Annotated in this window: 37 protein-coding genes and 1 pseudogene; 27 read left to right on the plus strand and 11 right to left on the minus strand. The window is 73.9% G+C overall.

The features are described from left to right. Positions 1-81: 81 nt before the first annotated feature. Positions 82-786, plus strand: coding sequence for an NUDIX hydrolase (locus tag ACFCY7_RS21010; protein ID WP_376487273.1), 705 nt, complete (start codon positions 82-84; stop codon positions 784-786). An 80-nt stretch (positions 787-866) separates the two neighbouring features. Then, positions 867-2,066: a MarP family serine protease gene (locus tag ACFCY7_RS21015; protein WP_376487275.1), complete on the plus strand. Its 1,200-nt coding sequence runs from the start codon at positions 867-869 to the stop codon at positions 2,064-2,066. 20 nt (positions 2,067-2,086) lie between these two features. Here the strand turns inward: ACFCY7_RS21015 and ACFCY7_RS21020 are convergent, their stop codons facing one another. The 6 genes from ACFCY7_RS21020 to ACFCY7_RS21045 form a co-directional block, all read right to left on the minus strand. Further along, the gene (locus ACFCY7_RS21020) at positions 2,087-2,275 is read right to left on the minus strand and encodes a hypothetical protein (protein ID WP_376487277.1); all 189 of its coding nucleotides are present in this window, start codon (positions 2,273-2,275) and stop codon (positions 2,087-2,089) included. A gap of 121 nt (positions 2,276-2,396) precedes the next feature. Next, the gene (locus tag ACFCY7_RS21025) at positions 2,397-3,332 is read right to left on the minus strand and encodes an alpha/beta fold hydrolase (RefSeq protein ID WP_376487279.1); all 936 of its coding nucleotides are present in this window, start codon (positions 3,330-3,332) and stop codon (positions 2,397-2,399) included. After that, positions 3,329-3,814 carry a phage holin family protein gene (locus ACFCY7_RS21030; protein ID WP_376487281.1) on the minus strand — a complete coding sequence of 162 codons (486 nt, stop codon included), beginning with the start codon at positions 3,812-3,814 and terminating at the stop codon, positions 3,329-3,331. Before ACFCY7_RS21030 ends, ACFCY7_RS21025 begins: the two co-directional genes overlap by 4 nt. 38 nt (positions 3,815-3,852) lie before the next feature. Next, a complete protein-coding gene (gene nhaA / locus ACFCY7_RS21035) occupies positions 3,853-5,244 on the minus strand; it encodes a Na+/H+ antiporter NhaA (protein ID WP_376487282.1) in 1,392 nt (463 codons plus the stop codon). 351 nt (positions 5,245-5,595) lie between these two features. After that, positions 5,596-7,551, minus strand: coding sequence for an acetate--CoA ligase (gene acs / locus ACFCY7_RS21040; RefSeq protein ID WP_376487284.1), 1,956 nt, complete (start codon positions 7,549-7,551; stop codon positions 5,596-5,598). A 252-nt stretch (positions 7,552-7,803) separates the two neighbouring features. Further along, positions 7,804-10,158, minus strand: coding sequence for a SulP family inorganic anion transporter (locus ACFCY7_RS21045; RefSeq protein WP_376487286.1), 2,355 nt, complete (start codon positions 10,156-10,158; stop codon positions 7,804-7,806). 261 nt (positions 10,159-10,419) lie between these two features. Between ACFCY7_RS21045 and ACFCY7_RS21050 the strand changes: the two genes are divergently transcribed. Beyond that, positions 10,420-11,751: a hypothetical protein gene (locus ACFCY7_RS21050; RefSeq protein WP_376487288.1), complete on the plus strand. Its 1,332-nt coding sequence runs from the start codon at positions 10,420-10,422 to the stop codon at positions 11,749-11,751. Here ACFCY7_RS21050 and ACFCY7_RS21055 read toward each other — a convergent pair. Beyond that, positions 11,729-12,715: an ATP-binding protein gene (locus ACFCY7_RS21055; protein ID WP_376487290.1), complete on the minus strand. Its 987-nt coding sequence runs from the start codon at positions 12,713-12,715 to the stop codon at positions 11,729-11,731. The two genes, ACFCY7_RS21050 and ACFCY7_RS21055, sit on opposite strands and share 23 nt — an antisense overlap. 102 nt (positions 12,716-12,817) lie before the next feature. Between ACFCY7_RS21055 and ACFCY7_RS21060 the strand changes: the two genes are divergently transcribed. After that, a complete protein-coding gene (locus tag ACFCY7_RS21060; protein ID WP_376487292.1) occupies positions 12,818-13,636 on the plus strand; it encodes an oxidoreductase in 819 nt (272 codons plus the stop codon). 423 nt (positions 13,637-14,059) lie between these two features. On the opposite strand, the gene ACFCY7_RS21065 is transcribed toward ACFCY7_RS21060, so the two are convergent. Then, positions 14,060-14,926, minus strand: a complete 867-nt coding sequence (locus tag ACFCY7_RS21065) for an HAD family hydrolase (RefSeq protein WP_376487294.1) — start codon at positions 14,924-14,926, stop codon at positions 14,060-14,062. 448 nt (positions 14,927-15,374) lie between these two features. Here ACFCY7_RS21065 and ssd point away from each other — a divergent pair, with 448 nt between their 5' ends. The 7 genes and pseudogenes from ssd to ACFCY7_RS21100 form a co-directional block, all read left to right on the plus strand. Then, positions 15,375-16,496: a septum site-determining protein Ssd gene (gene ssd / locus ACFCY7_RS21070; protein ID WP_376487296.1), complete on the plus strand. Its 1,122-nt coding sequence runs from the start codon at positions 15,375-15,377 to the stop codon at positions 16,494-16,496. Continuing rightward, positions 16,493-17,665: a TadA family conjugal transfer-associated ATPase gene (locus tag ACFCY7_RS21075; protein WP_376487297.1), complete on the plus strand. Its 1,173-nt coding sequence runs from the start codon at positions 16,493-16,495 to the stop codon at positions 17,663-17,665. The genes ssd and ACFCY7_RS21075 overlap by 4 nt, the downstream gene beginning before the upstream one ends. Further along, on the plus strand, positions 17,665-18,558 hold the full coding sequence (locus tag ACFCY7_RS21080) for a type II secretion system F family protein (protein ID WP_376487299.1): 894 nt from the start codon (positions 17,665-17,667) through the stop codon (positions 18,556-18,558). The genes ACFCY7_RS21075 and ACFCY7_RS21080 overlap by 1 nt, the downstream gene beginning before the upstream one ends. Then, positions 18,555-19,322: a type II secretion system F family protein gene (locus ACFCY7_RS21085; protein WP_376487300.1), complete on the plus strand. Its 768-nt coding sequence runs from the start codon at positions 18,555-18,557 to the stop codon at positions 19,320-19,322. Before ACFCY7_RS21080 ends, ACFCY7_RS21085 begins: the two co-directional genes overlap by 4 nt. Positions 19,323-19,463: 141 nt before the next feature. Beyond that, complete coding sequence (locus ACFCY7_RS21090; protein WP_376487302.1) at positions 19,464-19,709, plus strand: DUF4244 domain-containing protein; 246 nt, start codon at positions 19,464-19,466, stop codon at positions 19,707-19,709. Further along, complete coding sequence (locus tag ACFCY7_RS21095; RefSeq protein ID WP_376487303.1) at positions 19,696-20,055, plus strand: TadE family type IV pilus minor pilin; 360 nt, start codon at positions 19,696-19,698, stop codon at positions 20,053-20,055. Before ACFCY7_RS21090 ends, ACFCY7_RS21095 begins: the two co-directional genes overlap by 14 nt. Before the next feature lie 80 nt (positions 20,056-20,135). Then, positions 20,136-20,333 (plus strand): annotated as a pseudogene (locus tag ACFCY7_RS21100) (Rv3654c family TadE-like protein); the annotation flags it as partial. Between the two features lie 40 nt (positions 20,334-20,373). On the opposite strand, the gene ACFCY7_RS21105 reads toward ACFCY7_RS21100, so the two are convergent. Next, on the minus strand, positions 20,374-22,983 hold the full coding sequence (locus tag ACFCY7_RS21105) for a DEAD/DEAH box helicase (RefSeq protein WP_376487305.1): 2,610 nt from the start codon (positions 22,981-22,983) through the stop codon (positions 20,374-20,376). An 80-nt stretch (positions 22,984-23,063) separates the two neighbouring features. On the opposite strand from ACFCY7_RS21105, the gene ACFCY7_RS21110 reads away from it, so the two are divergent. From ACFCY7_RS21110 to ACFCY7_RS21175, 14 genes are all read left to right on the plus strand, one after another. Beyond that, on the plus strand, positions 23,064-23,417 hold the full coding sequence (locus ACFCY7_RS21110; protein WP_015034520.1) for an STAS domain-containing protein: 354 nt from the start codon (positions 23,064-23,066) through the stop codon (positions 23,415-23,417). 15 nt (positions 23,418-23,432) lie between these two features. Next, entirely contained in the window at positions 23,433-23,891 is a 459-nt protein-coding gene (locus ACFCY7_RS21115) for an ATP-binding protein (protein WP_376487307.1), read from the plus strand. 212 nt (positions 23,892-24,103) lie between these two features. Beyond that, positions 24,104-26,422 carry a sodium-translocating pyrophosphatase gene (locus tag ACFCY7_RS21120; protein WP_376487309.1) on the plus strand — a complete coding sequence of 773 codons (2,319 nt, stop codon included), beginning with the start codon at positions 24,104-24,106 and terminating at the stop codon, positions 26,420-26,422. A 183-nt stretch (positions 26,423-26,605) separates the two neighbouring features. Further along, positions 26,606-27,256, plus strand: coding sequence for a small secreted protein (locus ACFCY7_RS21125; RefSeq protein ID WP_376487310.1), 651 nt, complete (start codon positions 26,606-26,608; stop codon positions 27,254-27,256). Between the two features lie 207 nt (positions 27,257-27,463). Next, positions 27,464-29,026, plus strand: a complete 1,563-nt coding sequence (locus tag ACFCY7_RS21130) for a methyltransferase (protein WP_376487312.1) — start codon at positions 27,464-27,466, stop codon at positions 29,024-29,026. Further along, the gene (locus ACFCY7_RS21135; protein ID WP_376487313.1) at positions 29,023-30,027 is read left to right on the plus strand and encodes an ArsR/SmtB family transcription factor; all 1,005 of its coding nucleotides are present in this window, start codon (positions 29,023-29,025) and stop codon (positions 30,025-30,027) included. The genes ACFCY7_RS21130 and ACFCY7_RS21135 overlap by 4 nt, the downstream gene beginning before the upstream one ends. 88 nt (positions 30,028-30,115) lie before the next feature. After that, entirely contained in the window at positions 30,116-31,189 is a 1,074-nt protein-coding gene (locus tag ACFCY7_RS21140; RefSeq protein ID WP_376487315.1) for an ATP-binding cassette domain-containing protein, read from the plus strand. Then, positions 31,186-31,959: an ABC transporter permease gene (locus ACFCY7_RS21145; RefSeq protein ID WP_367823279.1), complete on the plus strand. Its 774-nt coding sequence runs from the start codon at positions 31,186-31,188 to the stop codon at positions 31,957-31,959. Before ACFCY7_RS21140 ends, ACFCY7_RS21145 begins: the two co-directional genes overlap by 4 nt. 14 nt (positions 31,960-31,973) lie before the next feature. Beyond that, positions 31,974-32,765 (plus strand): ABC transporter permease, encoded by a 792-nt coding sequence (locus tag ACFCY7_RS21150; protein ID WP_376487316.1) that lies wholly within the window; start codon positions 31,974-31,976, stop codon positions 32,763-32,765. Positions 32,766-32,996: 231 nt separating this feature from the next. Then, positions 32,997-33,194 carry a hypothetical protein gene (locus tag ACFCY7_RS21155; RefSeq protein ID WP_376487318.1) on the plus strand — a complete coding sequence of 66 codons (198 nt, stop codon included), beginning with the start codon at positions 32,997-32,999 and terminating at the stop codon, positions 33,192-33,194. 262 nt (positions 33,195-33,456) lie between these two features. After that, positions 33,457-36,285 carry a type I DNA topoisomerase gene (gene topA, locus ACFCY7_RS21160; RefSeq protein ID WP_376487319.1) on the plus strand — a complete coding sequence of 943 codons (2,829 nt, stop codon included), beginning with the start codon at positions 33,457-33,459 and terminating at the stop codon, positions 36,283-36,285. Between the two features lie 128 nt (positions 36,286-36,413). Then, positions 36,414-39,827: a dTMP kinase gene (gene tmk / locus ACFCY7_RS21165; RefSeq protein WP_376487321.1), complete on the plus strand. Its 3,414-nt coding sequence runs from the start codon at positions 36,414-36,416 to the stop codon at positions 39,825-39,827. A gap of 92 nt (positions 39,828-39,919) precedes the next feature. Beyond that, positions 39,920-40,804, plus strand: a complete 885-nt coding sequence (locus ACFCY7_RS21170; RefSeq protein ID WP_376487323.1) for an ABC transporter ATP-binding protein — start codon at positions 39,920-39,922, stop codon at positions 40,802-40,804. Further along, positions 40,801-43,362, plus strand: a complete 2,562-nt coding sequence (locus tag ACFCY7_RS21175; RefSeq protein WP_376487325.1) for an FtsX-like permease family protein — start codon at positions 40,801-40,803, stop codon at positions 43,360-43,362. The genes ACFCY7_RS21170 and ACFCY7_RS21175 overlap by 4 nt, the downstream gene beginning before the upstream one ends. Positions 43,363-43,490: 128 nt before the next feature. Here the strand turns inward: ACFCY7_RS21175 and ACFCY7_RS21180 are convergent, their stop codons facing one another. Together ACFCY7_RS21180 and ACFCY7_RS21185 are read right to left on the minus strand one after the other, a co-directional pair. After that, positions 43,491-44,135, minus strand: a complete 645-nt coding sequence (locus ACFCY7_RS21180) for a LuxR C-terminal-related transcriptional regulator (RefSeq protein WP_376487326.1) — start codon at positions 44,133-44,135, stop codon at positions 43,491-43,493. Further along, positions 44,123-45,379: a sensor histidine kinase gene (locus tag ACFCY7_RS21185; RefSeq protein ID WP_376487327.1), complete on the minus strand. Its 1,257-nt coding sequence runs from the start codon at positions 45,377-45,379 to the stop codon at positions 44,123-44,125. Before ACFCY7_RS21185 ends, ACFCY7_RS21180 begins: the two co-directional genes overlap by 13 nt. Before the next feature lie 161 nt (positions 45,380-45,540). Here ACFCY7_RS21185 and ACFCY7_RS21190 point away from each other — a divergent pair, with 161 nt between their 5' ends. Beyond that, positions 45,541-45,720, plus strand: a complete 180-nt coding sequence (locus ACFCY7_RS21190; protein ID WP_376487329.1) for a hypothetical protein — start codon at positions 45,541-45,543, stop codon at positions 45,718-45,720. Between the two features lie 198 nt (positions 45,721-45,918). Further along, positions 45,919-47,121: a DNA polymerase III subunit delta' gene (locus ACFCY7_RS21195; RefSeq protein WP_376487331.1), complete on the plus strand. Its 1,203-nt coding sequence runs from the start codon at positions 45,919-45,921 to the stop codon at positions 47,119-47,121. The last annotated feature ends 27 nt before the right edge of the window (positions 47,122-47,148 follow it).

The following is a 47,148-nucleotide window of genomic DNA, read 5'->3' on the forward strand; positions in this document are numbered from 1 at the left end:
GCCCCCGGGAGCCGGGCCCCCGAACCGGGGCCACGGGAACGAACCCGTCCACCGATCGCGTTGTGAACCACGGGGGTGCCTATGACGCGCACTGACGAAGACATCCACGGGACCGGCACCGGCGGCCTGCTCAGCCGGGACGGCCTGCCCGCCTGGCTGGGCCCCGTCGACCGGGCCGCCCGCACGGTCGAGCCCGAGCAGCTGAGCCGCTTCCTGCCGCCCGCGAGCGGGGCCGGCCGCCAGTCCGCCGTCCTCGTCCTCTTCGGCGAGGGCGAGCGCGGACCCGAGCTGCTCCTCATGGAGCGGTCCGGCACCCTCCGCTCGCACGCCGGGCAGCCCTCCTTCCCCGGCGGCGCCCTCGACCCCGAGGACGGCGACCCGGCCGACGGCGGGCTGCTGCGCGCCGCCCTCCGCGAGGCCCGGGAGGAGACCGGCCTCGACCCCTCCGGCGTCCAGCTCTTCGGCGTACTGCCCCGGCTCTACATCCCGGTCAGCGGCTTCGTCGTCACCCCCGTCCTCGGCTGGTGGCGCACCCCCAGCCCGGTCGGGGTCGTCGACCCCGGCGAGACCGCGCGGGTCTTCACCGTGCCCGTGGCGGATCTCACGGACCCCGCGAACCGCGCGACCACCCTCCACCCGAGCGGCCACCAGGGCCCCGCGTTCCTCGTCGCATCCGCTCTGGTCTGGGGTTTTACCGCCGGAGTGATCGACCGGCTACTCCACTTCGCCGGCTGGGAGCGCCCCTGGGACCGCACGAGACAGGTCCCGCTCGACTGGCGCTCATGACAGGCTGACCTTCGGTGCGGGTCCGGCCTCGGTCGTGCTCGCCCCGGGCGACCGGAAACGAATCTGCGAGGCTACTGACGGTGAACGTGCTGGACATCCTGTTGCTGGTCGCCGCCGTCTGGTTCGCGATCATCGGCTACCGCCAGGGATTCGTGGTCGGCATCCTCTCGGTGCTCGGGTTCCTCGGCGGCGGCCTCGTCGCGGTCCTGCTGCTCCCGATCCTCTGGGACCAGCTGACCGACAACAGCGAGGTGTCGACCTCGGCGACGGTCGTCTTCGTGATGGTCGTCATCATCTGCGCCTCGGTCGGCCAGGCGTTCACCACCCACCTCGGCAACAAGCTGCGCCGGTTCATCACCTGGTCGCCCGCGCGCGCCCTCGACGCCACCGGCGGCGCCCTGGTCAACGTGGTCGCCATGCTCCTGGTGGCCTGGCTCATCGGCTCCGCCCTGGCCGGCACCACACTGCCCACGCTGGGCAAGGAGGTGCGCAACTCGAAGGTGCTCCTCGGCGTGTCGCGGGTGATGCCGGATCAGACGTCCACCTGGTTCGCCAACTTCAGCTCGACGCTCGCCCGCAGCGGCTTCCCCCAGGTCTTCAGCCCGTTCGCGAACGAGCCCATCACCGAGGTGCTGCCCCCGGACCCGGCCCTCGCCCGCAGCCCCGTCGCCGAACGCGCCCAGCGCTCCATCGTCAAGGTCGTCGGCACCGCCCAGAGCTGCGGCAAGGTCCTCGAAGGCACCGGCTTCGTCTTCGCCGACCGCCGGATCATGACCAACGCCCACGTCGTCGGCGGCGTCGACGAGCCGACCGTCCAGATAGGCGGCGAGGGCAGGCTCTACGACGCCAAGGTCGTCCTCTACGACTGGCAGCGCGACATCGCCGTCCTGGACGTGCCGGACCTCAAGGCCGCGCCGCTGACCTTCACCGACGAGGCCGCCCGCAGCGGCGACGACGCGATCGTCGCCGGCTTCCCGGAGAACGGCTCGTACGACGTGCGATCGGCGCGCGTCCGGGGCCGCATCAGCCCCACCGGGCCCGACATCTACCACCGTGACCAGGTCCGCAGGGAGGTCTACTCGCTGTACACGACGGTCCGGCAGGGGAACTCCGGTGGCCCGCTCCTCACCGAGGACGGCGAGGTGTACGGCGTGATCTTCGCCCGATCCCTCGACGACGCGAACACCGGATACGCCCTGACGGTCGACGAGATCCGCGAGGACATCGAGCGCGGCCGGACGGCCAACCAGCAGGTCGACACCCAGGCCTGCGCCCTGTAGGCCCCCCAGGGGCCCTCGGGTCAGTCGCGGGGATGCCGGAGCCGGGCCGAGACCCAGCGGGCCCGGCGGCGCAGGATGCGCGAGATCCCCACCTCTGGCACGGCGTGCGCGCGGCCCTGGTCCTGTGGGGCGCCCCTCTCCCGGGAGGCCGGCCCCGTGGCCGAGCGGCGGTCGCGTGCTGTGTCACTGTAGTCGTGCGTCCAGCCCATACTTCGACGTCTGCCCGGGGCCCAAGGTCGGTAACCGCCCGGGGGCCCGCCAATTGGAGTATGCGCCGGGCACATGGCCGTTCGAGGGACATCCGTGCCCCTCGCGGAGGGTGAGGGCGCGTCAGCGGTCGGGCTCGGGGTCCTTCAGCCAGTTGACGAGCTCCGTGGAGAAGGCCACCGGGTCCTCTTCGTGCGGGAAGTGCCCCAGGCCGTCGAAGAGCCGCCAGCGGTACGGCGCTTCCACGTACTCGCCCGAACCGGCGGCGCTGCGGGTCCGCATCACCGGGTCCATCGAGCCGTGCAGATGCAGCGTCGGTACCCGTACCGGCCGCTTCATGCGCCGGTTGAACTGGATGCCGTCCGGGCGGGCCAGGGACCGCACCATCCAGCGGTACGGCTCGATCGAGCAGTGCGCCGTCGACGGGACGCACATCGCCCGCCGGTACACCTCGATCGCCTCGTCGTCGACCGGCTTCGGCCCCGACCAGTCCCGGATCAGTTCGCCGACCAGCGCCGCGTCGTCCGCGACGAGCTGACGCTCCGGCAGCCACGGCCGCTGGAAGCCCCAGATGTGCGAGCCGGCCCGTGACTGGGCGAAGTCCGACAGCATCGCCGAGCGCCAGCGGCGCGGGTGCGGCATCGAGGAGACCACCAGGCGGCGCACCAGCTTGGGCCGCATCACGGCCGCCGTCCAGGCGAGGTAGCCGCCCAGGTCGTGCCCGACGAGCGCCGCGTCGGGCTCGCCGAGGGAGCGGACCACACCGGTGATGTCGAGGGCCAGGTTGGCGGGGTCGTAACCCCGGGGCGTGCGGTCGCTGCCGCCCACCCCGCGCAGGTCCATCGCGACGGCCCGGAACCCCGCCTCGGCGAGGGCGGGCAGCTGGTGGCGCCAGGTCCACCAGAACTGCGGGAAGCCGTGCAGGAGCAGCACCAGCGGGCCGTCGCCCATCTCGGCGATGTGGAACCTGGCGCCGTTGGCCGCCACGTCGCGATGGGTCCACGGCCCGTCGAGCCGTACGGGCCCGGCGTTGCCGTTGCTGCTCTCGGGGAGGGTCATACGGACGAGCGTGCCACAGTGGAGGCCTTGTCGAGGGCCGGCCTCTGCGTCGGGCGGGGGTGCGGCTTCGCGTTCTGCATGATCGCCGCCGTCTGCTTGGCGGAGGCGATGGACTTCTCCGGCGGCTTGACCTTCTTGAACTTGGCGTAAGCGATCAGGCCGAGCAGCACCGCGAGCAGCACGTTGAAGGCGAAGGACAGCAGGAAGCACCAGACGAGGTTCCAGCCCCCGTTGCCGTTGTGCCCACCGGTCCAGGTGTTGATGGCGTACGCGAGCGCGAAGCTCAGCATCGGCAGCGAGAACAGCAGCACGACGAGGGCACCGATGCCCATGATGCTGCCGAACGCACCGCGCTTGACGTCCTGTCGGATCTCGGCCTTGGCCAGGGCGATCTCGTCGTGCACCAGTGCGGACATCTCGGCGGTCGCCGAGGCGACCAGCTGGCCGAGGCTGCGTTCCGTGCCGTCGAACGGGTCGCTCATCGCTGCTCCCTCTCCTTCTGTCTACGGTCCGACTCAGATCATGCCGGACGGTCGGTCCGGTCGCGCGATGCCCCCGCCAGTTGGGCGCGCTCCCTGTGTTCGGCGGCCTTCTTCTCGTAGATCTCCGCCATCCGGAGGTGGTACTCCGGATTGTCCTGCTCGTAGATGTCGGGGATGCCGTCGTGGTCGTCGTCGCGCTCCTCGTCGGCGCAGATCGCCTGGTACCTGCGGACCCGCAGCTTCAGCAGGATCGAGGCGAGCACGGCGGCGATGAGCGAGCCGATCAGGACCGCGGCCTTCACCTCGTCGGTGAGGACGGTGTCCCCGGCGAAGGCGAGTTCGCCGATGAGGAGCGAGACCGTGAAGCCGATCCCGGCGAGCGTGGCGACGGCGAACACGTCCGGCCACGACAGGTCGGGGTTGAGCTCCGCACGGGTGAACCGGGCGGTGAGCCAGGTGCCGCCGAAGATGCCGACGGCCTTGCCTACGACGAGGCCGAGGACGACGCCGAGGGTCACCGGCTGGGTGAAGACGTCGCGGAGCGCGCCGCCGGAGACGCTCACACCGGCGGAGAAGAGCGCGAAGAGGGGGACGGCGAGGCCCGCCGAGACCGGGCGCACCAGGTGCTCGATGCGCTCGCCGGGGGAGTGCTCCTCGCCTTCCCGGGTGGTGCAGCGCAGCATCAGGCCCATGGCGACACCGGCGATGGTGGCGTGGACGCCGCTGTTGTACATCAGGCCCCAGATGACCAGGGCGAGCGGCACGTACACGTACCAGCCGCGGACGCCCTTGCGGAGCAGCAGCCAGAAGACGGCGAGGCCGGCGAAGGCGCCGCCGAGAGCGGCGAAGTCCAGGTCGCTGGTGAAGAAGATCGCGATGATCAGGATCGCGAAGAGGTCGTCGACGACGGCGAGGGTCAGCAGGAAGGCGCGCAGCGCGGACGGCAGCGAGGTGCCGATGACGGCGAGGACGGCGAGCGCGAACGCGATGTCGGTCGCGGTGGGCACGGCCCAGCCGTCCGGCGAGCCGTTGCCGAGGGTGTTGACCAGGGTGTAGACGAGGGCGGGCGCGGCCATGCCGCAGAGCGCGGCGATGACGGGCAGCGCGGCGGCCCGGGGGTCGCGCAGCTCGCCCGCGACGAGTTCGCGCTTGAGCTCGATGCCGGCGACGAAGAAGAAGATCGCGAGGAGTCCGTCGGCGGCCCAGTGCTGGATCGACAGGTCGAGGCCGAGGGCGGCCGGTCCTATGTGGAAGTTTTGTGCGGATTTATAGCTCTCGCTCAGCGGCGAGTTGGCCCAGACGAGGGCGGCGACGGCGGCGACGAGGAGCAGTACGCCGCCGACGGTCTCCGTGCGCAGGGCGTCGGCCAGGTACCGCCGCTCGGGCAGGGGGAGCAGTCCGAGGAACTTGCGGTCGGTGGGCGCAGACACGTGGGAGACCTCCGTCGGGCAGGCAGGGCGAAGCACATGCCGACCAGACTTCCCGGCGCACCTAGGTCTTACTGACGCGTTCCTGACGCGGTCTTTACCTTACCTAACGAGCGTGGGGTTGTGTCCGGCGAGATTCACTTTAGGGAGAATCGCCGCTTTCGTCCCGCCGGGCGAGGGGTGAGCCCGAGCGCCCGACCCTGGGTGCGCCTACCCCGGAGGTACGCGTTGCCTGCCCCTGGGGGTACGCGTCACCCGCCCTTGGGGATACGCGACGCCTGCCCCTGGGGGTACGCGTGAGCGCCCGCCCCGAACCGTCCGGGGCGGGCGCTCACGTCGTACGGCCGCTGCGGCTCAGTCCTCGCTGGAGGCGTCCGGCAGCTGGGTCTGGATGAGCGACATGACCGAGGAGTCGGTCAGCGTGGTGACGTCGCCGAGCTCCCGGTTCTCCGCCACGTCGCGCAGCAGACGGCGCATGATCTTGCCCGAGCGGGTCTTCGGCAGCTCCGCCACGGGCAGGACCCGCTTCGGCTTGGCGATCGGGCCGAGCGTCGCGCCCACGTGGTTGCGCAGGTCGGCGACGAGGTTCTCGTCCTGGCTCGCGGTGCCGCGCAGGATGACGAAGGCGACGATGGCCTGACCGGTCGTCTCGTCGGCGGCGCCGACGACGGCCGCTTCGGCGACGGACGGGTGCGACACCAGGGCCGACTCGACCTCGGTCGTCGAGATGTTGTGGCCCGAGACGAGCATGACGTCGTCGACCCGGCCGAGCAGCCAGATGTCGCCGTCGTCGTCCTTCTTGGCGCCGTCACCGGCGAAGTACTTGCCCTCGAAGCGGGACCAGTACGTGTCGATGTAGCGCTGGTCGTCGCCCCAGATGGTGCGGAGCATCGACGGCCACGGCTCGGTGAGGACGAGATATCCGCCGCCGCCGTTCGGGACCTCGTTCGCCTCGTCGTCCACGACGGTGGCGGAGATGCCCGGCAGCGGACGCTGGGCGGAGCCCGGCTTGGTCTCGGTGACGCCGGGCAGCGGCGAGATCATCATCGCGCCGGTCTCGGTCTGCCACCAGGTGTCCACGATCGGGGTCTTGCCCGCGCCGATGTGCTCGCGGTACCAGACCCAGGCCTCGGGGTTGATCGGCTCGCCGACCGAGCCGAGCACGCGGAGGCTGGACAGGTCGAACTTCGCGGGGATGTCGTCTCCCCACTTCATGAAGGTGCGGATCGCGGTGGGCGCCGTGTAGAGGATCGTGACGCCGTACTTCTGCACGATCTCCCAGAACCGGCCCTGGTGCGGGGTGTCCGGGGTGCCCTCGTACATGACCTGCGTCGCGCCGTTGGCCAGCGGGCCGTAGACGATGTACGAGTGGCCGGTGACCCAGCCGATGTCGGCGGTGCACCAGTAGACGTCGGTCTCCGGCTTGAGGTCGAAGACGGCGTGGTGGGTGTACGCGGCCTGGGTGAGGTAGCCGCCGGAGGTGTGCAGGATGCCCTTCGGCTTCCCCGTGGTGCCGGAGGTGTAGAGGATGAAGAGCGGGTGCTCCGCGTCGAAGGCCTCCGGGGTGTGCTCCGCGGACTGGCGGGTGACGATGTCGTCCCACCACACGTCGCGGCCCTCGGTGAAGGCGGTCTCCTGGCCCGTGCGGCGGACCACGAGGACGTGCTCGACCTGCGGGCACTTGGCGACGGCCTCGTCGATGGCGGGCTTCAGGGCGCTCGGCTTGCCGCGGCGGTAGCCGCCGTCGGCGGTGACGACCACCTTGGCGTCGGCGTCCTGGATGCGCGAGGCCACGGCGTCGGCCGAGAAGCCGCCGAAGACCACCGAGTGGGCCGCGCCGACGCGGGCGCAGGCCAGCATCGTGATGGCCGCCTCGGGGATCATCGGGAGGTACACGGCGACCCGGTCGCCCTTGCCGACGCCCAGCTCGGTCAGGGCGTTGGCGGCCTTGGAGACCTCGTCCTTGAGCTCGGCGTAGGTGATGGCGCGGCTGTCGCCCGGCTCGCCCTCGAAGTGGATGGCGACCCGGTCGCCGTGGCCGGCCTCGACGTGCCGGTCGACGCAGTTGTACGCCACGTTCAGCTCGCCGTCCGCGAACCACTTGGCGAACGGCGGGTTCGACCAGTCGAGGGTCTCGGTCGGCTCGGTGGCCCAGGTCAGACGCTTGGCCTGCTCGGCCCAGAAGCCCAGCCTGTCCGCCTTGGCCTGCTCGTACGCCTCCGCCGTCACGTTGGCGTGCGCGGCCAGCTCGGCGGGCGGCGCGAAGCGGCGCTCTTCCCGGAGCAGATTGGCCAGGCTTTCGTTGCTCACGACATCTCCCTTTCCCAGGGCGTCCTCTGTACTTATGTGTCCCGTGTCATAGCTCACCAGTCAGATGCCCGGGTGACAAGAGCCTCCAGGTAATTGGTTTAGACCTGTGAGCCGCCAGACGTACGGTGGCCCCTTGCTCCCGAGCGGTGGGAGAAAGGGGCCACACAGTCTCACGGACGGCCGGAGCCGATGGTTCAGGACGCGCGGTGGCGCGTTCCCGCGCCGGAGAGTGGCGCGATCCCGAGCGCCGGTTCAGGACGCCTGTGCCGTCTCCAGATAATCCGTCGGCAGCACTTGGGTGAAGACGTCGTCGTAGCTGTGGACCTCGTCCGCGTCGGCGAGCAGATAGGCCTGCGCCTCGCCCACGTGGAAGTACACGCCGTGCAGCGTGAGCGTCCCCTCGGCCAGCCGGCGCGCCACCGGCTCGTACGCCCGCAGGTGCTCCAGCTGCTGGACCACGTTGGTCAGGCAGAGCTGCTCGACCGCGTCGGCCGGCAGCCGCCCGGAGATCCGGGCCCAGGCGTGCCGTCGGCTCGCCATCCGCTCCAGGCTCGGCCGGCCGTGGCGCAGCCAGCGGCGGAGCGGTGTGGGCGGGTCGTCGGGACCGGCGTTCAGCAGGGCCTGCATCGCGCCGCAGCCGGAGTGGCCGCAGACGGTGATCGAGTCGACCCGGAGCACGTCCACCGCGTACTCGATCGCCGCCGCGACCGAGTCGTCCCCGCTCTCCTCGCCGGGGAGCGGCACGAGGTTGCCGACGTTGCGCACGGTGAAGAGGTCGCCGGGGCCGCTCGACGTGATCATGCTCGTGACGAGCCGGGAGTCGGCGCAGGTCAGGAAGAGCTGCGAGGGGCTCTGGCCCTCCCGGGCGAGCCGCGCGAGCTCGTCCCGGACGAGCGGGGCGGTGTTCCGCTGGAACTTGCCGATGCCGCTCGCCAGGTGCAGCCCCGTCGTCCGCTCGGGGGCGTCGCTCGCTGCCCGCTCGACCGGCTGCTCCCCGCACTGGTGGTTGTGCCAGGGCGTCCAGGGGCGGCAGCAGGAGTGCGAGGCGGAGGCGGTGACCGGGGCGGGCTCGGCGATCCGGACGCCGGAGGGGCCGGTCGTCTCGACCGTGCCGCCGTGGGCGAGGTGCCCGGCGGTCCAGTCGCTCAGCGTCTCGTAGGCCGCGTGGTCCATGAAGGACCCGTCCAGCTCGACCACCACGTCGGACCCGTGCGGCAGTTGGTGCAGCGCCCGGCTCAGCCGGGGGACGGCCAGGAAGGTCAGCTGGCCCCGCACGCGCAGCAGCTGGCGCCCGTCCCGCTCCTCCTGCGTGATGCGGGTGCGCGCGAGCCGGTTCAGGGCCACCGCGATGGCCACGGCGATGCCGAGGGCGACGCCCTCAAGGAGCCCGACGAGGACGACACCCGTCAGCGTCACCGCGTAGACCACGACCTCGCGGTGCCGGGTGACCGTACGGATGTGGGTGATGCTGACCATCTGGATGCCGACCACCATGACGAGGGCGGCGAGCGCGGGCAGCGGGATCAGGTCGAGCACCGGCACGAGCAGCAGGGCCGCGAGCACGATCCACAGGCCGTGCAGCATCGTCGAGGCCCGACTGACCGCACCCGCCGAGACGTTGGCGACGCTGCGGACCGCGACCCCGGCGATCGGCAGCCCGCCGAGGGCGCCCGAGAGCACGTTCGCCGCGCCCTGGCCGGCGAGTTCTCGGTCGAGGCGGGAACGCGGGACGCCCTGGGCGCCGCCCGGACGGCCGGCGACGAGCTTGTCGACCGCGACGGCGGAGAGCAGCGACTGCACGCTGGTGACCAGCGTGATGGTGAGCACGCCGGCCGCGATGCCGAGGACCGGGCCCTCGGGCAGCCCGGGCAGGGCGTGGCTGCTCCAGGACGGCAGGTCGACGCGGGGGACGGAGAGCCCGGCGAACGCCGCCACCGCCGTCGCCCCGGCCACCGCGACGAGCGCGGCCGGAACCTTCCGCGCGAGCCGTCCGGCCCGGCCCGGCAGCCGCGGCCAGCAGAGCAGGGCGGCCACGGTGAGGGCGCTGATGCCGAGCGCGGCCGGGTGGACGTGAGCCAACTGGGCGGGCAGGCCCAGGGCGTTGTCCACGGTGGAGCTCTGCGGGGTGCCGCCGAGCACGATGTGGAGCTGCGCGAGGGCGATGGTGACGCCGATGCCGGCCAGCATGCCGTGCACGATGGCGGGGGAGACGGCGAGCGCGGAACGGGCCACCCGCAGGGCCGAGAGCCCCAGTTGGGCGAGGCCCGCGAGGACGGTGATGGCGCAGGTGGTGCGCCAGCCGTACAGCTGGATCAGTTCGGCGGTCACGACGGTGAGGCCGGCGGCGGGGCCGCTCACCTGGAGCGGCGAGCCGCCGAAGCGGCCGGCCACGATGCCGCCGACGGCGGCGGCGACGAGTCCGGACTGGAGCGGGGCTCCGGTGGCGAGTGCGATGCCCAGGGAGAGCGGCAGCGCGATCAGGAAGACGGCGACCGAGGCGGACAGGTCGGCGCCGGCGATGCGGAAGCGGCGTGGTCCGTCCGGCGGGCTGTGGGGCCGCTGGACTCGGGGCCGGGTGGTCGTGCGGGCAGGGGTGCAGAGGGTCATGTTCCCGTCTCCTCCGGGGCAGCGCGGTCGCGGCTCGTGCGGGGTGATGCGGCGGGGACACCAAAGAGATAACTCTCGGTAAATGAAGAGTAATGGAGAGTAAAGACTGCGGCATTATTTTCGGGGCAAATAGGGCAATGATTCACCGGTTCCAGTGACAGAACGTGCCCGTGCCGCTTGTCGTTGACGCGCTCCGGTCCCGGCGGTGCGACGTTGACGCCGCTTGTAGGGAAATCTGAGGATCCGAGGAAAGGTGCGCGGATGACAGCCGCCGGGAGAACGACCACTGTCCAGAAGAGGGCGCTCGCCACCGGCGCCCTCGCGCTGGCTCTCGCCACCGGCCTCGCCGGCTGCTCGGGCGGCTCCGGCGGCACGGCCACGAAGGGCGTGCCGGGCGGCACCGGCGCCAAGAAGCCCCCCGCGGCGGCCCCCCAGGCCGCGCCCCGGCTGATCGGCGACGGCTCCACGGCCTTCACCGGCGCCCAGCCCCACCAGCCGGTCTGGCAGCGCCTCAAGCCGGGGGAGACCCCGCCGCAGTTCGTGGTCTTCTCCTGGGACGGCGCCGGCGAGGACAGCCAGAAGCTGTTCTCCCACTTCCGCGCGGTGGGCAAGAAGTACGACGCCAAGATGACGTACTTCCTCAGCGGCGTGTACCTGCTGCCCGAGGAGAAGCGGAACCTCTACGACCCGCCGCAGCACAGCGCGGGCCGCTCCGACATCGGCTTCAACGACACCGAGGGCATCCGCGCCACGGTCCGCGAACTGCGCGGCGCGTGGCAGGAGGGCAACGAGGTCGGCACCCACTTCAACGGGCACTTCTGCGGCGCCGAAGGCGGTGTCGGCAAGTGGTCCGTCGAGGAGTGGAAGAGCGAGATCAACCAGGCCAAGTCCTTCGTCAAGAACTGGAAGACCAACGCCGGCCTGCGCTCCGAGCAGCCGCTTCCCTTCGACTACGACAAGGAGCTCGTCGGCGCCCGCACCCCCTGCCTTGAAGGCCGGACGAACTTCGTCCAGGCGGCGGCGCAGATGGGCTTCCGCTACGACACCAGCGGCGTCAACGACCAGGTCTGGCCCAAGAAGGACCTGGGCATCTGGGACCTGTCGATGCAGCTCGTGCCGGTCCCCGGCCGGGCCTTCCAGACGCTCTCCATGGACTACAACTTCCTGGTCAACCAGTCACCCGGCACGACCCAGGGCGACCCCTCCCAGCAGGCCTACTGGGGCGACCAGATGCGCGACGGCCTGGTGCAGGCCTTCGAGCGCTCCTACCGGGGCAACCGGGCGCCGCTGATCATCGGCAACCACTTCGAGTCCTGGAACGGCGGCACGTACATGCGGGCCGTCGAGGAGACCATCGCCACCGTCTGCGTGCAGCGGGACGTCAAGTGCGTCTCCTTCCGCCAGCTCGCCGACTGGCTCGACGCCCAGGACCCCGACGTCATCGCCAAGATGCGCACCCTCAAGGTCGGCGAGGCCCCCGCCGGCGGCTGGAAGACCTTCCTCGCCCCCCAGCCCGCGGCCCCCGCCGGCGCCCCGGAGGGCGGCGTCCCGGCGGTCCCGGCGCCCGCCGTCAAGCAGGCTGAACGGCGCTGAGCCCTTCCGACAGCACGAACCCGGGGTCGACCTGCGAAGCCAGGTCGGCCCCGGTCTTGGCGTTGCCCCAGCTCTCCGCGTTGCGCAGGTGGAAGTGGACCATCTGGCGGGTGTAGCGGTCCCAGTCGCGGTGGGCGTACGAGTCGTCGGCCGCGTCCTGGAGGGCCTGGAGGGACATGCGGTTGTCCGCCTCCAGGAGCTCGAAGCGGGGCGGGCGGCCCTTCTCCATCGCGCGGACCCAGTCCGAGTGGCCGACCGTGACGAGCAGGTCCTCGCCGACCTCCTCGCGCAGGAAGTCGAGGTCGTCCCGACCCTGCACCTTGTTCCCGACGACCTTCAGCGCGACGCCGAAGTCCCGCGCGTACTCCTTGTACTGGCGGTAGACCGAGACGCCCTTGCGGGTCGGCTCGGCGACCAGGAACGTCATGTCGAAGCGGGTGAAGAGGCCGGAAGCGAAGGAGTCCGAGCCCGCGGTCATGTCGACGACCACGTACTCGTCGGCCCCGTCGACCAGGTGGTTGAGGCAGAGCTCCACCGCCCCGACCTTCGAGTGGTAGCAGGACACCCCGAGGTCCGCCTCGGTGAAGGGGCCGGTCGCCATCAGCCGGACGTCGCCGTCGTCGAGCGGCACCGGCCGGGCGCACGCCTCGTACACCGGGTTGTCCTCGCGGACCCGCAGCAGCCGCGAGCCCTCCCCGGGCGGTGTCGTCTTGATCATCGTGTCGGCGGAGACGATCCGGGGGTTGGAACCCCGCAGGTACTCCTTGATGAGCGGCAGGTGCGCGCCCATCGCGGGCAGCGCGGCGGCCTCCGCCTCGGACAGGCCGAGCGCGGCGCCGAGGTGCTGGTTGATGTCGGCGTCGACGGCGACGACCGGGGCTTCGTTGGCGGCGAGATGGCGGATGAAGAGCGAGGACAGCGTCGTCTTGCCGCTGCCGCCCTTCCCGACGAAAGCGATCTTCATGTTCACCTAGCGTAGTGGCACGATCGCGTGCCGTGGTCAAGGAGCGTGAAGAAGACCACTCCTTCGTGGGGCGGGCCCCCGGGGCGCGTAGCCTCCTTACCTATGAGTACGCACGCCTCTGACCCCTTGGCCGCCCTCGGCTCGCTCCCGGGCGTCGCCGACGCGGTGGACTCCGTACGCAAGGCCGTCGACCGGGTCTACGGCCACCGTGTGATGCGCCGCCGCAGCAACGAGATCTCCTCCGAGGCGGCCCTGCGCGGGGCGCGCGGCTCGGCCGCCCTCGCCGGCGCCGACTGGGCCCTGGAAGAGGTCCGCCGGCGCAGCGACTTCAGCGCCGACCCCGAGGCCCGCACCGTCGGCGCCGCCCTGCGCCTCGGCGCCGAGGCCGGGCAACTGCTCTCCATCTGGCGCCAGTCACCGCTGCGCGTGCTCGCCCGGCTCCACCTGGTCGCCGCGGGCGACCCGGGCGCGTCGGTGGGGCGGCCCCGGCTGGACGGCGAGACCGTCGACGAGCCGCTGATCGAGGCCCCCGTGCCCACGCCCGCCGAGGTCGCCGGCCGTCTCGACGGCCTCGCGGAACTGATCGTCGCGGGCGGCGACGCCCCGGCCCTGGTGACGGCCGCGGTGGTGCACGGCGAACTGCTCGCGCTGCGCCCCTTCACCTCGTACAACGGACTGGTCGCGCGTGCGGCCGAGCGGATCGCGCTGATCGGCAGCGGCCTCGACCCGAAGGCGATCTGCCCGGCCGAGGTCGGCCACGCGGAGCAGGGGCGCGCCGCCTACGTGTCGGCGTTCGAGGGCTACCTGTCGGGGACCCCGGAGGGCGTCGGCGCCTGGATCGCCCACTGCGGGCGCTCGGTCGAGCTGGGAGTCCGCGAGTCGACCGCCGTCTGCGAGGCGCTCCAGCGCGGCGCCGCCTGAGGCGCGGGCCGCGGGCGGGGCCTGCCCTCGCGACCGGCCCGGGCCGACGGGGCCTGCGAGGCCTGCGAGGCCGGCCGGGTCGGGGGCGGCGGGGTCGGGGCAAAAAGATTCCGGGCCCCGCGCGGGGCCCGGAATGGGTTGCGGCGGCACCAGTCCTGGTACCGCCGCTGGCACTTCCACCCAGTTACCAAGCGTCCTCGATATGTGCCCATCAGGCCGGGAACTTTGCCCGTGGCCTGGTGCGGCTGGCCCGTAATCGACGGGTCGACGTCGCGTGGGTGCCCGGTTTCGGTGCTAGGTCCGTGGGGCCTTCATGCTCAACAGGTGATCCTCTCGGATGTCCTTGGTCTCGCGGGCCTGATTCCTTTCTACTCCTGTCCGTGAGGAAGCGAAAGTGCTGGCCTCACTTCTCTGGCGCATCGCTCAAATTCGGGCAAAGTCATCGGCGAGCCGGTGGGCGAGCGCGGCCTGCCTGCGCCTGGCGGCGTACCAGACGAGCCCGGCGCCCACCGCTGCCGCGCCCACGGCCGCCGCGGCGACGAGCGTGGGCCGGGGCGGCATCCGGAACTCGGGCAGCCGCTGCTTGAGCCGGACCGGCTTCTCGAAGGAGAGAACCGGCCATTCCCGGGCGGTGGCCTCGCGGCGGAGCGTCCGGTCGGGATTGACCGCGTACGGGTGGCCGACGGCCTCCAGCATCGGGATGTCGGTCGCCGAGTCGCTGTACGCGAAGCAGCGCGAGAGGTCGTAGCCCTCCGACTTGGCGAGCTCCCTGACCGCCTCGGCCTTCGTCGGGCCGTAGGCGTAGTACTCGACCTCGCCGGTGAAGCAGCCGTCGTCGCCGACCACCATCCGGGTGGCGACGACCCGGTCCGCCCCGAGCATCTCGCCGATCGGCTCGACCACCTCGGCTCCGGACGTCGACACGATGACGACGTCGCGGCCCGCGGCGTGGTGCTCCTCGATGAGGGAGGCGGCCTCGTCGTAGATGATCGGGTCGATCAGGTCGTGAAGGGTCTCGGCGACGAGTTCCTTCACCTGGGCGACGTTCCAGCCTTTGCAGAGCGCGGAAAGATACTCGCGCATCCGCTCCATCTGGTCGTGATCGGCCCCGCCCGCCAGGAAGACGAACTGGATGTACGCCGTCCGCAGGGCGGCGCGGCGGCTGATCAGTCCGCCTCGGTAGAAGGACTTGCTGAAGGTCAGCGTCGATGACTTCGCAATGACCGTCTTGTCCAGGTCAAAGAAGGCGGCTGTGCGCGGCAAGGAGTGGTTTTCCACAAGCCTGAGCATAGGTGCCCGCCATTCGGCGTACGCCGGGGCGCGTGGGTTTGCCTGAGAAGGCTCTCGGGTACACCATGGAAGTCACGGATCGTTCGCGACCGTGCTAACCCGGTCCGGCTCCTCCCCCCCCGAGTCGGCCGGAGAGACGACCCCCGCTCTCCCCCCCGGCGGGGGTCGTCGCATGTCCGGAGCCGTTTCGGTTCCGTGGGACATGGCCCGCTCCCTTCCTTCCGGCCCTCGGCCGTCCGTCCGTGTGCGCCTCGCCGGACGCTCGATTCGTCACCCACAGTAACCGGCAGGATGCGTTCCGGGGAGTCCCCCGAGGGGTGGCGAAGTTATTCACAGGGCTTCGGTTATCCCCAGTTTTTAGGTGACTTCCGCACGATTTCCCCGATGGCCCGACGGTGATTCCTGTCGCGAAGTTCGCGGACGGCAGGAATCACGAGAGGGGCGTGCCGTGGAGGCATCCAGGACGGGTACGGAATCGCGCCGGACGGAGTCGACGGCTCCGGACGAACCGCGCCGGGCCGGGCCGCTGATCGTCACCGAGGACCTCGGGCTGCTCGACGACCTCCTCCGGCTCTGCGCGGCGGCCGGCGTCGAGCCCGAGGTGCACCACGGCGTGCCGGAGCGACGCGCGAGCTGGACCGAACCGCCGCTCGTGCTCGTCGGCGACGACGCCGCGGCCCGCTGCCGGGGAGCCGCGCGACGGCCGGGGACCGTCCTCGTCGGCCGCGACCGGGACGACCCGGGGGTGTGGCGGCTCGCCGTCGAGATCGGCGCGGAGAGCGTGCTGCGGCTGCCGGACGCCGAGGGCCTCCTCGTCGACCGGATCGCCGACGCGGCGGAGGGAGCCGGCCGGCAGGCGCTGACCGTCGGGATCGTCGGCGGCCGCGGTGGCGCGGGCGCCTCCACCCTGGCGTGCGGCCTCGCGCTCGCCGCCGCGCGCACCGGGCGGCGCACCCTGCTCGTCGACGGGGACCCACTGGGCGGAGGACTCGACGTGCTCCTCGGCGGCGAACGCGAGGAGGGCAGACGCTGGCCCGACTTCGCCGCCTCGAAAGGCCGCCTGGCCGGCGGCGCCCTGGAGGAGTCCCTGCCGTCGGTGCGGGGAGTCCGGGTGCTCAGCTGGGGCAGGGAGCCCGCCGCGCCGGTGCCGCCCGAGGCGGTGCGGTCCGTGCTCGGCGCGGCGCGCCGCCGGGGCGGAGTCGTCGTGGTCGACCTGCCGCGCGCAACCGACGGGGCGGCCGCCGAGGCCCTCGCCCAGCTCGACCTCGGCCTGCTCGTCGTGCCGGGCGAGCTGCGGGCCGTCGCGGCGGCCCACCGGGTGGCCACGACCCTCGGCATGGCCGTCCGCGACGTGCGGGCCGTGGTCCGCGGACCCTACGCGGCCGGACTCGACGAGCGGTGGGTCGCCGACGCGCTGCGGCTGCCGCTCGCCGGTGAACTCCCCTACGACCCGGGGATCGTGACGGACCAGGACGCGGGAGTGCCGCCGGGCGCCGAACCCCGCGGGCCGCTCGGACGGTTCTGCGGCGCGTTCTGGGAGCGCGCGCTCGCCCCGGGCGGTGCGGCGTGACCGGGACCTGGGCCGGCGGCGGGGGCGCGGGGCTCCTCGACGCCGTGCGGCAGCGCCTCGCGGCGAGCGGCGCAGAACCCACCCCGGCGCGGGTCGCCGCGGCGCTGCGGGCGCAGGGACGGCTGCTCGGCGACACGGAAGTCCTCGGCGCGGCCGAGGCGCTGAGGTGCGAGCTGATCGGCACCGGACCGCTGGAGCCGCTGCTCGCCGACCCGGCGGTCACCGACGTCCTGGTCTCGGCGCCCGACCGGGTCTGGGTGGACCGCGGCGCCGGACTCGAAAGGGCCCCGGTGTCCTTCCCGGACGCCACCGCCGTCCGCAGGCTCGCGCAACGGCTCGCGGCGGTGGCCGGGCGCCGGCTCGACGACGCTCGCCCCTGGGTGGACGCACGGCTCCCCGACGGCACCCGGATGCACGCGGTGCTGCCACCGGTGGCGGTCGGCTCGACCTGCCTGTCGCTGCGGGTGGTGCGCCCGCGCGCCTTCTCGCTCGACGAGCTCGCCGCGGCGGGCACGGTGCCGCCGGGCGGTGCCGCGGTCCTCCGGGCCCTCATCGACGCGCGCGTGTCGTACCTCGTCAGCGGTGGAACGGGGACGGGGAAGACCACGCTCCTCGCCTCCCTCCTCGGCCTGGTGGGCGAGCGGGAGCGGATCGTGCTCGCCGAGGACTCGGCGGAGCTGCGACCCGACCACCCGCACGTGGTCCGCCTCGAGGCACGGCCCGCCAACCAGGAGGGCGCCGGTTTGGTCACCCTGCGGGACCTCGTCCGCCAGGCCCTGCGGATGCGGCCCGACCGGCTCGTCGTCGGCGAGGTCCGGGGCGGGGAGGCGGTGGACCTGCTCGCGGCCCTCAACACGGGCCACGACGGAGGCTGCGGCACGCTCCACGCCAACACGGCAGCGGCCGTCCCGGCCCGCCTCGAAGCCCTCGGGACGGCGGCCGGGCTCGACCGGGCCGCCCTCCACAGCCAGCTGGGCGCCGGACTCTCCGCGGTTCTCCACCTCGTACGGGACCGGGACGGACGGCGGCGGATCGCCGAGGTCCATGTCCTGGAGCGGGACCGGGACGGCCTCGTCCGGACGGTTCCCGCGCTGCGGTGGAGCGCCTCCGGCTTCGAACGGGAGCAGGGCTGGGAGCGGCTGGGGGCCCTGATCGGAGAGGGATCGTGATGACGGGGCAAGCGGTGCTCACACGGGACGCGGCACAAGGCGCGGCGGTGCTCTGCGCGGTCCTCGCGCTGTGGTGGGCGGTCGAACGGCGGCGCGGGGTGGGCCGGGCGCGGGCACTGCTCCCGGCCGGCGCTCCCGGTGGCCGCGAAGGCCGATCCGGTGCCTGGGCGGCGTGGCCGGCGGTGGCCGCGCGGTGGTGGGCCGTGCTGCGGGGGCGGCGCGCGTGGCTGTGCCTGCCGGCGGCCGGGGCGCTCGCACTGCTCGGGGAGTCGCCGGTGCCGCTGGTGCTGGGAGCGGTGGCCGTGCCGGTGGTGGAGCGGCGGCTGCGGGCCGCCGAGTGCCGGAGGGAGCGGGAGGCGCGGGCCGAGCGGGTGGTGGCCCTGTGCGCGGCCGTCGTCGGCGAGTTGAGGGCCGGGTGGCAGCCGGCGCAGGCGCTGGCCTTCGCCGCCCGGGAGACGGGCGCGCTCGGCCGCGAGGAGGCGGGCGTGCTCGCGGCGGCCCGGTTCGGCGGGGACGTGCCGGAGGCACTCCGCAGGGCGGCCCGGCAGGACGGCGCCGACGGTCTCGCCGGCATGGCGGCCTGCTGGCAGGTGGCCGTCGACGGTGGTGCCGGTCTGGCCGCGGGGCTCGACCGCCTGGAGGCGGCCCTGCGCGACCACCGCGAGCAGCGGGAACGGCTGCGGGCCGAACTCGCCGGCGCCTGGGCGACGGTGGCGGTGCTCGCCCTCCTACCGGCGGCCGGCCTCGCCCTCGGCGCCGCACTGGGCGCCCACCCGCTCCGGATCCTGCTGCACACGCCCGCGGGCCTCGGCTGCCTGACCGTGGGCGGGGCCCTGGAAGCGGCCGGCCTGTGGTGGGCCGCCCGGATCGTACGGGGAGGTGAACGGCCTTGACCCTGAACGCACTTCAGGCGTCGGCACCCCTGACCCTCGTCGTGTACGGGTCCGCGAAGGTCCTCTGGGTGCTGGTGCGCGGGCGGCGGGCGCGGGCGCAGCGACGGAGGCTGCGGGGCCTGTTCCCGGAGCCCTCGCCACCCACCCGCACGGCCCGGTCCGGGCCTCCGCCGTGGCTGGGGCGCGGGATGGCGCCGCTCGTGGCGGTCGGCCTCGGCTGGGTGCTGTTCGGTGTCGTCGGCGGTCTGAGCGCGGGCGTCCTGGTGGCCGCCGGGGTGCGCCAGGGGGCCGCGAAGCGCGCGTCCTCCCCCGCCGGCGTCGAGGAGGCGACACGTCACCTTCCGCTCGCCGCAGACCTGTTGGCGGCCTGCGCCGCCTCCGGTGCCGGGCCCGGCGAAGCTGCGGAGGCCGTGGGCCGCTCATTGGGCGGACCGCTCGGCGAGCGGCTGACCCGCACGGCGGCCGAGCTGCGCCTCGGCGGTGAACCGGCCGAGGTGTGGCGGAGGTTCGGCGCGATACCGGGCGCTTCGGGACTGGCCCGCTGCATGGAACGGGCCGGCTCCTCCGGAGCGCCCGCGGCGGAGGCCGTCGCCCGGCACGCGACCGCCCTCCGCGCGGCCCGGGCCCGCACGGCGGCGACCCGGGCCCGCCGGGCCCAGGTCCTGATCAGCGCCCCCGTGGGGCTCTGCTTCCTGCCCGCCTTCCTGGCGGTGGGGGTGGCCCCGGTGGTGATCGGACTGGCGACGGGACTGCTCGACGGATGACGGGATCAGGGCATGGCACGACAGCGGCGGCACACGACGACCACGACAGGCGGGACGGACATGGCGGGCACGGCAGGTACGGCGAGCACGACAGGTATGGCGAGCACGGCAGGTACGGCAGGACGGGACGAGGAGGCAGGCATGACGGTCAGGGCGGTAGGGATGGCGGCAGGTGTGGTGGGCAAGGCGGCGGTGGCGGTGGGCGGGTGGTGGCGGGCCCGGCGGGCCGCGGCGCGCAGGGACGCCGGGATGACCACGTCCGAGTACGCGGTGGGGACGATCGCGGCGGCGGCGTTCGCCGCCGTGCTGTACAAGATCGTGACCAGTGGCGCGGTCTCCGGAGCGCTGGAATCGGTGATCGGGAAGGCCCTCGATGCGCCGTTCTGACCGGGGATTCGTGACCGTGGAGGCGGCGATGGTCCTGCCGGTGCTCGCGCTGTTCACCGTGACCCTGCTCTGGGCCCTCGCCGCCGCGGCGGCGCAGATCCGGTGCGTGGACGCGGCACGGGCGGGGGCACGGGCGGCGGCCCGCTCCGAACCCGTGGCCTCCGCCGAGGCGGCGGCCCGCGCCGCCGCGCCCGAAGGCGCCAGGGTGGCGGTGACGCGCTCCGGAGAGCTGTGGCGGGTGACGGTGGACGCGGCGGCCCCCGGCCCCCGGGGCATGGGCCTCACCCTGCACGCGGACGCGGCGGCCCTCGCGGAGGACGCGGCGGCCGTCGGGGGGCCGCCGTGACGGCGGGCCGTCGGCAGCCGGGCCGGGATCGGGGCGCGGCGACCGTCTGGGTGGCGTTCGCGGCGTGTGCGCTGTGCGTGGTGTTCGGGGCGGTGCTGGCGCTCGGGCAGGCCGTGGCTGCCAGGCACCGCGCGGGCGGGGCGGCCGATCTGGCCGCGCTGGCCGCCGCGGACCGGGCGCTGTGGGGCGAGGGCGAGGCCTGTGCCGCCGCGTCCCGGGTGGCGGCCGCGCAGGGTGCCGAGCTGGCGGGGTGCGCGCTGCGGGGCGAGGTCGCCGAGGTGACCGCCCGGGTCGTGCGCGGCCCGTACCGACCGGAGGTCAGGTCGCGGGCGGGACCGGCGGAGGAGGCCCTTCCGCCCGAGGAGTCGCCCCGGGAGCCTCTTCCGGGGGAGCGACCGCCTGCCGGGCCTCCGGAGCTTGCTGGGGAGAGACGGCCGGTGAGGCCTCCGGAGCTGCCTGGGGCGCGGCCGCCGGCGGGGCGTCCGGAGCCTCCCGCAGGAGTTCCGTGAGGAGGCGTACGGCGCCGCGCTTGTGGAGCGGGTCGTTGCCGTTGCCGCACTTGGGGGACTGGATGCAGGAGGGGCAGCCCGCCTCGCACTCGCAGGAGGCGATGGCCTCGCGGGTGGCGGTCAGCCAGGCGCGGGCCGTGTGGAACGCGCGCTCGGCGAAGCCCGCGCCGCCCGGGTGGCCGTCGTACACGAAGACGGTGGGCAGCAGCGTGTCGGGGTGGAGCGGGACGGAGACCCCGCCGATGTCCCAGCGGTCGCAGGTCGCGAAGAGCGGCAGCATGCCGATGGAGGCGTGCTCGGCGGCGTGCAGGGCGCCGCCGAGGATCTCCGGGTCGATCCGGGCGGCGTCGAGCTGGTCCTCGGTGACCGTCCACCACACGGCCCGGGTGCGCAGGGTGCGGGGCGGCAGGTCGAGCTTGGTCTCGCCGAGGACCTCGCCCGTGATCAGTCGGCGGCGCAGGAAGGACACGACCTGGTTGGTGACCTCGACGGAGCCGTAGCAGAGGCGGCCGGCTCCCCAGGGGATCTCGGTGTCGGTTTCGAGGACGGCGATGGAGGTGGTGTCGCGGGCGGTGGTCGAGTACGGCGGGGCGGCCTCCTCGACGAGGGCCACGGAGTCCTCGAGGTCGAGCTCCCGCACCAGGTAGGTGCGGCCCTGGTGGAGGTGGACGGCGCCCTCGTGGACGGCCGTGTGGGAGGCGGCCTCGTCGACCGTGCCGAGCAGTCGGCCGGTGCCCGACTCGACGATTCGGACGGGGCTGCCGCCGCCGCCCCGGATGTCGGTGAGGTCGGCGGCCCGCTCGCGGCGGGTCCAGTACCAGCCGGTGGCGCGGCGGCGCAGCAGCCCCGCCCCTTCGAGCTGGGGAAGCAGGCCGGGGACGGCCGGGCCGAAGAGCGCCAGGTCGGGTTCGGTCAGTGGGAGTTCCGCGGCGGCGGCGCAGAGATGGGGGGCGAGGACGTAGGGGTTGTCGGGGTCGAGGACGGTCGACTCGACCGGCTGGTCGAAGATCGCCTCCGGGTGGTGGACCAGGAAGGTGTCCAGCGGGTCGTCGCGGGCGACCAGGACGGCGAGGGCGCCCTCGCCGGAGCGGCCGGCGCGGCCGGCCTGCTGCCACAGGGAGGCCCGGGTGCCCGGATAGCCGGCGATCACGACCGCGTCCAGGCCGGAGACGTCCACGCCCAGTTCCAGGGCGGTCGTGGCGGCCAGGCCGAGGAGCTCGCCGGAGTGCAGGGCCTGCTCCAGGGCCCGCCGCTCCTCGGGGAGGTAGCCGCCCCGGTAGGCGGCGACCCGGTGGGCCAGGGCGCGGTCGGTCTCGGCCAGCCGTTCCTGGGCGATCACCGAGATCAGCTCGGCGCCGCGCCGGGAGCGCACGAAGGCGACCGAGCGGACACCCTGGCGGGTCAGGTCGGTGAGCAGGTCCGCGGTCTCCGCGGTGGCGGTGCGCCGCACCGGGGCTCCGCGCTCGCCGTGCAGCTCGGTCAGCGGCGGCTCCCACAGGGCGAAGACCAGCTCGCCGCGCGGGGAGGCGTCGTCGGAGACCTCGGTGACCGAAAGGCCGGTGAGGCGGCCGGCCGCCAGGGCGGGGTCGGCGGAGGTGGCGGAGGCGAGGAGGAAGACCGGTTCGGAGCCGTACCGGGCGCAGATCCGGCGCAGGCGGCGCAGCACCTGGGCGACGTGGGAGCCGAAGACGCCGCGGTAGGTGTGGCACTCGTCGATCACGACGTAGCGCAGGGCGCGCAGGAAGGAGGACCACCTGGGGTGGGAGGGGAGTATGCCCCGGTGCAGCATGTCGGGGTTGGTCAGCACGTAGTTCGCGTACTGGCGGACCCACTCGCGTTCCTCGACCGGCGTGTCGCCGTCGTAGACGGCGGGGCGGATCCGGTTGCCGAGCGGGGCGGCCAGTGCCCGCACGGCGCGTCGCTGGTCGGCGGCGAGGGCCTTGGTGGGCGAGAGGTACAGCGCGGTGGCCCCGCGCCCGTTCGCGGCCTCGGAGCCGTCCAGGAGGGTGGTGAGGACCGGGGCGAGGTAGGCGAGCGACTTGCCCGAGGCGGTGCCCGTGGCGATCACCACGGATTCGCCGTCCAGGGCGTGCTCGGCGGCCGTCGCCTGGTGCTCCCACGGATGGTCGATCCCGGCCGCCTGGATCGCCGCGATCACCTCCGGCCGGATCCGGTGCGGCCAGACGGCATGACGGCCCTCCCGGGCGGGCATGTGCTCCGTATGGGTGATGCGCGAAGACCGGCTCTCGCCCGCGGCGAGCCGGTCGAGGACCACGCCGGGGGAGGGGCGACTGCCCGTGTCCCCGGCCGGTCGACGGGGGCGCTGATTCTTGGCCATCGGCACCGAGTGTGTCACTGCCATGACGGACAATGCTTCCAAGGCGTCGTGCATGGCTGCTGGTAAGTGATTGAATGCCATCGCGGCTGGCGATCAGTTCCCTGGCTCCGCCCGGGAGGCCCGAGGGGGCGATCGCCCGATAGCAAGGTGCTGGAGGATCCGTGGACCTGTCCCTGTCGACTCGCAATGTGTCCGGCGCTGGTGGTGACCGTACGGTCGTCGAGGTCGGTGGCGAGATTGATGTGTATACCGCGCCCAAGCTGCGCGAGCAGTTGGTCGAGTTGGTGAACGACGGCAGCTACCACCTGGTCGTCGACATGGAGGGCGTGGACTTCCTCGACTCCACCGGCCTCGGTGTGCTCGTCGGTGGCCTGAAGCGCGTGCGCGCGCACGAGGGCTCGCTGCGCCTCGTCTGCAACCAGGAGCGCATTCTCAAGATTTTCCGGATCACGGGCCTCACCAAGGTGTTCCCGATCCACACCTCGGTCGACGAGGCCGTCAACGCCGTCGACTGAGCCCAGGGGGTTCGCATGGCCACCGTTGAACTCCGTTTCAGCGCTCAACCCGAGCACGTCCGTACGGCCCGCCTGGTGGCCGCCGCGGTGGCGCGCCGGGCGGGGGTGGACGAGGCGGTCCTCGACGAGGTGCGTCTCGCCGTCGGTGAGGCATGTTCCCGTGCGGTCGGGCTGCATCGCAGCAACGGCGTCACCACGCCCATCCGGGTCGCGCTGACCGAGGAGGAGAAGACGTTCTCCATCGAGGTCGGCGACGAGGTGCCGGGTGCGGGGGTGGCGGCGGCCGATGCCGCCGGTGTCCCCGGTGCGCGTGCCTCGGCTCCGGCCGAGGACTTCGACGACGCCGACGGTGAGGACGAGATGGGGCTCGCGGTGATCCGCGGGCTCGTCGACGACGTCGAGGTGAGCGCCGGCGAGGACGGCGGCACCATCCGGATGAGCTGGCCGGTGAGTTCGGCGGACGTTCTGTCCTGACCCGTACACGCAGAAGGAAAGAGGCCCCGCACCCGCGGGGCCTCTTTCCTTTTCGCCGGGAGCCCGACCGCCGCCGCGCCGGCGCCCCGCCCCGCCGGCGCCCCGCCCCGTACGCGTACCCCTACCCCGTCCCCGTGTCGGATGGGTGCATTCGTGTGGTGGCTCGGCGGCGTCCCCATCTGGGCGGGTTCGTCTCCCTATGATCCGTCCCCATGTACCCCACATCCCTCGCCGCCGCGGTGCTCACGAGCGGGAACAGGACGATCGTGGTCGTCGTGGCCTGCGTCGCCCTCGCCGCGCTGGTCGTCGCGCGGCTCCTCGTGCGCCAGGTGCTCGCGGCCGGCCAGGGCACCGAGCGGATGAGGGAGATCGCCGCCGCCGTGCAGGAGGGGGCGAACGCCTATCTCGCGCGGCAGCTGCGGACGGTCGCCGTCTTCGCGGCCGCCGTGTTCTTCCTCCTGATGCTGCTGCCCGCGGACAACTGGTCCCAGCGGGCCGGCCGCTCCCTGTTCTTCCTGGTCGGGGCGCTCTTCTCGGCGGTCACCGGGTACATCGGCATGCGGCTCGCCGTACGGGCCAACGTGCGGGTCGCCGCGGCGGCCAGGGAGGCCACTCCGGCGCCGGGCGAGCCCGAGAAGGACCTGACGGAGGTCGCGCACCGGGCCACGCGGATCGCCTTCCGTACGGGCGGGGTGGTCGGCATGTGCACCGTCGGCCTCGGACTGCTCGGGGCCGCGTGCGTCGTCCTCGTGTACGCCGCCGACGCGCCGAAGGTCCTGGAGGGCTTCGGTCTGGGCGCCGCGCTCATCGCCATGTTCATGCGTGTGGGCGGCGGCATCTTCACCAAGGCCGCCGATGTCGGCGCCGACCTGGTCGGCAAGGTCGAGCAGGGCATCCCGGAGGACGATCCGCGCAACGCCGCCACCATCGCCGACAACGTGGGCGACAACGTCGGCGACTGCGCGGGCATGGCCGCCGACCTCTTCGAGTCGTACGCCGTGACCCTGGTCGCCGCGCTCATCCTCGGCAAGGTGGCCTTCGGCGACCACGGGCTCGCGTTTCCCCTGATCGTTCCGGCGATCGGCGTGGTCACCGCGGTGATCGGCATCTTCACGGTCTCCCCCCGGCGCGCGGACCGCAGCGGCATGAGCGCGATCAACCGCGGGTTCCTCGTCTCGGCGGTGACCTCGCTCGCGCTGGTCGCCGTCGCCGCCTTCACGTACCTCCCGTCCTCGTACGCCGAGCTCGAAGGCGTCACCGAGCCGGGCATCCAGGACCACGGCGGCGATCCGCGGGTCCTCGCGCTGGTCGCGGTCGCCCTCGGCATCGTCCTGGCCGCGCTCATCCAGCAGCTCACCGGCTACTTCACGGAGACGAGCCGGCGGCCGGTCAGGGACATCGGGAAGTCCTCGCTCACCGGGCCCGCGACCGTGGTCCTCGCGGGCGTGGCCCTCGGCATGGAGTCCGCCGTGTACACGGCCCTGCTCATCGGGCTCACCGTGTACGGCGCGTTCCTGCTCGGCGGCGCCTCGATCATGCTGGCGCTGTTCGCGGTCGCGCTCGCCGGGACGGGCCTGCTCACCACCGTCGGCGTGATCGTCGCCATGGACACCTTCGGCCCCGTCGCCGACAACGCGCAGGGCATCGCGGAGATGTCCGGGGACGTCGAGGGCGCGGGCGCGCAGGTGCTGACCGACCTCGACGCGGTCGGCAACACGACGAAGGCCATCACGAAGGGCATCGCCATCGCCACGGCCGTCCTGGCGGCCTCGGCGCTCTTCGGCTCGTACCGGGACGCCATCGCCACCTCGATCGCCGACGTGGGGGAGCTCGGCGGGAAGGCGGACGCGCTGACCCTCTCGATGGACATCTCGCAGCCCAACAACCTCTTCGGGCTGATCCTCGGCGCGGCGGTCGTCTTCCTCTTCTCGGGGCTCGCCATCAACGCGGTCTCCCGGTCGGCCGGTTCGGTGGTGTACGAGGTGCGGCGGCAGTTCCGTGAGCACCCCGGGATCATGGACTTCACCGAGAAGCCGGAGTACGGGCGGGTCGTCGACATCTGCACCAGGGACGCGCTGCGCGAACTCGCCACGCCCGGGCTGCTCGCCGTGATGGCCCCGATCGCGGTCGGCTTCGCGCTCGGCGTCGGCCCGCTCGGCGCGTATCTCGCCGGGGCGATCGGCGCGGGCACGCTGATGGCGGTGTTCCTCGCCAACTCCGGTGGCGCCTGGGACAACGCGAAGAAGCTGGTCGAGGACGGCAACCACGGCGGCAAGGGCAGCGAGGCGCACGCGGCGACGGTCATCGGGGACACCGTCGGCGACCCGTTCAAGGACACGGCGGGCCCGGCGATCAACCCGCTCCTGAAGGTGATGAACCTGGTCGCGCTGCTGATCGCCCCGGCGGTCGTGCGGTTCGGATACGGCGACGACGCGAGCCCCGGGCTGCGGGCCGCGGTCGCGGCGGTCGCGCTCGCCGTGGTCGTCGCCGCGGTCCGGGCCTCCAAGAGGCGCTCGGTGGCGGTCTCCTGACGTCTGATCCGTGGACGCCTGACGTGTCGTCCGTCTCATTTCCGCGGGTTTCGGGGGTGGGTGTGAGGGTCGTCGCTTGGGTCAAAAGGCTGCAATGTGGGATAAGTCAGTCCCACGAAAGGTGGAAGTAGCCCGTTCGGCGTGTATGTTCCGGGGCCGAGACCCTTGGAAGGGACCGATCCGTTGAACAAGAAGCTTGCGGCCGCACTGTCCGGCGGCGCGGTACTGGTGCTCGCGCTGTCCGGTTGCAGCGACGACGAGGGCGACAAGGTGGGTGACTGGGCGAAGACGTTCTGCGATCAGGCGAAGCCTCAGATCCAGAAGCGGGCCGACGCGCACCAGATCATCATCTCGACCGCCGCCGACAGCAAGCCGGCCGAGATCCAGGCCGCCGACTCGAAGGCGTTCCAGGACATCGCCGACGCCGACCGGGCCCTCGCCAAGGCCGTCGAGGCCGCCGGCGCCCCGCCCGTCGAGAACGGCGCGAAGGTCCAGCAGGACGCGATCAAGGAGCTCAACGCCACCGCCGTGGCCTACGAGGGGCTCAAGAAGCAGGTCGACGCGCTGGACCCGACGAACCAGCAGAAGTTCGCGGACGGCCTCCAGGGCGTCGCCGACGGCCTGACCAAGATCGAGAAGATGGACCAGAACGCCCTGTCCAAGCTGGAGGAGGGCGAGCTGGGCCAGGCCATGGCCAAGCAGCCCGGCTGCCAGAAGCCGACGGCCTCGGTCCCGCCGAAGACCTCCGCCTCCCCGAACTCCGGCTCCACCCCGAGCGGGAAGGCCTCCGCCAAGCCCACCAAGACGGCCGCGTCGACCAAGTCCGAGGAGTAGCACCCCGGGCCCAGACCTCCGGGCCTCGGCCCTCGGGCCCCGGCCTCGGCGCGGCCCGGCCTTCGGCATCCGGACCCGGCCTCCGGGCCCCGCCCGGCCCGGTCCGGCCTGTGACCGACCCGGCCCCCGGCCCGGTGGCGGCGGCGATCGGCCGTCCGCCGCCGGGTCGGCGGTCCGGATGTCGGTGGCGGCGGTCACAATGGAGCGGTGAGTACGACCAGCCTGCCCCCCCGCCTCCCGGCGCCCGCGCACGCCGCCCGTCTGCGCGAGGCCCTGCTCGCCGCCGGCTTCACCGCCGACGGACTGCTCGACCTGCTCGGCGCCCCCGCCTATTCGGCGCTCGCCCGCAGCGAGACCGTGCCCGCCCTGCGCGCCACCCGCGGCGACTCGCCGCTGGAGACCCTCGTCCGGCTCTTCCTGCTCCAGCGTCCCGTCGCACACGACGTCGCCGCCGCCGCACTGCCGCTGGACGAGGCCCTCGACGACGGCTGGGTGGTCCGCGAGGACGACGCCGTGCTCGCCACGGTCGACGTCCGGCCGTACGGCGGCCCGGACGGCGAGGACTGGTTCATCGTCTCCGACCTGGGCTGCGCCGTCGGCGGCGCGGGCGGCATCGGCAAGAAGGACGAGGGCGTCGTCCTCGGCGTCGGCGGCGCCTCCACGACCCTCGCCGGCATCACCGTCCGCACGCCGGTCTCCTCCGCGCTCGACCTCGGCACCGGCTCCGGCATCCAGGCGCTGCACGCCGCGCAGCACGCCACCCTGGTCACCGCCACCGACCTCAACGGGCGCGCCCTGGACTTCACCCGGCTCACGCTCGCGCTCTCCGGGGCCCGCGAGGCCGAGCTGCTCGAAGGCTCGCTCTTCGAGCCGGTCGACGGCGACACGTACGACCTGATCGTCTCCAACCCGCCGTTCGTGATCTCCCCCGGCGCCCGGCTCACCTACCGGGACGGCGGGATGGGCGGCGACGACCTGTGCCGCACGCTCGTGCAGGAGGCGGGCGAGCGGCTCAACGACGGCGGATACGCCCAGTTCCTCGCCAACTGGCAGCACGTGGAGGGCGAGGACTGGCAGGAGCGGCTGCGGTCCTGGGTGCCGCGCGGCTGCGACGCCTGGATCGTCCAGCGCGAGGTCCAGGACGTCACCCAGTACACCGAGCTCTGGCTGCGCGACAGCGGCGACCACCGCGGGGACCCGGACGCGTACCGGGTGGCGTACGGCCGCTGGCTCGACGAGTTCGAGGCCCGCAAGACCCGCGCGGTCGGCTTCGGCTGGATCACGATCCGGCGGAACGACGCGGTGGCGTCCGGCGCGGTCGAGCCCTCGATCCTCGTCGAGGAGTGGCCGCACCCGGTCGAGCAGCCCCTCGGGCCCACCGTCCGCGCCCACTTCGAGCGCCAGGACTACCTGCGCACCCACGACGACGCCGCCCTCCTCGCCGACCGGTTCACGCTCGCGCCCGAGGTGATGCAGGAGCAGGTCGGGCTGCCGGGCGCCGAGGACCCGGAGCACGTCGTGCTCCGGCAGAACCGGGGCATGCGCCGTGCCACCAAGGTCGACCACGTCGGCGCCGGGTTCGCCGGCGTGTGCGACGGCACGCTCAGCGCCGGCCGCATCCTCGACGCGATCGGGCAGCTGATGGGAGAGGACCCGGTCGTCCTGCGGGACCGCACTCCGCAGGCGATCCGGCTGCTCGTCGAGGAGGGCTTCCTGCTGCCCGCCGGCGCGGAGACCTCCGGGGAGCACGGGGAAGAGGGCGGCGCTTGATACGGATCGAGCTGGACGAGGCCTCGCTCGGGGCGACCCGGATCGCGATCAGCCCGCTGCGCGACGCGTTCTGCTCGATGCACCTCGCGCTGCCCTGGCGACACCCCTCCTGGCCGTACCAGGAGTGGGTCGGGCAGGCGCGCGAGGTGTGGCGCGAGGACGACCGGCTCCGCCCGCTGTGGGACCTGTTCGCCGAGGGGCGGTACGACGTCTCCGACTTCCTGCTGCCCCGGCCGTTCGGCACGGTCCACGTGCACGAGGAGCTGGCCGCGCTGCGGGCCACCGACCCGGACTTCGTCCGCGACCAGGCGGCGGCCTGCTACCCCGGCATGGCCGACGCGCCCTTCCTGCAGCCCTACCTGAAGGACCCGGAGGCGGCCTGCGCGGCCCTCGCCGACGCGTACGCGGCCTACTGGGAGGGCGCGATCGAGCCCTACTGGCCGACGATGCGGCGACTCGTCGAGGACGAAGTGCTCGTCCGGGCCAGGACGTTCGCGACCGAGGGCGTCGACGCGCTGTTCGCCGGCCTGGAGACGCGGGGGCGGTGGCAGCCGCCCGTACTCGAACTGACCAAGCACATCGACGCCGAGTACGCGCCGGGGGAGCGGCGGCTCGTCCTCGTGCCGCTGGTCTTCGCCGAGGGCTGCCGGCTCTACTCGACGGACGACCCCGAGGTCTTCGCCCTCAGCTTCCAGGCCCGGGGCGCCGCCGCGCTGCGCGAACCGCCCGAGCCCGTCGCCGAGGACCGGCTCGGCCTGATGCTCGGCCGGGGCCGCGCGGCGGTCCTGCGCGAGCTCGGCGGACCGCTGACCACGGCCGGGCTCGCCGACCGGCTCGGACTCGCGCCCAGCACGGTCTCCGAGCACCTCTCCGTGCTCTCCGAGGCCGGCGTGGTCACCCGGCACCGCATCGGACGCTCCGTGTACTACCAGCTCACGGACACCGGCCGTTCGCTGCTCGCGCTGCTCACGGGGGAGGGCGTGCTGCGCGCGGTCGCGTGAGGCCCGCGCGCGGGGCGGGGGCGCGGGACGATTCGGGGGGTTCCGAATCGATGGCCGCGACCGGGCGGCGGCTCCTAACGTCCGGCGCATGCTCGCAATCGAGGCGGACGCGCTGCGCCGCACCTACACCAGCAGGACCGGGTGGCCGAAGTCCCGGCGCACCGAGACCGAGGCCGTGCGGGGGGTCACCTTCGAGGTGGCGCCGGGGGAGTTGTTCGGCCTGCTCGGGCCCAACGGCGCGGGGAAGACCACCACCATCAAGATGCTCAACACCCTCCTCCTGCCGACCTCCGGCACGGCCCGGGTGTTCGGCCACGACGTGGCCCGCGACCCCGTCGCCGTACGCCGCAGGATCGGGTACGTCTTCGGCGGCGACCGGGGCCTCTACGACCGGCTCTCCGCGCTCGACAACCTCCGCTACTTCGCCGAGCTGTACGGCGTCCCGGCGCGCGAGCAGAAGCGGCGCATCGCCGAACTCCTCGACCTGGTGGGCCTCCTGGGCCGGGAGAAGGAGCGCGTCGAGGGCTACTCGCGCGGCATGCGGCAGCGCCTCCACATCGCGCGCGGCCTGCTGCACCGGCCCGACGTCCTCTTCCTCGACGAGCCGTCCATCGGCGTCGACCCGGTCGCCGCCCGCGACCTGCGCCGCACCGTCGCCGACCTGGCCGCGGCCGGCACGACCGTGCTGCTCACCACCCACTACATGGCCGAGGCCGACGAGCTCTGCGACCGGATCGCCGTCATCGCGGGTGGCCGGATCCGTGCCCTCGGCACCCCCGACAGCCTCAAGTCCCTGGTGCGGGAAAGGGACGTGCTGGAGATCGAGGCGTACGGGGTGGACGAGGAACGGCTCGACCGGGTGCGGCGGGTGCCCGGGGTGCGGGGCGTGTCCGCCGAGGACCGGGGCGCGCTCCAGACCGTGACCGTGCAGACCGGCCGCGGCGCCTCCGACCTGCACGGACCCGTCCTCGCCGCGCTGGACGGCATACGGATCGGACGGGTCACGAGCCGCGAACCGTCCCTGGAGGACGCCTACATCGCGATCGTGGAGGACGCGGCGGGCGGGGGCTCGGGCGCCGCCGGGAACGGGGCGACGCACACGGCGTCCGGCGTCGGGCCCGGGGTGTCGGAGGCCGACGGTCCCGCGGAGGTGTCGGTATGAGGCGCGTCCCCCGGCTGATCCTCGTCGGCGTGCGCACCCACGTCGCGTACATGACGCGCTCCCCGATCGAGATCACGTTCGCCGTCCTCGTCCCGCTCGTCTACGCGACCCTGGCCGTCTACCTGTTCCGCGCCGCCGGCGACCCGGACCGGCTGCTCACCGCCTCCGTCGGGGCCGGCCTCATGGGCATCTGGGGGTCGGTGCTCTTCGGGTCGGGCGGCGCGGTGCAGAACCAGCGCTGGCTCGGCACCCTGGAGACCCTGGTCGTGGCGCCGACACCGCTCGCGCTGGTGCTGCTCCCGATCACCCTCGCGACCGCCGTCATCGGCACGTACGCGATGGGGGCGACGGTCCTGTGGGGCGTGCTGCTCTTCGACGTGCCGCTCGACTTCGCGCACCCGCTGCTCTTCCTGGTCGCCGTCCCGGTCTGCGTCCTCGCGCTCGGGATGACGGGGCTGCTGCTCGCCGCCACCTTCGTCCTGCTGCGCAACGCCAACGCCCTCGCCAACCCGCTCGACACCCCCGTCTGGCTGCTGTCCGGGCTCCTCGTGCCGGTGACGGTGCTGCCCGCCTGGACCCACCCGATCTCCTGGGCGCTGCCCACGACCTGGGGCGCGCGGGCCGTGCACGCGGCGACCTCCGGCGGGGACGTGGGCGCGCCGCTGCTCGCGGCCGTCGCGCTCGGCGCCGCGTACGCCCTGGCCGCCGTCCTCGTCCTCGGCCGCGTGGAGCGCCGGGCGCGCGCCGCGGCCACCCTCGCCCTCACCTGAAAGGCCAGAGAGACATGTTCCGTTTCCTCGGCACCGCCCGGCTCGTCGTCGTCGGCGGGGCGATCTCCTACCGGGCGCTGTTCAACTGGACCACCCCGCCGATGTTCATCGGAACCCTGCTGGTCGGGCCGCTGCTCCAGGTTTTCTTCTTCGTCTTCCTGGGCAGGGAACTCGGTGTCGCCGACGACCGCTTCCACCTTGTCGGAAACGCCGTCCTCGCAGCTTCCGCCTCCTGCGTGTACGGCGGCACGATGGCCGTCGCGAACGAGCGCCGGTACGGCACCCTCGGGGCCGTCCTGCTGTCGCCCCGGCACCGGGTCCCGCTGTGGATCGGGCGCGCCCTCCCGTACGTGCTCAACGGACTGTTCGTCAGTGCCTTCGTGCTGGCCACGGCCTCGCTCGTGCTCGGGCTGCCCGTGCCCGCGGGGGCGCTGCCCGGGCTCGGTCTGGTGCTGCTGGTCGCGGCGGGCGCCTGCTCGGCGTTCGGGCTCGCGCTGGGGGCGCTCGGGCTCCGCTTCCGTGACGTGTTCCTGGTGTCGAACGTGGCCAGTTCGGTGCTGCTCCTCCTGACGGGCGCCGCCGTGCCCAGGGACACGCTGCCCGGGTGGATGCGGACCGCCGGTGAGCTGCTGCCGCTCACGCACGCGGCGGACGCGGCCCGCGGGCTGACGGCGGGCGCCGGTCTCGACGCGGCGCTGCTCGGGGCCGAGCTCGCGGTCGGGGCCGGGTGGGCGCTGCTCGCCGTCGCCCTGCTCGGGGTCTTCGAGCGCGGCAGCCGCCGCCGGGCCACGCTCGACACGATGTGACGGAAGAGACGTGAAGCCAGAGGAGAGGGGGTCGGGAGGGGTGGGGCGGGGGGTGGGGGAGGGAGGGGACGGGAAAAAGTGGAGTGAGGAATGGGTCACTACCGGCCATCTTCGTGAAACCGTCCGGGGCGCCCCGCGTCGTTCACCCGGAATTCGCACTCATGACGCCCAGAGGTGTCAGCCTCGGCTCCGGGAGACGAACACCGCACGTGGACGGAACGGGGTACGGGCATGGAGAGCGGGCCGGCGATCTTCGCGGGGGCGGCGTTCACGCTGTTCGGAGGCGCGCTGCTGCTGTGGACCGCCGTGCGCTCACTGCACCGTGAGCCCGTGGTGTACGGGGTCGCGCCGCGTACCGCGGTCGCGCTGACGGCCCTGTCCGGTGCCGCCGTCCTGGCCCTCGGCCTCTGGTGCTTCGGCCGCGTCTGAATCCCGCCCGGGGTCCGGCCGCGGCCCCGCCGGCGACGGCACCGGCCCGACCGCCCGCCCCGCCCGTCCGGGAGTCCGGGCGGCAGGAATGCCAAAACTCGGGTTACCGTTCGAGTGGCCGTTGCGGGCTTTCGCCGTTTGACACGGGGGCGGGTTGTACCGTCACACTCCGCAGCGACGGGAGCGTCACCGTCCGTGCCGCTGCCGTGCGTGCCAGTGCCGTACGTGCCAGAGAGTGTCGATCCCGGAGAGAAGAGCGAAGTTGTCCCCGACCAGCGAGACCGCACCCGGCGGCCGCCGACTCGTCATCGTCGAGTCGCCTGCCAAGGCGAAGACGATCAAGGGCTACCTCGGCCCCGGCTACGTCGTCGAGGCGAGCGTCGGGCACATCCGCGACCTCCCCAGCGGTGCCGCCGAGGTGCCGGAGAAGTACACCGGCGAGGTGCGCCGGCTCGGGGTCGACGTCGAGCACGACTTCCAGCCCATCTACGTCGTCAACGCGGACAAGAAGGCCCAGGTCAGGAAGCTCAAGGAGCTCCTCGCCGAGTCCGACGAACTCTTCCTCGCCACCGATGAGGACCGCGAGGGCGAGGCCATCGCGTGGCACCTCCAGGAAGTCCTGAAGCCCAAGGTCCCGGTCCACCGGATGGTCTTCCACGAGATCACCAAGGACGCGATCCGCGAGGCCGTCGCCAACCCGCGCGAGCTGAACCAGCGCATGGTCGACGCCCAGGAGACCCGCCGCATCCTCGACCGGCTGTACGGCTACGAGGTGTCGCCGGTCCTGTGGAAGAAGGTCATGCCGCGGCTGTCCGCCGGCCGCGTGCAGTCCGTCGCCACCCGGCTCGTCGTCGAGCGGGAGCGCGAGCGCATCGCCTTCCGCTCCGCCGAGTACTGGGACCTCACCGGCACCTTCGGCACCGGCCGTACCGGTGACGCCTCCGACCCGTCGTCGCTGGTCGCGCGCCTCGCGACGGTCGACGGCAAGCGCGTCGCGCAGGGCCGTGACTTCGGCGCCGACGGCCGCCTGAAGACCGAGACCGTGCTCCACCTGGACGAGGCGGACGCGCGGGCCCTGGCCGCCGCGCTCGCCGACACGGCGTTCGCCGTGCGCTCGGTCGAGTCGAAGCCGTACCGCCGGTCGCCGTACGCGCCCTTCCGGACCACCACCCTCCAGCAGGAGGCGAGCCGCAAGCTGGGCTTCGGTGCGAAGGCGACCATGCAGGTGGCGCAGAAGCTGTACGAGAACGGCTTCATCACCTACATGCGTACGGACTCCACCACCCTGTCCGACACCGCCGTCGCGGCGGCCCGGGCGCAGGTCACCCAGCTGTACGGCGCCGACTACCTGCCGGAGAAGGCGCGCGTCTACGCGGGCAAGGTCAAGAACGCGCAGGAGGCGCACGAGGCGATTCGTCCTTCGGGTGATCGTTTCCGCACTCCGGCGGAGACCGGCCTGACCGGCGACCAGTTCCGTCTCTACGAGCTCATCTGGAAGCGGACCGTCGCCTCCCAGATGAAGGATGCCACCGGCAACTCGGTCACCGTGAAGATCGGCGGCCGCGCCGCCGACGGCCGCGACGCCGAGTTCAGCGCGTCCGGCAAGACGATCACCTTCCACGGCTTCATGAAGGCCTACGTGGAAGGGGCCGACGACCCGAACGCGGAGCTCGACGACCGCGAGCGGCGCCTGCCGCAGGTCGCCGAGGGCGACGCGCTGACCGCCGACGAGATCACCGTCGACGGGCACGCCACCAAGCCGCCGGCCCGCTACACCGAGGCCTCGCTGGTCAAGGAGCTCGAAGAGCGCGAGATCGGCCGCCCGTCGACGTACGCGTCGATCATCGGCACCATCCTCGACCGCGGCTACGTCTTCAAGAAGGGCACGGCCCTCGTGCCGTCCTTCCTGAGCTTCGCCGTCGTCAACCTCCTGGAGAAGCACTTCGGGCGCCTCGTCGACTACGACTTCACCGCCCGCATGGAGGACGACCTCGACCGCATCGCGCGGGGCGAGGCCCAGTCCGTGCCGTGGCTGAAGCGCTTCTACTTCGGTGAGGGCGAGGACGGCACGGGCGGCGCGGCCGACGCCGGGAACGGCGACGGCGACCACCTCGGCGGCCTCAAGGAGCTCGTCACCGACCTCGGCGCCATCGACGCCCGCGAGATCTCCTCGTTCCCCGTCGGCAACGGCATCGTGCTCCGCGTCGGCCGCTACGGCCCGTACGTCGAGCGCGGCGAGAAGGACGCCGAGGGCCACCAGCGCGCCGACGTCCCCGACGACCTCGCGCCCGACGAGCTGACCGTCGAGCACGCCGAGGAGCTGCTCGCCAAGCCGAGCGGCGACTTCGAGCTGGGCACCGACCCCGTCAGCGGCCACCAGATCGTCGCCAAGGACGGCCGCTACGGCCCGTACGTCACCGAGATCCTGCCCGAGGGCACCCCGAAGACCGGCAAGAACGCGGTGAAGCCGCGCACCGCCTCCCTCTTCAAGTCGATGGCCCTCGACACCGTCACCCTGGAGGACGCCCTCCGGCTGATGTCCCTGCCGCGGACCGTCGGCGCGGACGCCGAGGGCGTCGAGATCACCGCCCAGAACGGCCGCTACGGCCCGTACCTGAAGAAGGGCACGGACTCGCGGTCGCTCACCGACGAGGAGCAGCTCTTCACGATCACCCTCGAAGAGGCGCTCGCGATCTACGCCCAGCCGAAGCAGCGGGGCCGCGCCGCGGCCAAGCCGCCGCTGAAGGAGCTCGGCACCGACCCGGTCAGCGAGAAGCCCGTGGTCGTCAAGGACGGCCGCTTCGGCCCGTACGTGACGGACGGCGAGACCAACGCCACCCTGCGCACCGGCGACAGCGTCGAGGAGATCACGCCCGAGCGCGGCTACGAGCTCCTCGCGGAGAAGCGGGCCAAGGGGCCGGCGAAGAAGGTCGCCAAGAAGGCCCCGGCCAAGAAGACGACGGCGAAGAAGACGGCCACCAAGACGGCGGCGAAGAAGACCACCACCGCCAAGAAGACGGCCGCGAAGAAGACCACGACGGCGAAGAAGACGACCGCTGCCAAGAAGACGGCGGCGGCCAAGCCGGAGTAGTACCGCACCGCGCGGACGACGGGGGCGGAGACCGGGTGTCTCCGCCCCCGTCGCCGTCCCGTCACAGCCTCGTCCTGATGTTCGGGCGCAGGCCGCGACGAGGGAGGCCGTCCGGATAGGGTGGACGGATGACGCGAGCAGAGCAGCCAGACCGCCTCGGTGATTCCGACGCCGCACTCGTCGCGGATTCCCGGGAGCGCGCCGTCGGCGCCCTCTTGCGCCATCAGCCGTTGCGCCGGCTGTGGACCGCCCACGCGCTCGGCAGCACCGGCGACGTCCTCGCCCTCCTCGTGCTCGTCCTCCTCGGCCTTCAGGCGGCCGTCGCCGAGGGCGCGCTCGGAGGCGGCTACCGGGGGGCCGCGTTCGCCGTGGCCGCCGTCGTCGGCGCGCGCCTGCTGGCCTCGGTCGTCTTCGGAGCGGTACTCCTCGGACCGCTGACCGCGCTCACCGGACCCGGCGGCGCGTTCGACCGGCGCTGGACCATGATCGGCGCCGACGGCGTGCGGATCGCGCTCCTCGTCGTCGCCCCCCTGTGGATCGACTGGGTCCCCCGCGACGCCCTCTGGTACCTGCTCGGCACCGTGTTCGTCACCGGTGCGGCCGAGCGGCTCTGGACGATCGGCCGCGAGGGCGCCGCGCCCGCGCTGCTGCCCGCCCCGCCGCTCGAAGGCGCCGCCGTACGGCCGCTGCCCGACCACCTCGGGGCGCTGCGCCGGCTGTCCCAGCGCACCGGCTTCCTCGCCGTCCCGGCCGCGGCCGCCGCCCTGCTGGTCGCCACCCTGGTCGGCAACCTGCTCGGCGCCGGACTCGACTGGTTCTCGCTGCACCAGGCCGCCCTCGGCTCGTATGTCGCCGCCGGGCTCTTCGCCGCCTCCGTCACCGTCGTGTACGCGATGGCGCTGCCCGGCGGGGAGACCCCCCGGCCCCGCTCGCCCCTCGAAGGCCTGCGCCGACCGTCGGCCGGGAAGGGCACCCCGGAGGAGGGCAAGGCCGCGGCCGAGAAGGGCCGCACCGGCGCCCTGCCGCTGCTCGTCCTGACCTGCGCCACCGTCGCCGGAGCCATCGCCGCCGCCGCGTCCGTCTCCGTCCTCCACGCGTACGACCTCGGCGGCGGGCCCGTCACGTACGCGCTCCTGGTCCTGGCGCTCAGCGGCGCCACCGCCGTCGGCATCCGGACCGCGGGCTCCGTCCTGCCCGTCCTGTCCCGGCGCCGGCTGCTCGCCCTCGTGACCGCCGTCACCGGCGTCGCCCTCATCGCGATGGGCCTCGTGCCCGACACGGCGACCGTGCTGTTCCTCGCCGCCCTCGCCGGGTACGCCGCCGGGGTCGCCGCGAACACCGGCCACCACCTCGTCGACCAGGAGACCGAGGAGCCCCGCCGGGCGCGCACCACCGAACACCTCCAGGCCACCGCCCGCGTCGGCATGGCCGTCGGCGCGCTCGCCGCGCCGCTCCTCGCCGCCGCGATCGGACCCCACCGGCTCGCCTCCGGCGACTTCGTCTTCGCACACGGCGGCGCCGCCTTCACGCTCGTCCTCGTCGGCGCGCTGCTGCTGCCGGTCGCCGCGCTCGTCCTCGCCAGGACCGACGACCGCGCCGGGGTCCCGCTCCGCCGCGACCTGCGCGACGCGCTGCGCGGCTCCGACCCGGCCCAGGCACCCTCGCCGACCGGCTTCTTCATCGCCCTGGAGGGCGGCGACGGAGCCGGCAAGTCGACCCAGGTCGAGGCGCTCGCCGAGTGGATCCGTGCCAAGGGCCACGAAGTCGTCGTCACCCGCGAGCCCGGCGCCACCCCGATCGGCAAGCGGCTCCGCTCGATCCTCCTCGACGTGTCGTCGGCGGGGCTCTCGAACCGGGCCGAGGCCCTGCTGTACGCGGCCGACCGCGCCGAGCACGTCGACTCGCTGGTCCGGCCGGCCCTGGAGCGGGGCGCGGTCGTCCTCTCCGACCGTTACATCGACTCGTCCGTGGCCTACCAGGGCGCGGGCCGCGACCTGTCCCCGACCGAGATCGCCCGCATCTCCCGCTGGGCGACCAGCGGACTCGTCCCGCACCTGACCGTGGTGCTCGACGTCTCCCCGGAGACCGCGAGGGAACGGTTCACCGAGGCCCCCGACCGCCTGGAGTCCGAGCCGCCGGAGTTCCACGCGCGCGTGCGGTCCGGATTCCTCGCCCTCGCGGCCGCCGACCCGAGCCGCTACCTCGTCGTCGACGCCGGCCAGGAGCCGGAAGCCGTCACCACCGTCGTCCGCCACCGGCTCGACCGGATGCTGCCGCTCTCCGAGGCCGAGGTGAAGGCCGCCGAGGAGGCACGCCGGAAGGCCGAGGAGGAGGCGCGCCGCCAGGCCGAGGAAGAGGCGGCCCGCAAGGCCGAGGAGGAGCGCCTGGAGCGCGAGCGGCAGGCGCAGCTCGCCAAGCTCCGCGCCGAGGAGGAGGAGCGCAAGCGGCGCGAGGAGGAGGAAGCGCGCCGCCTGGAGGCCGAACGGCAGGCGGAGGAGGCCCGCCGCCAGGCCGAGGAGGCCCGGATCGCCGCGGAGCTCGCCGCCGAGGAGGAACGCAAGCGCCTCGCGGCCGAGGAGAAGGCCCGCCAGGAGGAGCAGGAGCGGCTCCGCAAGGAGGCCGAGGAGGAGGCCCGGCTGCGCGCCGAGGCCGAGGAACGCCGCCTGGAGAAGCAGCGCAAGGCCGAAGAGGCCCTGCTCCGCGCCGAGGAGGCCCGCCGGATGGCCGAGGCCGCCGCCGCCGCGCAGGCGGCCGAGGAGGCCGCGGTGCGGGCCGCCGCGGAGAAGGTCGCCGCCGAGGCCGCGGCCAAGGCGGCCGCCGAGAAGGCCGCGGCGGAACGTGCCGCCGCCGAGCTGGCCGCCGCCCAGCGGGCCGCGGCCACCAAGGCCGCGCAGGAGAAGGCTGCGGCCGAGAAGGCCGCGGCGGAGAAGGCCGCCGGCGAGCGGGCAGCGGCGGCCAAGGCGGCTGCCGAGAAGGCCGCCGGGGAGAAGGCTGCCGCCGAGGCGAAGGCTGCCGCCGCGCGTGCCGCCGCCGAGACCTCGGCGAACGAGGTCACCGTCGAGACCCCGGTCGTCACGCCGGACGAGGTCACCGTCGAGACCCCGGTCGTCAAGAAGCCGGGCGAGCCCGAGGTCTCGCCGAACGAGGTCACCGTGGCCACCCCGATCGTGCGGCCCGAAGCCGACGAGACGGCCGTCCTGCCCGTGGTCCGGGAGACCCGGGGCATCGACGAGACCGCGGTCCTGCCGCCCGTACGCGACACCGCTTCCGTACGCGACACCGCTCCCGCACGCCCCCGCGCGTCCGACCCCGCCGACCGGGTCCCGCAGGGCATCTTCCGCGACGAGCCCGCCGGACGCGGCGCGGAGGAGGATCCGCACGGCGCGAACGACCGCACCCGCGAGCTGCCCCAGCTCGACGAGAACGGCCGGCCGCGCCGCCGCTCCGACTGGGCCGAGGAGACCCCGCTCGACGATCTGCCGACCCTCGCGGACGAGCTGTTCGGCCCGCACGACGACGAGGACGGCGGCCGCCGCCGCTGATCTCCTCCCGATGGGGGGTGTAGCTAGCTCCACCCCCCATCGGGCAGCCAGCTCCATACCGCTGTGACCTGCACTTTTCTAGCGTTGTCGGCATGATGACGACAGCAGTGACGGAGAGCGGCGCGGCCCTCGCCCTGGACGGGGTGACCCGGACGTACGGACGCGGAGCCCCCGCGCTCGACGGGGTGAGCCTGGCCGTGCCGCGGGGCCGGTTCGTGGCGGTGATGGGCCCGTCGGGCTCCGGCAAGTCCACGCTGCTGCGCTGCGCGGCCGGGCTCGAACGGCCGACGGCCGGGACGGTACGGATCGGGGGCACCGACCTCGCCACGCTGAAGGCGTCCGGCCTCACCCGGCTCCGACGGGACCGGATCGGCTTCGTCTTCCAGTCGCTCAACCTCGTCTCCGCCCTGAACGTCCGCGAGAACGTCACCCTGCCGCTGCTCCTCGCCGGAGCCCGCGGCGGTCGCGAACTCGACGCCCGCGCCCTCGCCGGCCTCGACGCGGTGGGGCTCGCCGACCGCGCCGACGACACTCCCGAACACCTCTCCGGCGGCCAGCGGCAGCGGGTGGCCATCGCGCGCGCCCTCGTCAACGAACCCGAGGTCGTCTTCGCCGACGAGCCCACCGCCGCCCTCGACCCGGTCACCGCCGCCGGCGTCCTCGCCCTCCTGCGCCGCGCCGTCGACGAGCGGGGCCGCACCGTCGTCCTGGTCACCCACGACCCCGTGGCCGCCGCCTGGACGGACGAAGCCGTCTTCCTGGACCGCGGCCGCCTCGTCGGCCGCCTCGACCACCCGGACGAGACCGGCGTACGGGAGGCACTGGGCGTACGTCCCGGGGTCGGGGCGCGGGAGGGGCGGGGTGGCTCCGGTGGGGCCGGTGCGCGGGAGACGTGGGGTGCCGGTGCCGGTGCCGGGGCGCGGCAGGGGCGGGGTGGCTCCGGCGGGGCCGAGCGGTTCGCGGCGGTGGCGCGATGAGCCGGAAGGGGAACGCCGCGGTGGGGCTGCTCGCCGGCCGGTCGCTGCGGGCGCACCGGAAGGCGTGGGCGGCCGTGTTCGCTGCCGTCGCCGTCACCTCCGCGCTGCTCGGCGCCCTGGCCCTCGCCCTCGGCTCGGCCGGGCTCGGCCACGCGCGCGTGGAGCGGTTCGCGGCCGCGCCCGTCGTCGTCGCCGGCGACCAGGAGGTCAGCTGGCGGGCCACCCCGTGGGGCAGCGAGCCCACCACCGTGACGGCCGGTCTCACCGAGCGGGTACGGATCCCGGCGGCCACCGCCGACGTGCTCCGCACGGTTCCCGGCGTCCGGGCCGCCGTGCCGGACGACACGTTCGTCGTACGGGAGCGGGAGGTGGGGGCCGGGACGGGCGCTGCCACCGGTGCGGGGGCGCGGACCCACACCGGGCGGTCGTGGGAGGCCGCCGCGCTCGCTCCGTACCGGCTGGTCGAGGGGCGGGAGCCCCGGCGGGCCGGAGAGGTCGTCGCGGGCGGCGGCGACGGCGGGGCCGGGGCCGGGGCCCTGGCCGGATCCTCGTCCGCGGCCGGATCCTCGTCCAGGTCCGGATCCTCGTCCGGGTCCGGGGGAGGCGTCCGGGTCGGGGACACCGTCGCCGGGCGTACGGTCGTCGGCCTGGCGGACGGGCCGGCCGCGCTGTACTTCACAGCGGAGGAGGCGCGGAGGCTCGCCGGGCATCCGGGGGCCGTGGACGCCGTCGGGGTCCTCGGGGAACCCGGTGTGCCGGCGGACACGCTCCACGCGCGCGTGCGGGCGGCCCTGGACGCCGCGGGCCTGAAGGACACCGCCGCGGGCCTGCCGCTCCGGGCGCTCACCGGCGACGGGCGGGGCGGTGCCGAGCACCTCGGCGCGCTCCCCGCGCGCGGGGACCTCCTCCAGATGCTCGCCGCCGTGTCCGGGACGGTCGTCCTCGTCGCCGTACTCGTCCTCGCCTCGCTGGTCGCCCAGGCGCTGGGGCAGCGCTCCGCCGAGCGGGACCTGCTGCTCTCCGTCGGCGCGACGCCCCGTCAAGTGCGGGCGGCGGCAGGCCGGGAGGTGACCCGGGTCGCGGGTGCGGCGGCGCTGGTCGGCGGGCTCGCGGCCGTACCGGCGTTCCTCGCCCTGTGGTCGGCGCTGCGGGGCCGGCCGGGCGTCGTGCCGGAAGGGCTCGAACTGCCGTCCCCGCCGTGGCTGTTCGCCGGCGTCCTGGTGGTCGCCGCCGTCGTCGTGGGGATCGCCCGGCTCGTCGTCCTCTTCGCCGCCCGGCGGCCGGGGCGCCCCGGGAAGGGCGCCGCGCGCCGCATCTCGGGGATCGCGCTGCTCGTGCTCGGCGCGACGGCGGCCGGCACCGCCACGGTCCAGGGCGGCGACGCGGCCGCGGCCGCCGCCGGAGCGGCCACGGTGACGCTGGTCGTCGGGTGCGCGCTGCTCGGGCCGTGGATCGCGCGGGCCGCGATGACGGTCCTCGACCGGCCGTTCCGGTGGTTCGGCGGCGCGCCCGGCCGGCTCACGGCGGCCGGGGCGACCGCGCACTCGCGCCGCCTCGGCGCCGCGCTCGTCCCGGTCGTCCTCGTCACCGCCTTCGCCCTCGTCCAGCTTTCGGCGGGCACGACCATGGAGCGGGCCGCGGGGGCGCAGGCGCGGGCCGCGACCACCGCCGACCTCGCGTTCACCGGTACGACGGCGGAGCGGGTGCGGCGGCTGCCGGGGGTGGAGTCGGCCACGGACGTGCTGCGTTCGACGGTCGTCCTGGCCCGGACACAGGCCGGCTCGCCGCGCCTCGACCGGCTCCCCGTCCTCGGCGTGGACGCCGCCGGCCTCGCGGGCACGCTCGACCCCGGCGTCGTCGCGGGCGACCTGGCCGGACTCGGCCGCCCCGGCACCGTCGCCGTCGGCGCGGGCACGGCCGACTCCCTTGAGGCGAAGCCCGGTTCGACCGTCGAGCTGCGACTCGGCGACGGGACGCCGAAGCGGCTGCGGGTGGTGGCGGTCTACGAACGCTCGCTCGCCCTCGGCGAGTTCCTGCTGCCGAAGTCCGAACTGGCCCCGCACATGAGCGATCCGTACCCCGCGCGCGTACTGGCGTCGACCGGTCGGACACCGGCGGGTGCCCCGGAGCCGGGCCTGACCCCGGCGGCCACGTCCGTCGCCCCCGAGCAGGTGACGCTCCCCGGGGCCGAGCTGAACGGGATCGTCTCGGCCGCCGTCGTCGGCGCCATCGGCGGGCTCACCCTCCTGTCGGTCCTCAGCACCCTCGCCCTGATCGGCGCGGGGCGGCGCGGCGAGCTGGCCCTGCTCCGGCAGGTCGGCGCCTCCGCCGGTCAGCTGCGCCGGATGCTCGGCCTGGAGGCCGGGTTCCTGACCGCCACGGGCCTGATCATCGGAGCCGTGGTGGCCGCCCTCCCGCTCACCGCCTTCGCCTGGGCCCTCACCGGCGGCCTGCCCTACCTGCCACCCGCCCAGGCCGGACTCATCGCGGGAACGGTGGTGGTGACGGTGGCCGCCGGAGTGTTCCTGCCGGTCGCGGGACGGCGGGTGGGGCGCTGACGCGGACCGCCGGAGCGTTCCTGCCGGTCGCGGGACAGGCGGGTGGGGTACTGGCGCGGCCTCGGTCAGGCGTCGAGGGGCGGCCCTGCCCGTCGTGGGGCGGCGGGTAGGGCGCTGGCCGACCGTGGTCAGGCGTCGAGGTACGCCAGGACGGCGAGGACGCGGCGGTGGCCGCCGCCGTCGCTCGGCGGCAGGCCGAGCTTCGCGAAGACGTTGCCGATGTGCTTGTGCACGGCCCGCTCGGTGACCACCATCGAGCGGGCGATCGTGCCGTTGTCGAGCCCCTGCGCCATCAGCTCCAGGACCTCGCGTTCGCGGGGCGTGAGGGAGTCCAGCGGGTCGTCGCGGCGGCGGGCCAGGAGTTCGGTGACGACCTCCGGGTCCAGGGCCGTACCCCCGGAGGCGACCCGTTCCAGGGCGTCCAGGAACTCGTCGACCCGCCCCACCCGGTCCTTCAGGAGGTAGCCGACGCCCCGTGCGCCGCCGCCCAGGAGCTCCGCCGCGTACGTCTCCTCCACGTACTGGGAGAGCACGAGCACCGGCAGGTCCGGCAGCCGCTCGCGGGCCGCGAGCGCCGCCCGCAGCCCCTCGTCGCGGAAGCCGGGCGGCAGCCGCACGTCGAGGACGGCCACGTCCGGGCGGTGCTCCAGGAGCAGCGGAAGGATCTCGGGCCCGGTGGCCGCGACCCCGACGACCTCGTGGCCGGAGGAGGTCAGCAACAGCACCAGGCCCTCCCGCAGGAGGGCGTTGTCCTCGGCGATCACCACACGCACGGAAGCTCCACTTCGATCACGGTCGGGCCCCCTTCGGGGCTGGTCAGTCGTACGGTGCCGTCCAGGGCGGCGACCCGTCGGCGCATGCCCGTCAGCCCGGAGCCGCCGCTCTCCCCGGCCTCGGCCCCGCCCCGGCCCTCGTCCCGCACGCGCACGCGTAGCCCGGTCCGCTCACGGGCGAGGGCCACGGAGGCCCGCGCGGCTCCGCTGTGCTTGGCGGCGTTCGTCAGCGCCTCGGCCACGACGAAGTACGCCGCGGCCTCGACGGCGGCGGGCGCGCGGGGTCCGTCGGAGGGGGCCTGGGGGTCTGTGGGGGTGGCAGGGCCGGTGGGGTCCGTGTGGGGGGTGGGGTCCGTACGAGTGGCGGGGACGGCGGCCAGGCCCGTCACCGTGACCGCCACTTCCAGGCCGCTGCTCGCGGCGAGGGCCCGTACCGCCCCGGTCAGACCGCGGTCGGTGAGGATCGGCGGGTGGATGCCGCGCACCACGTGCCGCAACTCGGCCAGCGCCTCCTCGGCCTGCGTCTGGGCGTCGTCCAGGAGCTTGCGCGCGGTCGCGGGATCGGATTCGTACGCGCGCCGGGCAAGGCCGATCCGCATGGAGAGCGCCACCAGACGGGCCTGCGCGCCGTCGTGGAGGTCGCGCTCGATCCGGCGCAGTTCGGCGCCGTGCGCGGCGACCGCGCCCGCCCGGGTGGCCGTCAGCTGCTCGATACGGGCGGCCAGCGCGGCGTCCCGGGCCGCCGACGGGGTCGGCGTGAGCAGCGCGCGCGACCATTCGGCCGCGAGCCCGGCGAGCCTGCCGATCAGCGGCAGCGCCACCGGCCGCCGCCCCGCGAGCCCGGTCCAGACCCCGTCGACCAGCAGCGCGGGCCCCCACAGGACGAGCGAGAGGTACCAGAGCACCGAGCCGTAGAGCAGCTGCGCAGCGGCCCAGACCAGGTCCCGCCGGGTGCCGGGGTCGGTGACGGCCGTCCGCACGCGCGCGGGGAGCGGCCCCTCCAGCGGCAGGTACGCCTCCGGGACCGGCGAACCGGTCCACGCGGCCGTACGGCGCCGCTCCCAGCCGGCGATCCGGCGCAGCAGCAGCACGCTCTCGGGAAGCACCCCGGCGCCGATGACCGTGACGGTGAGGAACGCCGTGAACAGGGCGACGCCCACCATCAGGTAGCAGAGGAGCGAGAGCGCGGCCCCGATCGCGAGATGGAGCCACGCCCGGGCCGCTTCCTTGATCGCCTCACGCATGGAGCAAGCCTAGGCGGCGGTCGCACGGCGGACGGTGGAGCGGGCTACACCATCGGTCCGGGAGCGGGCACCGCTGTGCGCGGGCCCGGGGCGCACGAGGATCGGAGGGTCGCCGGAAACGACCTGCGGCCCACCCCGAACCCCCTTCACGGAGGCACCCCATGCGCGCCCTTCTCTGGCTGCTGCTCGCCGCGAGCGTCCTGGCCAACGTCTTCATCAGCACCTTCGCCGGGTGGACCGGCGGCCTCCGGGTCGCCGGAAGCGTCTGCACCGGCGCGGTCCTGCTCGGCTCCGCCGTCGGCCTGTGGCTGACCCGTCCGCGGGACCGGGCCCGCGTGTGACGCGGGGCGGCGCGGAGTGCCGCGCCGTCGCGCGGTGGAGGTTGTCGGAGAACCGTCGCGCCGCCGTCCGGCGGGGGGTGCCGGAGAACGCCGAGCCGTCATCCGGCGGGGAGTGCCGGAGAACCGCCGCGCCGTCGTCCGGCAGGGGTTGTCAGAGGACTGCCCCACAATGGAGGGCGTACCTGAGGAGGGGCAGACATGGCCGTATGGGACGACCTGGTCGGACAGGCGCGGGTCGAGGAGCAGCTCGCCGCCGCCGCGCGGGACGCCGACGCGCTCGTGACCGCCCATGCCGCCGGAGAGCCCGCCCCCGAGGCCTCGAAGATGACCCACGCATGGCTCTTCACCGGCCCGCCGGGAGCCGGCCGGGAGACGGCGGCACGGGCGTTCGCCGCCGCGCTGCAGTGCGTGAGCCCCGACCGGGCACTGGGCGGTGCGCCGGGCTGCGGGTTCTGCACCGGCTGCCACACCGCGCTGGTCGGCACCCACGCCGACGTGACGACGGTCAAGGCCGTCGGTGCCGTGGTCCGTGCGGAGGACATGCGCGACACCGTGCGCAAGTCGTACACGGCGCCGGCGAACGGCCGCTGGCAGGTCATCCTGGTGGCCGACGCGGAGCGGCTGAACGAGAAGTCGGCCAACGCTGTCCTGAAGGCCGTGGAGGAACCCGCCCAGCGGACCGTCTGGCTGCTCTGCGCGCCCTCCATCGAGGACGTGCTGCCCACGATCCGCTCCCGCTGCCGCCACCTGAACCTGAGCACGCCGTCGGTGCAGGCGGTCGCCGACGTGCTCGTACGGCGCGACGGCATCGAGCCGGAGGCGGCGTACGCCGCGGCCCACGCCACCCAGGGGCACGTCGACCGGGCGCGCCGGCTCGCCACCGACGAGCGGGCCCGCGCGCGCCGGGCCGCCGTCCTCAAGGTGCCGCTGCGCGTCGGGGACGTCGGCGGCTGCCTCAAGGCGGCCCAGGAACTCTTCGACGTGGCGGAGGAGGACGCGAAGCAGGTCGCCGAGGAGCTGGACACCAAGGAGGCCGAGGAGCTGAAGACGGCCCTCGGCGTCGCCCCGGGCGGTCGGCTGCCGCGGGGCACGGCCGGCGTGATGAAGGACCTGGAAGCGGACCAGAAGCGGCGCAGGACGCGGACCCAGCGCGACAGCCTCGACCTCGCGCTCACCGACCTCACCGGCTTCTACCGCGACGTCCTGGCCCTCCAGCTCCGCTCCCGCACCCCCCTGGCCAACACGGACGTGCGGGACGCGATCGAGCGGATCGCCCGCGAGACCACCCCGGAGCGCACCCTCCGCCGCATCGAGTCGATCCTCGCCTGCCGCGACGCCCTCGACCGCAACGTGGCCCCACTGCTCGCCATGGAAGCGATGGCGCTGGCCCTGCGCGACTAGGGCCTGTCGTCGCATTCCCGTCTGCCC

It is taken from the genome of Streptomyces sp. NPDC056361 (genome assembly GCF_042262805.1).
Taxonomy (GTDB): Bacteria; Actinomycetota; Actinomycetes; order Streptomycetales; family Streptomycetaceae; genus Streptomyces.

Coding starts and splice junctions, on each gene's coding strand:
- ACFCY7_RS21010 (WP_376487273.1), top strand. CDS start 82: ATGACGCGCACTGACGAAGACATCCACGGGACCGGCACCGGCGGCCTG.
- ACFCY7_RS21020 (WP_376487277.1), bottom strand. CDS start 2,275: ATGGGCTGGACGCACGACTACAGTGACACAGCACGCGACCGCCGCTCG.
- ACFCY7_RS21025 (WP_376487279.1), bottom strand. CDS start 3,332: ATGACCCTCCCCGAGAGCAGCAACGGCAACGCCGGGCCCGTACGGCTC.
- ACFCY7_RS21030 (WP_376487281.1), bottom strand. CDS start 3,814: ATGAGCGACCCGTTCGACGGCACGGAACGCAGCCTCGGCCAGCTGGTC.
- ACFCY7_RS21045 (WP_376487286.1), bottom strand. CDS start 10,158: ATGACCCTCTGCACCCCTGCCCGCACGACCACCCGGCCCCGAGTCCAG.
- ACFCY7_RS21050 (WP_376487288.1), top strand. CDS start 10,420: ATGACAGCCGCCGGGAGAACGACCACTGTCCAGAAGAGGGCGCTCGCC.
- ACFCY7_RS21055 (WP_376487290.1), bottom strand. CDS start 12,715: ATGAAGATCGCTTTCGTCGGGAAGGGCGGCAGCGGCAAGACGACGCTG.
- ACFCY7_RS21060 (WP_376487292.1), top strand. CDS start 12,818: ATGAGTACGCACGCCTCTGACCCCTTGGCCGCCCTCGGCTCGCTCCCG.
- ACFCY7_RS21065 (WP_376487294.1), bottom strand. CDS start 14,926: ATGCTCAGGCTTGTGGAAAACCACTCCTTGCCGCGCACAGCCGCCTTC.
- ACFCY7_RS21080 (WP_376487299.1), top strand. CDS start 17,665: ATGACGGGGCAAGCGGTGCTCACACGGGACGCGGCACAAGGCGCGGCG.
- ACFCY7_RS21090 (WP_376487302.1), top strand. CDS start 19,464: ATGACGGTCAGGGCGGTAGGGATGGCGGCAGGTGTGGTGGGCAAGGCG.
- ACFCY7_RS21095 (WP_376487303.1), top strand. CDS start 19,696: ATGCGCCGTTCTGACCGGGGATTCGTGACCGTGGAGGCGGCGATGGTC.
- ACFCY7_RS21105 (WP_376487305.1), bottom strand. CDS start 22,983: ATGGCATTCAATCACTTACCAGCAGCCATGCACGACGCCTTGGAAGCA.
- ACFCY7_RS21115 (WP_376487307.1), top strand. CDS start 23,433: ATGGCCACCGTTGAACTCCGTTTCAGCGCTCAACCCGAGCACGTCCGT.
- ACFCY7_RS21120 (WP_376487309.1), top strand. CDS start 24,104: ATGTACCCCACATCCCTCGCCGCCGCGGTGCTCACGAGCGGGAACAGG.
- ACFCY7_RS21140 (WP_376487315.1), top strand. CDS start 30,116: ATGCTCGCAATCGAGGCGGACGCGCTGCGCCGCACCTACACCAGCAGG.
- ACFCY7_RS21145 (WP_367823279.1), top strand. CDS start 31,186: ATGAGGCGCGTCCCCCGGCTGATCCTCGTCGGCGTGCGCACCCACGTC.
- ACFCY7_RS21150 (WP_376487316.1), top strand. CDS start 31,974: ATGTTCCGTTTCCTCGGCACCGCCCGGCTCGTCGTCGTCGGCGGGGCG.
- ACFCY7_RS21155 (WP_376487318.1), top strand. CDS start 32,997: ATGGAGAGCGGGCCGGCGATCTTCGCGGGGGCGGCGTTCACGCTGTTC.
- tmk (WP_376487321.1), top strand. CDS start 36,414: ATGACGCGAGCAGAGCAGCCAGACCGCCTCGGTGATTCCGACGCCGCA.
- ACFCY7_RS21170 (WP_376487323.1), top strand. CDS start 39,920: ATGATGACGACAGCAGTGACGGAGAGCGGCGCGGCCCTCGCCCTGGAC.
- ACFCY7_RS21175 (WP_376487325.1), top strand. CDS start 40,801: ATGAGCCGGAAGGGGAACGCCGCGGTGGGGCTGCTCGCCGGCCGGTCG.
- ACFCY7_RS21185 (WP_376487327.1), bottom strand. CDS start 45,379: ATGCGTGAGGCGATCAAGGAAGCGGCCCGGGCGTGGCTCCATCTCGCG.
- ACFCY7_RS21190 (WP_376487329.1), top strand. CDS start 45,541: ATGCGCGCCCTTCTCTGGCTGCTGCTCGCCGCGAGCGTCCTGGCCAAC.
- ACFCY7_RS21195 (WP_376487331.1), top strand. CDS start 45,919: ATGGCCGTATGGGACGACCTGGTCGGACAGGCGCGGGTCGAGGAGCAG.